The organism is Caballeronia hypogeia, assembly GCF_001544875.2.
In the GTDB taxonomy this organism is placed as follows: Bacteria; Pseudomonadota; Gammaproteobacteria; order Burkholderiales; family Burkholderiaceae; genus Caballeronia; species Caballeronia hypogeia.
This window is the reverse complement of record NZ_FCOA02000011.1, coordinates 113474-170635: the sequence shown is the minus strand read 5'-3', so window position 1 is coordinate 170635 and position 57162 is coordinate 113474. Positions and strand designations below refer to the sequence as shown.

Below are 57162 nucleotides of genomic sequence, written 5' to 3'. Positions count from 1 at the left end.
CGGAACGGTACGGCGCGAAGATCGTCGGCAGCACGTCGACGGGAATCTCGCCGGCGTTCTGCACGGTGATGGTCACGTCGTCGGCGTTGCCGTCGAGACGTACCTGAATCGCGGAGCCTTCGAGACCGTGCTGCAGCGCGTTGCCGATCAGATTCGAGAACACTTGCGAGAGCAGATCGCCATCGCCCTGCAGCAGCGTGTCGCCCTGACGCAGCACGAAGATGCGCCCTTTGCCGACGCGCGCCTCGTATTCGTCGACAATATTCTTCGCGAGCGTCATCAGTTCCACCGCGCGCGGCTGCAGCGTCACGCGCCCGCCGCGCAGACGCGCGAGATTGAGCAGCTGATCGACCATGCGCACCATGCGCATGCCGCTCGACTTGATGCGCTCGCCAATGTTCGCGACGTTCTCGTCCTTCACGAAGCGCGACAGATATTCCGCCGACGCGATCACCGCGGAGAGCGGCGTGCGCAGATCGTGGCCGAGCACGGCCATCAGCATCTCGTTCGCATCGAGCAGTTGCTGCACGGTGGCGAGCTGCGTCGCGAGTTGCTGCTTCTGGCGCTCCATCTGGATGAAGACATCGACCTTCGAGTTCAGGATGCGTGAATCGAAGGGCTTGTAGAGGAAATCCACCGCGCCCGCTTCGTAACCGCGGAACGTGCGGCTCGCGTCCTGCGCCGTCGCGGTCAGGAAGATGATCGGCACATGCGCGGTGCGCGGACTGCCGCGCATCAGCTCGGCCAGCTCGAAGCCGTCCATGCCTGGCATGTTGACGTCGAGAATCGCGAGCGCTACTTCGTGCTTGAGCAGAAGCTCGAGCGCGGCCGGCCCCGATTCCGCCTTCAGCACCGACAGATCCGGCCGCGCGAGCGACGCTTCGAGCGCGGTGATGTTGTTGCGGATGTCGTCGACGATCAGCACGTGGATGGGTTGCGTCATCTGGTGACTCCTAGCTTCCTTCATTACCTGCGGTCGATGCACTGCGCGAGCCGCATCGCCATTTCGTCCAGCGTCAGCACTTCGTGCACCGCATTCTCCCTGATGGCCGCGAGCGGCATGGCGGCCGCCTGGGCCGTCGCCGGTTCCTGCGCCCAGCACACGCCGCCCGCCCCGTGGATCGCGCGTGCGCCGCGCGCGCCGTCATCGTTCGCGCCGGACAGCACGATGCCCAGCAGCCGCTCGCCATACGCGTGCGCGGCCGATTCGAACAGCACGTCCACCGAAGGACGCGAGAAACGCACCGGCGGGTCGACCGACAGCGCGATGGAAGGCGCCGCGCCCTCTTCCGCCTCGACCAGCATGTGATAGCCCGGCGGCGCGAAATACACGGTGCCGGGCGCGATCTCGTCCTTGTCGAACGGCTCTTCGATGGCGAGTTCGCAGCGCGTCGCGAACAGTCCCGGCAACAGGCTCGGCTGTCCCTGCCGCACATGCACGACGATCAGCACGGGCGGCGCGAAGGTCTTGGGCAACATAGGCAGCAAATGATTCAACGCCTCGACGCCGCCCGCCGATGCGCCGATCACGACTGCTCCGATGCGTTGCGCGTCGAACATCGTCACACCTTCTGATAGAGCCGCTCGTGCGGATTGAAATCGGCGAAGTGGTCGGCGTGCTTCGAAAAACGCAGGCTCTCCTTGCTGCCCAGGCCGAGAAATCCGCGCCGCACGAGCGAATCGCTGAACAGGCCGAGCGCGCGATCCTGCAGCGCACGATCGAAATAGATCAGCACATTGCGGCACGACACCAGATGCGCTTCGAGAAACACGCTGTCGGTGGCGAGGCTGTGATCCGCGAACACCACGCGCGACTTGAGCGCCTGCGAGAACTTCGCCGCGCCGTAGGCCGCGTGATAGTAGTCGGAGAGCGAACGCTTGCCGCCCGCCGCGAGATAGTTCTGGCTGAAGCCCGCCATCCGCTCCAGCGGATAAATGCCGTTCTCCGCCTGACGCAGCGCTTCGGCGTTGATGTCGGTCGCGTAGAACACGGTGCGCTCGGCGATCTTTTCTTCCGCGAACAGCACGGCGAGCGACCACAGTTCCTCGCCGCTGCTGCATCCCGCGACCCATACCTTGATCGACGGGTAAGTCTGCAGAATCGGCACGACCTGCTCGCGGATCGCGCGGAAATACTGCGGGTCGCGGAACATCTCGCTCACCTGCACGGTGAGGTACTGGAACAGCCGCGCGAACAGCGCCGGATCGCGCAGGATGCGCTCCTGCAGATGCGAGAGCGTCGGCATGTTGAAATCATGCACGGCCTGCGCGAGCCGGCGCCTCAGCGAACTCACGGAGTAATGCCGGAAGTCGTGCTGATAACGCAGGTAGATGGCTTCCAGAATCAGCTTCAGTTCGATGTCGAACATCGCTTCTTCGTCGTGCCCGCCGTCGTTCGTCATGTTCATCGCTGCCGCAGCCATACACGACACAAAGACACGAGCTTATCCACGTCGATGGGCTTCGATATGTAATCGTCCGCACCCGCCCCGAGACATTTCTCGCGATCGCTCGGCATCGCCTTCGCGGTGAGCGCGATGATCGGCAGGCGCGCGTGCTCCGGCTGCTTGCGGATCTCGGTCATCGCGGTGAGGCCGTCCATCTCGGGCATCATGATGTCCATCAGCACGAGGTCGATATCGCCGCGACGCGCCAGCGCCTCCAGCGCCTCGCGGCCGTTGCGCGCAATTTCGAGCGTGGCGCCCAGCGGCTCGATCACGCGCGAGAGCGCGAAGATGTTGCGCACGTCGTCTTCGGCGAGCAGGATCGTGCGGCCCTCGAACACGTCGTCGCGCTGACGCGCCGCACGCAGCATGCGCTGCTGCTCCGGCGGCAGCGCGCTCTCGACGCTGTGCAGGAACAGTGTCACTTCGTCGAGCAGGCGCTCCGGCGACTTCGCTCCCTTGATGATGATCGATTTCGAGTAGCGTCGCAGGCGCTGCTCTTCTTCCTGCGACAGCAAGCGCCCCGTATAGACGATCACCGGCGGCGCGGACTGCCCGCCCGTCGTGGAGACGCGTTCGAGCAGTTCGTAGCCGGAGCCGTCGGGCAGCGCGAGATCCATCACGACGCAATCGAACACGCCGCGCTGCATCTCCTCGATAGCCTCCGCGATCGATCCCGCCTCCACGATGCCAACCGTCTCGCTTGCGAGCAGCGCGTGGATGCTCTGGCGCAGCGCCGGATCGTCCTCGACGACCAGCACGCGGCGCATGCCCTGCGCGGACCGCGCTTCGAGCTTGCGAATGGCGTGGGCAAGCTCTTCTCGCGCGCTCGGCTTCAACGTATAGCCGATCGCGCCGAGATGCAGCGCGACATCGGCGTGATCGGTCGCGGAGACGATGTGGATCGGAATATGGCGCGTGAGCGGATCGTGCTTGAGCCATTCGAGCACGGTGAGGCCCGACTGGTCCGGCAGACCGATATCGAGCAGGATGCCGTTCGGCTGCAGCGAGCGCGCAAGCTCGACGCCCTGCGTCGCGGTCGCCGCGTGCACGCAGTCGAAGTCGAGTTCGTGCGCGAGATCGTAGAGGATATGCGCGAACGGCTGATCGTCCTCGATGACGAGAATCACGCGGTCCGGACGCTGCCGATCGGCGCGGTCGTCGGCGATCGCCATGGGTTCGGGCGCGGGCATCGGCACATGCGCGGGCTGCATCGTGACCGGCGCGGGTTGCGCAGGCGCGGGATGCACCGGTTGCGCCGCGACCGGTTCCGGCTCGCTCATATGGCCGATGGTGTCGAGCTTCGCGGTGACGGTGCCTTCGCGCGCGCCGATCGGCAGCGTCACCGAAAACACGCTGCCGTGCCCCAGTTCGCTCGATACCGCGACCGATCCGCCCAGGAGCCGCGTGAACTCGCGCGAGATCGACAGTCCGAGGCCGCTGCCGCCGTACTTGCGGCTCGTGGTGCCGTCGGCCTGCTGGAAGGCCTGGAAGATCATGTCCTGCTTCTCGCGCGCAATGCCAATGCCCGTGTCGCGCACCTCGAAGCGCAGCGCGTCGTCGCTCGCGCGTTCCACCGCGACCGTCACGCGGCCGCGCTCGGTGAACTTGAACGCGTTCGACAGCAGATTGCGCAACACCTGCAGCAGCCGCTGGCTGTCGGTGACGAAGTAGCCGGGCACGTTCTCGCCATGGTGGGTGACGAGTTCGAGTCCCTTGCTTTCCGCGACGGGCGCGAAGGATTGCTGCAAGGTCTGCAGCAGCGCATCGACGGAAGCGGGCGCGAACTGCACGTCCATCTGGCCGGCCTCGACCTTCGAGAGATCGAGAATGTCGTTGATGAGCGAAAGCAGATCGCTGTTGGACGAATGGATCGTCGCGGCATAGCGCACCTGCTCGTCAGTGAGATTGCCCTGCTTGTTGTCCTGCAGAAGCTTGGCGAGAATCAGCGAGCTGTTGAGCGGCGTGCGCAATTCGTGCGACATGTTCGCCAGAAACTCCGACTTGTACTGGCTCGCGCGCTCCATTTCCAGCGCGTTCGCGGTCAGTTCCTGCTGCGCCTCCAAAAGCTCGGCCTTTTGACGTTCGAGATGCTGCGTATGCTCTTCGAGCTGGACATTGGTCTCTTCGAGCTCCGCCTGCTGCTGCTCCAGACGCGCCTGAGAATCCTGCAGCGCGCGGCCGCGCTCTTCGAGCTCCTCGTTCGACACCCGCAGCTCTTCCTGCTGCACCTGCAACTCCTCGCTCTGACGCTGCGTTTCCTCCAGCAATTCGACGAGACGCGCGCGATAGCGCGCCGAGCGCAGCGCCATGCCGAGCGGTTCGGCGGCCATTTCGAGCAGCGCGCGGGCGTCGTCGACCTGCCCGTCCGCGCCGACGAAACCGAGCTCGATCGCGCCGGCCACTTCGCCGTCGGCGAAAAACGGCGCGATCACGACGCTCGACGCCGTCGTCGACCCGAGCGCGGAACCGGTTCGCAGGTAATGACCGGAAGCGTCGCGCAGTTCGAACACGCGCGCTTCCTCGATCGCCTGGCCGACGAGCCCTTCGCCGCGCGCAATCCGCTGCGGCGCGCTGGCGTCGTCGGGCAGCGCCCAGGCCGCGACGCGCACGAGCGCATCGTGGTCGAGCGCGTAGACGACGCCGACCTTGGCGTTCACGTAAGGCACGATCGAACGCAGGATGCTCACGCCGATCGAAGCGGGAGACTGCTCGCCGCGCAGCTTGAGGCCGAGCTGCATGATGCCCTGCTGCAGCCAGCCCGTGCGTTGTACGGCAAGCCGCGATTTGATATATAGATGCGCCACCGCCGCGAGCGTGAGCAGCACGACGATGCCCATCGCGCGGTTGATCTGGAGCACGTCGCGGGTCGTGTTCGGATCGACCGGGGCCAACGCGTAGCCTGCGATGATCAGCAGCGCCGACGCCCCGCCCGTGAAGAGCGGCACGGACGGCCGGTCGGCCCACACGCAGAGCACGACCGGCAGCAGGTAAAACACCCAGATCGCGACGCGCATCGGCGTGAGCGCGTCGATGGCGAACACGACGGCGAGCGTGATCGCGATGGCCAGGTAAATCCAGGAGCGTAGGCTTCGAGTGTCTTGAGGCATCGTTGACCGGTTGTGTTCACGTTTTGCGCGGCCTCGCGCCGGCAGCAGGCGAGGACCATAGCATGAGCCGCGAGCCCTTGTCACATCGGGCTTTGCAGGCAATTTTTGACGCGGCAATCGTTACGAAAAGGGCCGCGCGCACGTTTTCAATGAGGTAAGAATGACTGATTTTTCCGGCTCTCGCGTGCTCGTTACGGGCGCCTCGGGATTCGTCGGGTCCGCGGTCGCGCGGCTCGCCATCGAACGCGGCTTCGACGTGCGCGTGCTCGTGCGCGCGACCAGCCCGCGCAAGAACGTGGAGTCGCTGAATGCCGAGATCGTCGTCGGCGACATGCGCGACGAAGCGTCCATGCGCGCGGCGCTCAAAGGCTGCCGCTTCCTGTTCCACGTCGCGGCGGATTACCGCATCTGGGCGCCCGATCCCGGCGAAATCGAGCGCGCGAATCTCGAAGGCACCGAAGCGACCATGCGCGCGGCGCTGGCCGAGGGCGTCGAGCGCGTCGTCTATACCAGCAGCGTCGCGACGCTCAAGGTGACGAGCTCGGGCGCGATCGTCGACGAGACGAAGCCGTCGGATGCGGCGAGCACCATCGGCGCCTACAAGCGCAGCAAGGTGCTGGCCGAGCGCGCAGTCGAGCGCATGGTCGCGCAGAACTCGCTGCCCGCGGTGATCGTCAATCCGTCGACGCCGATCGGCCCGCGCGACGTGCGCCCGACGCCGACCGGGCGCATCATCGTGGAAGCGGCGACGGGCAAGATTCCGGCGTTCGTCGATACGGGCCTGAACCTCGTGCATGTCGATGACGTCGCGAACGGGCATTTCCTGGCGCTGGAACGCGGCCGCATCGGCGAGCGCTATATATTGGGCGGCGAGAATCTGCCCTTGCAGCAGATGCTCGCGGATATCGCCGGATTCGTCGGCCGCAAGCCGCCCACCATCAAATTGCCGCGCGGACCGCTTTATCCTCTCGCGGTGGGCGCGGAGCTTTTCGCGAAGGTGAGCGGCAAGGAGCCGTTCGTGACAGTCGATGCGCTCAAGATGTCGAAGAACAAGATGTATTTCACGTCGGCCAAGGCCGAGCGCGAGCTGGGTTACGGCGCGCGGCCCTATCGCGAGGGACTGAAAGACGCGCTGGAATGGTTCCGCGCGAACGGCTATCTCACTGCGTGAAGCGCCGCGTCATTGCGTGAAACGGCGCGGCGGTGGCGACGGACCTCGAAAATCGCAACTCTTGTATAAGACTCGAAAAACGTTAAGTCATTGATATAGCAATAAAAACGCCTGTTTTATCGGTTCACGGGAGCCGAAATTCGCACGCGCGCCTCACAAAATCAGGCAGAATAGCGGTTTGTTGCCGGAAGGGCGATTGAGGCCGGCGGTTTTTTCCAACCTGTTTTCGGATGTCGAGACAAGCGATGAGTAATCAGCAACCCACCATCATCTACACCCTGACCGACGAAGCTCCGCTGCTCGCGACCAGCGCCTTTCTGCCGATCATCCGCACCTTCACCGCGCCGGCGGGCGTGAACGTCGCGACCAGCGACATCTCGGTCGCCGCGCGCATCCTGGGCGAATTCCCCGAGTATCTGACCGACGAGCAAAAGGTCCCCGACAACCTCGCGAAGCTCGGCGAACTCACGCAGGACGCCGACACCAACATCATCAAGCTGCCGAACATCAGCGCGTCGCTGCATCAGCTGACCAGCGCGATCAAGGAGCTCCAGTCGAAGGGCTACAAGCTGCCCGACTATCCCGAAGAGCCGAAGAACGACGAAGAGAAGGCCATTCGCGCGCGCTATGGCAAGTGCCTCGGCTCAGCCGTGAATCCGGTGCTGCGCGAAGGCAACTCGGACCGCCGCGCGCCGCTGGCCGTGAAGAACTACGCGAAGAAGCATCCGCACAGCATGGGCCAGTGGAGCATGGCTTCGCGCACCCACGTCGCGCACATGAAGCACGGCGACTTCTATCACGGTGAAAAGTCCGTCACGAACGACAAGGCCCGCGAAGTCCGCATGGAACTCGTCACGAAGCTTGGCGAAACCATCGTGCTGAAGCCGAAGGTCAAGCTGCAGGAAGGCGAGATCGTCGACAGCATGTTCATGAGCAAGAAGGCGCTGGTCGAGTTCTACGAAGAACAGATGCAGGACGCGTTCGACACCGGCGTCATGCTGTCGCTGCACGTCAAGGCGACCATGATGAAGGTCTCGCACCCGATCGTCTTCGGTCATGCCGTGAAGGTGTTCTACAAGGACGCGTTCGCCAAGCACTCGAAGCTGTTCGAAGAGCTCGGCATCAACGTGAACAACGGTCTCGTCGATCTGTACACGAAGATCGAGGCGCTGCCGGAATCGCAACGCGACGAAGTCATCCGCGACATGCACGCGTGTCACGAAAAGCGCCCGGCTCTGGCGATGGTCGACTCCGCCAAGGGCATCTCGAACCTGCACGCGCCGAACGACGTGATTGTCGACGCGTCCATGCCCGCGATGATCCGCGCCGGCGGCAAGATGTGGGGCGCCGACGGCCGTCCGCAAGACACGAAATGCCTGATTCCGGAAAGCACGTTCGCGCGCATTTATCAGGAAATCATCAACTTCTGCAAGACCAACGGCGCGTTCGATCCCAAGACCATGGGAACGGTGCCGAACGTCGGCCTGATGGCGCAGAAGGCCGAAGAGTACGGCTCGCACGACAAGACTTTCGAAATCGCCGAAGACGGCACGGCGCGCATCGTCGACAACGCGACGGGCGAAGTCATCGAAGGGCTCACGCAGGAAGTCGAAAAGGGCGACATCTGGCGCATGTGCCTGGTCAAGGACGCGCCGATCCGCGACTGGGTCAAGCTCACCGTCACGCGCGTGAAGAACTCGGGCACGCCGGCGGTGTTCTGGCTCGACCCGTATCGTCCGCACGAAGCCGAGCTGATCAAGAAGGTCGAAACGTACCTGAAGGATTACGACACGAAGGGCCTCGACATCCAGATCATGTCGCAGGTGCGCGCCATGCGTTACACGCTCGAGCGCGTGATCCGCGGCATGGACACGATCTCGGCCACCGGCAACATCCTGCGCGACTATCTGACCGATCTGTTCCCGATCATGGAACTCGGCACCAGCGCGAAGATGCTGTCCATCGTTCCGCTGATGGCGGGCGGCGGACTGTATGAAACGGGCGCGGGCGGCTCGGCGCCGAAGCACGTGCAGCAGCTCGTGCAGGAAAACCACCTGCGCTGGGATTCGCTGGGCGAATTCCTGGCGCTGGCGGTGTCGCTGGAAGAGCTCGGCATCAAGAACGACAACGCGCGTGCGAAGCTCGTCGCGAAGGCGCTCGATTCGGCCACCGGCAAGCTGCTCGACAACAACAAGAGCCCGTCGCCGAAGACCGGCCAGCTCGACAATCGCGGCAGCCAGTTCTATCTCGCGATGTACTGGGCGCAAGAGTTGGCGAACCAGACGGAAGACAAGGCGCTCGCCGAACAGTTCGCGCCGCTCGCGAAGACGCTGGCCGAGAACGAGCAGAAGATCGTCGACGAACTCGCCGCGGTGCAGGGCAACGCGGTGGATATCGGCGGCTACTACAAGCCGGACGAGAAGAAGCTCGAAGCCGCAATGCGTCCGAGCCAGACGCTCAACGCCGCGATCGCGCAGGCAAACGCGAAGTAATCGCGAAGCGAGTGCGGGGCGCGGCGGGCAACACAAGCCGCGCGCCTCGTCGATGAACCGGCATCGCCTCGGGCGATGCCGGTTTTGTTTTTGGGCACGCTCGACGTCGCAGCGCTTGAGCGCATTAGCGCCGATGCGCATCGCACGCAAGAAATCTGTCGCGTAATCCGCACGATGCGTGCAATTGGTTACAACCTGTGGCGGCCTCCCCAAATGTGAGCGAGTAGAATCTGTGCCTCGCCGCAAGCTCGCTAGACAGACACTCACGCAATGAATCTACAAGACCAGCTCGGCGCGCTGGAGTCGAGCCTCGACACGCTCCTTCAGGCCGCCACCGCATGCGATCCATCGTCTGCTGAATCGAAGACAGACGCAGCCGTGCCGACGCACGGCGCGCCCGACAACGCGCCCGCATCATCCGCGCAAGCCGAGGCCTCACCGGACGAGCCGCCAGCACTGGGCGGCGAAATGCCCACGCCCGACGAACCGCCCGCGCTCAACGAGCCGCCCACGCTGGTCGTCTCGCGCCCCGAGCAGAACGCGATCGAAATGACGATCGCGGGCAAGACGGTGAAGCTGAGCCCGGAAGGGATATCGGAACTGATCGGGGAGTTGTCGAACGTGCGCGCGTCGATGTCGGTGGAGCAGCCGACGGGCATCGCGCCGGGATGGCGCTTCGCGGCCACGAAGAATCCGGTCATGGCGACGCAGAAGCATGCAAACGGCGACCGCCTGCTGATCCTGCGTCACGCCGGTCACGGCTGGGTGCCGTTCACGTTTTCGCCGAACATGGTCATCGAGCTGTACGCCATGCTGACGAAGAAGTAAGGCGGCTTCCCGAACGAAGCCGCCGCTGCGCCGCGGTTACGAACCTTCCTGCGTCGGCGCCTGCACGCGCGCCTTCCACTGCCCGCCCTTTCCGCTCCAGTAACGCACGGCCGAGCCGATCGTCGCGCTGACATAGAACAACGCGACGAGCGGCAGCAGCGGCGCCCACAACAGCGACCTGCGGTAATAGCGCAGCATCGGTCCGTAGGCGATGCACATGAACGCCCACGCGGCGCACGCCGGCCACGCGCGCGCGCCGTACGTGAGCGCCAGCACCGGCGGCGCGAGGTAGATCACCGCCATGCCGAGCAAGGTTCCCGCGAGCAGCAGCGGCGAATAGCGCAACTGCGTGAAGGCCGTCCGCGCGATCATGTTCCAGATTTCGCGCCAGTTGTCGTAAGGCCGCAGCGATTCGCTGCGCTCGGCGAGATCGAGACGGATCGGCCGTGCGTCGTTGCGTCCCGCGCGATGCTTGATGCGCGCGGCGAGACTGCAATCGTCGATCAGTTCCTGGCGGATCGATTCGATCCCGCCCGCTTCGATCAGCGCCGAGCGGCGCACCAGCATGCAGCCGCCCGCCGCGCCCGCCGTGGCTTTCTTCACGTCGCCCACCCACGCGAACGGATAGAGCTTGGCGAAGAAGAACACGAAGGCCGGAATCAGCGCCTTTTCCCAAAGCGAATCGCAGCGCAGACGCACCATCAGCGAGACGAGATCGCGGTCTTCGAGGATGGTGCGCGCGACGAGCTGCGTGGCGGCATCGGCCGGATGGTGGATGTCGGCGTCCGTGAGCAGCAGGAATTCGGCGGGCAAGCCGAGCGAATCGATCGCGCCGATGCCCTGCGACTGCGCCCAGACCTTGCCCGACCAGCCCGTCGGCAACGGCTGCGCGGTCAGCACGGTCAGACGGTCTTCGAGACCAAGATCACGGGCGGCGGCGAGCGCGACGCTGGCGGTGCCGTCGGTGCTGTGGTCGTCGACGACGATCACGTGGAACGCGCCCGCATAGTCCTGCTTCAGCAGCGAGCCGACCGCGCGCCCGATGACATCGGCTTCGTTGCGCGCCGGCACGACGACCACGAGCGCGGGCCAGGCGCCGCGCCGCGCGATCTCGGCGTTGCCGACCGCGTGCACCGTCGTCTCCGAAAGCGCCGCTGCGGGCTCGGCCCGCCAGAAGCCGCCGCGGGCCAACAGCAGCACGATCCAGATCAAGAAAGACAGCCAGGCGATCAATAGCATGAATAAATGGTCAGCTCGAAAATGATGCGCAACGGAACCGCACGATTCGCGTTCGATTTCGGCGCCTGAAAGGGCGTATCGCGCGACGTGACGGCTTGGGCGTTGCGTGAAAAATACATGGACCGGGCCGCGCGCAAGACCTGTCTCGCAGGCAGGCAGGCGCGATGGTGCGGGCGCCGGCCTTGAGGCGCGCGGCCCGAAGTGTCGGACAGTTTACTGGGTTCTGAAAATCGCTGTATTTGCACGCGCTGCGCCGTTTCGCCCCTGGACGCGCGCAATGAGCACCCGAAAAGGGAAAGCGTTAGAATACGCGGTCAACTTCGGCGCCTAGACCGGCATACCGTGTCTTTTTTTCCGGTCTGCTTTCCGGCCTGCCTCATCTGGACGTTCGAACGTCCATCCAGGTCGTATTCGGAAAGCGGCAGCTTCGCGCCGGCTAACCCCGCGTCAGTCAGAGTTCGTTCGAATATGCGTATCATCCTTGCTCAACCCCGCGGCTTTTGTGCGGGTGTGGTCCGTGCGATCGAAATCGTCGATCGGGCCCTCGAACGGCATGGCGCACCGGTCTATGTGCGTCATGAGATCGTTCACAACCGGCATGTCGTCGACAATCTGCGCAGCAAGGGCGCACGTTTCGTCGAAGAACTCGATGAAGTCCCGCACGGCGCGGTCGCGATTTTCAGCGCGCACGGCGTGGCGAAAACGGTCGAACAGGACGCGCAGAATCGCGGTCTCGACGTACTCGACGCCACCTGCCCGCTCGTCACCAAGGTGCATGTGCAGGGCCGGCAATACGTGTCGCAGGGCCGCACGCTGATTCTGATCGGGCACGCGGGACATCCGGAAGTGGAAGGCACGATCGGGCAGATTCCCGGCGAGGTCGTGCTGGTGCAGAGCGAAGCCGAGGTCGAAACGCTGACGCTCGCGCGCGACACGCCGGTCGCGTACGTCACGCAGACCACGCTTTCTGTCGATGACACGCGCGGCATCATCGACGCATTGCAGCGCCGTTTCACCGACATCGTCGGACCGGACACGCGCGATATCTGCTACGCGACGCAGAACCGCCAGGCCGCCGTGCGCGAGCTGTCACGCGAGGTGGACGTGCTGCTCGTGGTGGGCGCCACCAACAGTTCCAATTCGAACCGCCTGCGGGAGATCGGCGCCGAAAGCGGCGTGCCGAGCTACCTCGTGGCGGACGGTTCGGAAATCAGGCCGGAATGGTTTGCCAATGTGCAGACGGTCGGCATCACGGCCGGCGCGTCGGCGCCTGAGGAAATGGTCGAACATGTGATCGATGCCCTGCGCGCAATCGGACACGTCGAAGTCACGACGATGAACGGGCGCGAGGAAAAGGTCGAATTCAAACTTCCCGCGAAACTCATGCAACCGCTCGCCGCCGTCGCGGCGACGGACGTTCGCGAAGAATAAGGAGAGGACGCAATTGTCTATCCCGATGCTCCAGAAGGCGCGCGTTGGCGCCTACATCTTCAAGCAGCACATCACGGGCACGAAGCGCTATCCGCTCGCGCTGATGCTGGAACCGCTGTTCCGCTGCAATCTCGCCTGTAACGGCTGCGGCAAGATCGATTATCCGGATCCCATTCTGAACCAGCGCCTGTCGCTGGAAGAGTGTCTCGGCGCCGTCGACGAGTGCGGCGCGCCAGTCGTGTCCATCGCGGGCGGCGAGCCGCTGCTGCACAAGGAAATGCCGCAGATCGTGCGCGGCATCATGGAGCGCAAGAAGTTCGTGTATCTCTGCACGAATGCGTTGCTCATGGAAAAGAAAATGGACGATTACGAGCCGAGCCCGTATTTCGTCTGGTCCGTGCACCTCGACGGCGACCGCGAAGCGCACGATCACTCGGTGTCGCAACCGGGCACGTACGACAAGGCCGTCGCGGCCATCAAGGAAGCGAAGCGCCGTGGTTTCCGCGTGAACATCAACTGCACGCTGTTCAACGACGCCGAACCGGAACGCGTGGCGAAGTTCTTCGACACGCTGGGCCCGATCGGCGTGGATGGCATCACGGTTTCGCCGGGATACGCTTATGAGCGCGCGCCGGATCAGCAGCACTTCCTGAACCGCGACAAGACCAAGAACCTGTTCCGCGAAATCTTCAAGCGCGGCAACAACGGCAAGAACTGGTCGTTCAGCCAGTCGACGCTGTTCCTCGATTTCCTCGCGGGCAACCAGACGTATCAGTGCACGCCGTGGGGCAACCCGGCGCGCACGGTGTTCGGCTGGCAGAAGCCGTGCTATCTGGTCGGCGAAGGTTACGTGAAGACCTTCAAGGAACTGATGGAAACCACCGAGTGGGACAAGTACGGCACGGGCAAGTACGAGAAGTGCGCGGACTGCATGGTCCATTGTGGTTTCGAGGCGACGGCCGTGATGGATACGGTTGCGCATCCGCTGAAGGCCGCAAGGATCGCGCTGTCGGGTCCGCGCACGACGGGCGCGTTCGCGAAGGATCTGCCGATCGACAAGCAGCGTCCGGCGGAGTTTGTGTTCTCGAAGCATGTGGAAATCAAGCTCGAAGAAATCGGACGCGCGCAGAAGAACAAGGGCGTGAAAGCAGCAGCAGCGGTGAATTGAGGTTGGTTTAGGCCGGTTGTCTGGTTGAAAAGCGAAGGGCGGATGGCTTGGGCCATCTGCCCTTTTTGTTAGTTGCCAAAAAAAACGCGACGGCTCATCACCGTCGCGTTCTCATCGTCTGCCAGAAATCAGCATCGACTCAGCAGCACTTCCCCGCCCCGCCGCCATACCTCGCCTCCTGCCGCTCGCGGAAAAACTCCGCGTACGTCATCACCGGCTTGTCGGGATGCGTCGCCTGCATGTGTGTGACGTACGCGTCGTAGTCCGGCATCCCGACCATCAGACGCATCGCCTGGCCGAGATACCGTCCTGCCTGTCGAAGATCGGTGAACATGGCGGCGTTCCTCAATGACCCGAGCGCACCGCCGCGCTCGCACCGGCCGGCATCGCTTCGAACGGCGTCTCGCGGACCGTCGGCTTCGCTTCGCGGCGTGCGCGCAGCACCGCCATCACGCCATACACCGCGATGCTCAACACCACGAAGATGAACAGACCGGAAAGCGCCGCATCGACGTAATCGTTGAAGATGATTCGCTGCATCTCCGACAGCGACTTCGCCGGCGCCATCACCTTGCCCGCATCGAACGCTTCCTTAAGCTTGCCCGCGTGAGCGAGGAAACCGACCTTCGGATTCGCATCGAAAATTTTCTGCCAGCCGGCCGTCAACGTGCAGATGAGCAGCCAGATGGTCGGTACGAGCGTGACCCACGCGTAGCGCTCGCGCTTCATCTTGAACAGCACCACCGTACCCAGCATCAGCGCGATGCCCGCCAGCATCTGGTTCGAGATGCCGAACAGCGGCCACAGCGTATTGATGCCGCCGAACGGATCGACCACGCCCTGATACAGGAAGTAGCCCCAAGCGGCCACGCACAGCCCGGTGGCGGTCAGGTTCGCCGGCAGCGATTCCGTGCGACGCAGCGCCGGATGGAATGTGCCGAGCAGATCCTGCAGCATGAAGCGGCCCGCACGCGTGCCCGCATCGACGGCCGTCAGGATGAACAGCGCCTCGAACAGAATGGCGAAGTGATACCAGAACGCCATCATGGCTTCGCCGCCGATCACCTGATGCAGAATGTGCGCCATGCCGACCGCCAGCGTCGGCGCGCCGCCCGCACGCGCGACGATGGTCGTCTCGCCGACCGCCTTCGCCGTCGAGGTCAGCATGTCCGGCGTCAGCATGAAGCCCCAGCTCGAAACCGTCTGCGCGACCGCTTCGGGCGTCGAGCCGAGCAGCGCGGCCGGGCTGTTCATCGCGAAGTAGATGCCCGGCTCGATCACGCACGCGGCGACCAGCGCCATGATCGCGACGAACGATTCCATCAGCATCGCGCCGTAGCCGATGAAACGCATGTTCACTTCGTTATCGATCATCTTGGGCGTGGTGCCCGACGAGATCAGCGCGTGGAAGCCCGACACCGCGCCGCACGCGATCGTGATGAACAGGAACGGGAACAGATTGCCCGCCCACACCGGACCGGAGCCATCGACGAACTTGGTGAAGGCCGGCATCTTCAGTTCCGGCGCGACGATCAGAATGCCGATCGCGAGGCCGACGATCGTGCCGATCTTGAGGAACGTCGACAGATAATCGCGCGGCGCGAGCAGCAGCCACACCGGCAACACCGATGCGACGAAACCGTAGCCGATCAGAATCCACACGAGCTGCACGCCGGTGAAGGTGAACCACGGCGCGAGCGCGGGCGACGCGGCGACCTGTCCGCCGAAGATGATCGCGAGCATCAGCAGCACGAAGCCGATGATCGAAATCTCGCCGATGCGCCCCGGCCGGATATAGCGCGTGTAAAGCCCCATGAACAGCGCAATGGGGATCGTCGCCGCGACGGTGAATGTGCCCCACGGCGAATTCGTCAGCGCCTTCACGACGATCAGCGCGAGCACCGCGAGAATGATCACCATGATGAGGAACGTGCCGAACAGCGCGATCACGCCGGGCACCGTGCCCAGTTCCATCTTGATGAGATCGCCGAGCGAGCGGCCGTCGCGGCGCGTGGAGATGAACAGGACGACGAAGTCCTGCACCGCGCCCGCGAACACCACGCCCGCGAGAATCCACAGCATGCCGGGCGTGTAGCCCATCTGCGCGGCGAGCACCGGGCCGACGAGCGGACCCGCGCCCGCGATCGCCGCGAAGTGATGGCCGAACAGCACGTACTTGTTGGTCGGCACGTAGTCGAGGCCGTCGTTGTGACGCACGGCCGGCGTCATGCGCAGGCCGTCGAGCTGCAACACTTTCGCCGCGATGAAGCGCGAGTAGAACCGATAAGCGATGAGATAGACGCAGACCGCCGCGATGACGATCCATAGTGCGCTGATCCGCTCGCCGTGCGCGAGCGCGATGGTGCCGAATGCGAACGCGCCCAATAGCGCGAGCGCGATCCAGACCAGAAATCCGGAAGCCCGATTCATGGCGTCTCCTTGAGTGTTATGACCGGGACAAAGGCCCGCGGCATCGTTCACTGCGCCGTGATAGCGCATTGGGCGGTAGTATTCGCTTTCGCCCCGGCGCTTACAAGCGCATAACTACGTATGCGCGCTACGTGGCTTCACGTAGCGGAAAACCCTGTATCACAGACCCTGGATGACTCCGAAGGCCAAGATTTTCCTGCTGGCGATCGTGCCGTTCGCGCTCGCGATCGGCGGGATCACCTACGGCGTTCGTCAGCAGGCGCAGGCGCTCGCGCAGGCTCAGCACGAAACCACGCAGGCCGCGTATATGTCGAGCAAGGAAATCGAGCTGCGGCATTACGTCGAAATCGCGAAGAGCGCGATCGCGCCATACTACGACGCGCCCGCCGCCGATCCGCACAGCGACGAGGAACGCCAGCGGCTCGCGCTCGACGCGCTGCAACGTCTCGACTTCGGCCAGGACGGCTACTTTTTCGTCTACACCATGCGCGGCACCTCGCTCATGCATCCGCGCCAGCCCGATCTCGTCGGGCGCGATCTCTGGCTGATGCGCGATCCGAACGGCGCGCTCACCATTCAGGAGCTGATACAGCAGGCGTCGAAGGGTGGCGGCTATGTGCGCTATGTCTGGCGCCGTCCGTCCACCGGCCTGCTCGCGCCGAAGCTCGGCTTCGTCGTGCCGCTCGAACGCTGGGGCTGGATGATGGGCACGGGCATATATCTGGAGGATGTCGAGACAACGCTCGCGCGCATCGACGCGCAGGCGGCATCGAACATTCAGCACACGCTGATGTGGATCGGCGCGATCGCGCTGGCTGGGCTCGCGATCATCGCGGTGTGCGCGGCGGTCCTCAACATTAGCGAACATCGCAGCGCCGACGCGAAGCTCAAGCTGCTCGCGCGGCAAGTCGTCGATTCACAGGAACAGGAGCGCGCGCGCCTGTCGCGCGAACTGCACGACGGCATCAGCCAGATGCTCGTCTCGGTGAAGCTGCTGCTCGAATCGGCGCTCGCGCGTTTCGAACGCGGTCCGGCGCGCGAGCCGACCGCGGAAGCCGCGCTCGCGACCAGCCTCGGACGCCTTTCCGGCACGCTGCGCGAAGTGCGCCGCATTTCGCATGCGCTGCGCCCCGCGATGCTCGACGATCTCGGTCTCGCCGCCGCGCTCGGTCAACTCGCGCGCGAGCTCGATGGTCAGAACGGCCTCGAAGTGCGCTTCGAACTGACGGAGAACGGCGCGCCTGCCGCGACGCAGCACGCGACGCTGCCCGATCCGGTGAACACCGTGCTGTTTCGCATCGCGCAGGAAGCGCTGACCAACATCGCGCGGCATGCGCAAGCGTCGCGCGCTGCGATCGCGCTCGATATCGCGGCGCACGCCGTCACGCTCGACACCAGCGACAACGGCCGCGGCTTCGATGCGCACGAGGCGCTTCTGGATCCGGCGAGCGGCGTCGGCCTGCGCAACATGCGCGAACGGCTCGACACACTCGGCGGCAAGCTCGCGATCGCCTCACAACTGGGCCGCACCGCGATCACCGCGACCGTGCCGCTGCCGTTGTCCGCGCCGAATCTACAACAAGGACATACTCATGAGCGTTGAACCCGCACGCATCATTCTCGTGGACGATCATCCGCTCGTGCGCGACGGCCTGCGCGCGCGTCTCGACTCGGTGCCGCACTTGCGCGTGACCGGCGAGGCGGGCAACGCGAACGAGGCGCTCGCGCTCGCCGCAAGCGAAACTGCGCCGCCCGATCTCGCACTGATGGACGTGGGCATGGCGGGCATGAGCGGCATCGAGCTCGCGGCGCGCTTTCACGAGCAGTTTCCGGGCATCCGCGTGCTGATGTTGTCGATGCACGACAACATCGAATACGTGAAGCAGGCGATGCGCGCGGGCGCGAGCGGCTACGTGCTGAAGGATTCGCCCGCCGCCGAGATCATCCAGGCGATAGACGCGGTGCTCGCCGGCAAGACCTTCTTCAGCGCCGGGCTCGCGTCACGCCTGTTTCAGGCACAGTCGATGCAGACGCCGCTCGAGCGCCTGACGCCGCGCGAGCTGGACATTCTCGACGCGTTGGCGGAAGGCTTGTCGAGCAAGCAGATCGCGCAGCAGCACGGGCTGTCTGTGCGCACGGTGGAGACGCATCGATTGAATTTGAAGCGCAAACTGGACATCGACGGACAGGCCGAGCTGATCAAGTTCGCGGTGGAGCACCGCAGAACCTGAAGCCGGCCGCCCGCGAAGTAAGACGCGAAGCTTCAGCCCGCCGAACGGGCGTTATGCTCGGAGAGGAACTTGATGAGGCTGTCGACGCCGCCCTTCTGCAACTGCCCCGCGAACTGTTGCTGGTAGACCTGGATGAGCCACGCGCCCATCATGTCGATGTCGTAGATTTTCCAGCCCTGCGGCGTCTTCTCGAGCCGATAGCGCACCGGATTGTCGCCGCCCGTGGAAATGACGTGTGATTCGACGACCGTGTCTTTCGCGTTGGCGTCGACCTTGGGGGCGTCGAAGCTGAACTTCACGTCCTGGTCGCGCAGTTGCGAAAGCGATGCCGCGTAAGTGCGAACCAGAAGCGTCTGGAACTGCTCGTAAAGCTGCTTTTGCTGCTCGGGCGTGGCGCTCGTCCAGGCCTTGCCGACCGCGATGCGCGTAGTCCGCTGGAAATCGGTGGCGGGCACGAAGCGCGTTTCGACGAGTTGCGTGATCTTCGCCATGTCGCCGCCGCGTGCCTGCGGGTCGGCCTTCATTGCGTTGACGGTGCCCTCGACGGCGGCCTTGACGACGGCGTCGGGACTCGTTTGTGCGAGGGCCTCGCCGGCGACGAACATCGAGCCAAGGAGGAAAGCGAAGCAAATCGACAGATAGCGTTTCATGGCACCCGTTCTCTAATCAGGTTTTTGGTGGCGCGGGTTCGGCGGCCTTCAGACGTCGTGGCGCGGCAATTGGCTGCGAAGCCAGTATACCGACACCGCAACGCCGCGACAGTTCAAGGACAGAGTGTCCCGGCGCGACCGGTATACTTGCGCGGCACACCGCATCGACTTGCGGCACGATTCGGAATCCGGCGGTCGGCATCACGCAATTCGCGCGTTGCAACGCGCAAATACAACAGGACACCCCAGGTAGCGTCTTCATGCTGACGTCCAACATTACTCGCTTCGTCACCCTTGCCATCCGCCGCCCGGCGTGGATTATCGCGGTTTCGCTCGTGCTCGGCGTGCTGAGCACGATTTATGTCGTCCATCACTTCAAGATCAGCACCGATGTCAGTCAGCTGATCGAGACCGAGCCCGAATGGGCCGCGCGCGGCAAGGCGATCGACGAGGCGTTTCCGCAGCGCGGCGCGACGCTTTTGATCGTCGTCGAAGCGCCTGCTCAGGAATTCGCCGATGCCGCCGCGAACGAACTCGCCGCCGCGCTCGCGAAGGAGCCGGACCACTTCAAGTCGGTGTCGCAACCGGCGGGCGGCGCGTTCTTCGAGCACAACGGTTTGCTCTATCTGCCGGTCGACCAGGTCGGGCAGGTCACGAAACAGCTCGTGCAGGCGCGCCCGCTCATCAACACGCTCGCGCACGATCCCACGCTGACCGGCCTCGCGCAGACCCTCAACACCACGCTCAACCTGCCGCTGACGCTCGGCCAGGTCAACCTCGGCCAGATGGCCGGCCTGCTCGGAAAAAGCGCGACCGTGCTGGACCGCGTGCTCGCGAATCAGTCGGCCGCGTTCTCGTGGCGCGGCCTCGCGGGATCATCGAAGGACGATGCGCCCGGGCGCGCATTCGTCTCCGTGCTCCCGGAGCTGAACTTCAATGCGCTGAAGGCGGCGGCCGGCACCTCGGACGAGATTCGCGCGAAAGCCGTGCAACTCGGGCTCGACAAAAAGTATGGCGCGACGCTGCATCTGACCGGCGCGCAACCGCTCGCCGACGAAGAATTCGCGTCAGTGCAGGACGGCGCCGTGCTCAACGGCGTGCTGACCTTCCTCGTCGTGCTGATGATTCTGTGGGTCGCGCTGCGCTCGAAGCGCATGATCGTCGCGGTGTTCATCACGCTGTTCGTCGGCCTTGCGATCACTGCGGCGCTCGGCCTCATGATGGTCCACGCGCTCAACATGATCTCGGTCGCGTTCATGGTGCTGTTCGTCGGGCTCGGCGTGGACTTCGGCATTCAGTTCGGCGTGAAGTATCGCGAGGAAAGGCATCGGCACAAGCGGCTCGACGTGTCGCTCGCGGAGACCGCGCGCCATGTCGCCGTGCCGCTCACGCTCGCCGCCGCCGCGACCGCCGCCAGCTTCTTCTCGTTTCTGCCGACCGCGTATCGCGGCGTGTCGGAGCTGGGGCTGATCGCGGGCGTCGGCATGTTTGTCGCCTACCTGACCAACATGACGCTGCTGCCCGCGCTCATCAAGGTGTTCGCGCCGCCGGGCGAGGCGCATTCGCCGGGCTTTCCGATGCTCGCGCCCGTCGATGAATTCCTCGACAAACATCGCAAGCCGGTGCTGATCGGCACGCTCGTGGTCGTGATCGGCGCGTTGCCGCTGCTCACGCAATTGCGCTTCGACTTCAATCCGCTGCATCTGAAGGACCCGCATACCGAGTCGATGGCGACGCTCATCGCCCTCAAGGATTCGCCCGAAGGCGCGGTGAACGATGTCGCGGTGCTCGGCTCTTCGCTGGCGGACGCAGACCGCATCGCCGCGAAGCTCGCGAAGCTTCCGGAAGTCGGCAGCGCCACGACGCTGTCCTCGCTGATCCCCGCCGATCAGCCGAAGAAGCTCGAGCTCATCAAGGCCGCCGCCGACCAGCTTTTGCCCGCGCTCGATCAGCAGACCGCCGCGCCCGTGACCGACGCGGTTCGGGTCGCGGCGCTCAAACGCGTGTCGAGCCAGCTCGCGCTCGCGGCGGACGAACATCCCGGCCCCGGCGAAAAGGAAGCCAAGCATCTGTCGCAGACGCTCGCGAAGCTCGCGCAAGCCGACGCCGCCGCGCGCGACCGCGCCGAACACGCGATGGCCGAGCCGCTGCGCCTCGCGCTCGCGCAACTGCACGCGCTGCTCACGCCAGCGGAGATCACGCGCGCGAGCCTGCCGCCGCAGATGGTCGAGAACTTCGTGACGCCGAATGGGAAAGCGCTCGTCAGCGTGTCGCCGAAGATTCCGCCGGGCGTCGATCCGAACGACGACGCGATGCTCGCGCGCTTCGCCGACGCGGTGCAGAAGGCCGAGCCCGACGCGATCGGCGGCCCGATCTCGGTTCGTCATTCTGCGGAGACCATCATCAAGGCGTTCGAGCAGGCGGCGGCGTACTCGCTCCTCGCGATCGCGGTGCTGCTGTGGATCGCGCTGCGTCGTTTCGGCGATGTATTGAGAACTTTGGTACCGTTGCTCGTTTCCGCGATCGTCACGCTGGAACTGTGCGTCGTCTTCCGGATGCCGCTCAACTTCGCGAACATCATCGCGTTGCCGCTGATGCTGGGCGTCGGCGTGGCGTTCAAGATCTATTTCGTGATGGCGTGGCGCTCCGGCCAGACGCGCTTGCTACAGTCGAGCCTCACGCATGCCGTGATGTTCAGCGCGGCCACCACCGCGACGGCGTTCGGCAGTCTGTGGTTTTCTCATCATCCGGGCACGTCCAGCATGGGGCGACTGCTGGCGCTGTCGCTGTTCTGCACGCTGATCGGCGCCGTGGTTTTCCAGCCTGTCCTGATGGGCAAGCCGCGTCGCGTGCGCGCCGCGGACCGGGCCAAGCTGCGCGCGGCGCGACGACATGACAACCTTAGAGGAATTGAAGAATGAAGTCGGGATCGACGGCTTTGACCGCTCCTGCTGTGCGTAAATTCGGTTTGAGTCTCGCGATTGCGTGCGCGCTCGCGACCGCGGGATGCGCGACCGGCCCGGACCGCAACCCGAAGGACCCGCTGGAGCCGATGAACCGCAAGATCTTCACGTTCAACGACACGCTCGACACTTACGTGGCGAAGCCCGTCGCGCAGTTCTACGTCGATTACACTCCGAGCCCGTTCCGCACCGCCGTCAGCAATTTCTTCTCGAACCTGGGGGATTTCTCCAACTTCGCGAACAACCTGCTGCAGTTGAAGATCACCGATGCGACGCAGGATCTGATGCGCATCGCGATGAACTCGCTGTTCGGCATCGGCGGCCTGATCGACATTGCGTCGCCGGCTGGCTTGCCGAAGCATCACCAGGATTTCGGTCTGACGCTCGGGCATTACGGCATGCCTTCCGGACCGTATCTCGTGCTGCCGCTGCTCGGCCCGAGCTCGTTCCGCGACGCGACCACATGGGCCGTCGACTGGCGCGTGAATCCGCTGAGTTACTCGGGCCCCGACATTCTCTGGCCGATGTTCGGTCTGAATTTCATCAGCGCGCGCGCGGATCTGATCGGCGCGACCGATCTGCTTTCGGCGGCGGCGCTGGACAAGTACGCATTCGTGCGCGACGCGTACATGCAGCGGCGGCAGTATCTGCTGACGGGCGGTGGCGCATCGACACTGCCGGACTATGGCGACGAAGGCGCGACGAGCCCCGAGGGTGCGAGCGCACCGGAAGGCGCCAGTGCGCCGGGCGAAAGCGGCGGCGGCAGCAAGGAGCAAGGCTTGCCGACGTATGTCGATCCGGGCGCGGCGGCTTCGCCCGCGGGCGGAGTCGGCGGCAAGTCGCCTGCGTCGGAAGAGAAGGCGCCCGCTGCGCCTGCAGGCACGCCGTCGCCGAGTTCGAGCAAGGCGCAAGGACTGCCGCAATACGAAGACCCGGGGGCGCAGCCTGCGGGCAAGTGAGCTCTGAAACAAGAACGGGCGCCTTGAGCGCCCGTGTTGTTTTTAGTGTGCCGCTTCCGCTTCTTCCTCGAACAGATCGTCGCTTGAAATCGCGGGCGCTTCCACCGGTCCCTGATCGCGCCGATACGCCTCGAACAGTTCATCGGCATACCGGATCTTCGTGCGGCCGTGCGGAGCCGGCTCGCCCTGCGCGTTCAGATTCACGAACACCATCTTCTCGACCGTCAGAATGCTCTTGCGCGTGATCTTGTTGCGCACCTCGGCGCGCAGCGTGATCGACGAGCGGCCGAAGTGCGTCGCGGTGATGCCCAGTTCGATGATGTCGCCCTGACGCGCCGAACTCACGAAGTTGATCTCCGACATGAACTTGGTCACGACACGCTGGTTGCCCAGTTGCGAAATCGCGTAGATGGCGGCTTCCTCGTCGATCCAGCGCAGGAGGCTGCCTCCGAACAAGGTGCCATTCGGGTTCAGGTCTTCCGGCTTGACCCATTTCCGGGTGTGAAAATTCATTTGCGTTACCTCGCTTTCCTTGCCGCGCGCGTCGCTTGAACAAAGCAAGGCAACGCGCGCTCGATTAGGGTTTTCCCTGATTATACTGAGATAGGGGTTAACCCGCAGAAAGCAAGCGCGAGGGCAAATCAACCAGGCACGAGCGCTCGCGCCGATTCCAAGGCATGCCGCGCCTGAACCAGCGTCGCGCGGGCCTGGCGCGCATCGGAGGCGAGGCGCAGGAGCGCGCCCAGTTGCGACGGCTCGCGCAGCAGTTCGCGCAAGATCGGGCCGATCGCCGTCGTGCCGTCATCGCGCAGGCCCGCCGTAGCCGCGGGCGGCAACGTGCGCCAAGCCGGATCGACCACCGCGCGGCACACCGCGAACGGCAGCCCGCGCGCGGCCGCGATCGCCCCGGCGACATGCGATTCCATATCGACGGCAAGCGCGCCCGTAGACGAATGCAGCGAGCGCTTTTCCGCTTCGCTCCTGACCGGCGCGGCGACACCCGCCATCTTGCCGCGCCGCGCAACGCGCGCGAGCGGCGTTCCCGCGAACGCCTCGACGATGCGCGCCGACCACGCGGCATCGGTATGCAATTCGCCGAGCGGCCCGCACACGCTGTCCGCGACGATCAGCGCCCCCGGCGCGAGATCCGGCGCAAGCCCGCCCGCCGTGCCGAAGCTGACGATGCCCGAGCAGCCTCGCGCGATCGCATCGGACAGCGCGCGTTCGAGCCAGTCGGCGCGCGCCGCAAACACGACCTCGACGCCGCGCCCGCGCACGATCTTCGCCTCGAAGGCCATGCCCGTCACAGCGATGACCGGCGCGCCCGCTTCCGCCTGATGCAGCGTGCGCGCGGAACGTTGCTCCGGCGCGTTCACATCGCCGCCGTCACGCGCGTGAGACCTTCGCGCGTCAGGTTGCGGTAGCGCGCGAGCGCCCACAGCGGGAAGAATTTGCGATAACCGTGGTAACGCAGATAGAACACGCGCGGGAAACCCGTCGCGGTGAAGCGCGTTTCGTCCCAGAGACCGTGGTCCTGTTGCGTGCGGATCAGATATTCGATGCCGCGCGCGACCGCCGGATGTTCGACGAGGCCCGCCGCCATCAGTCCCATCAACGCCCAAGCCGTCTGCGACGACGTGCTCAGCGCCTGCTCGTAACCGCGATAGTCGAGCTTGTAGCTCTCGCCGTCCTCGCCCCAGCCGCCGTCCGTGTTCTGAATGCCGATGAGCCAGTTCGCCGCGCGCGTCATGCGCGGGTCGGTCGGCGCGACGCCGGCCGCATTCAGCGCGCACATCGCCGACCAGGTGCCGTAGATGTAGTTCAGGCCCCAGCGGCCGTACCAGCTTCCGTCGCGCTCTTGATCGCGCACGATGTAGTCGAACGCGCGCCGCGCCGGTTCGCTGTTCTGCGACGTTTCACCCAGTTGCGCGAGCATCGAGAGACAACGCGCGGACACGTCGACGGTCGGCGGATCGAGCAGCGCGCCGTGATCGGAGAACGGAATGTTGTTCAGGTAGTACTGCGTGTTTTCCGGCTCGAACGCGCCCCAGCCGCCGTCGCTGCTCTGCATGCCGACGACCCATTCGCGCGCCCGCGCGATCGATTCGCCGTACAGCGCCGTGCCGTTCTCGCGGTCGGCGCGCTCCATCGCCATCGCGACGACCGCGGTGTCGTCGACATCCGGATAGTGCGGGTTCGCGAACTGGAACGCCCAGCCACCGGGACGCACGTCCGGACGGCGCGAAATCCAGTCGCCGCGCACATCCAGAATCTGCAGCGGCACGAGCCAGTCGAGGCCGCGTTTCACCGCCGCGCGCGCCTTCGGCATGCCGGTTTCGAGCAGCGCGTGCGCCGCGAGCGACGTGTCCCAGACCGGCGACAGGCACGGCTGGCAATACGCCTCGCCGTCGTCGGCTTCGTCGATGACGAGCAGCTTGTCGAGCGACTTGCGCGCGATCGCGCGGTTCGGATGTTCCGGCGGATAGCCCAGCACGTCGTACATCATGACCGAGTTGGCCATCGCCGGGAAAATCGCGCCGAGGCCGTCCTCGCCGTTCAGACGCTCGTCGACGAAACGCACGGCTTCGTCGATCGCGCGCTCGCGGCCGGCTTTCGGCAGGAGCGGATCGGCCACCCGCAGGATCGCATCGACGACCCGGAAAAACGCGAACCAGCCACGGCTCTGATGCCCCGAGCGCGTCGGCATGCCGGTGTTGACCGGCGGATTGGTGAACACTTCGTCGATGCGCACGCCGCGCGGATTGCGCGCGCGCGGACGCTTCGCGTTGAGCACGAGCATCGGCACGATCACCGTGCGTGCCCAGTACGACACCTTCGACAGATGGAACGGGAACCACATCGGCAGACGCATGATCTCGACCGGCATCATCGGCACCGCGCGCCATGACACCACGCCGAACAGCGCGAGCAGGATGCGTGTGAACACGTTCACCCTCTCCGCGCCGCCCGCCGCGAGAATCGCCCGCCGGGCGCGCTGCATGTGCTCGGCGTCCGGCGAATCGCCAATCATCTTCAGCGCGAAATACGCCTTCACGGTCGCGGAAACGTCCATCGCGCCGTCGCTGAAAAGCGGCCAGCCGCCGTCCGCGCGCTGGATGCGGCGCAGATAGCGGCCGATCTTCGCTTCCAGCTTCTCGTCCGCCGTCTCGCCGAGATAATGGACGAGCAGCACATATTCAGCGGGAATGGTCGCGTCCGCTTCGAGTTCGTAAAGCCAGTAGCCTTCGGGATGCTGCCCGGCGAGCAGCGTGTCGGTGGCGTGGTTGATCGCGGTATCGAGCGAGGCGTTCGACACTTGCGCGCCCGCGGCCGACAGGGATAAATCGTTCATCAGCATTCCATCGATGGGTTCAACAACGCGTCCGCGGCCTTCTGGCCTGAGCGGATCGCGCCTTCGATCGTCGCGGGCAGGCCGGTGGCCGTCCAGTCGCCCGCGAGCGTGAAATTGCGCCAGCGCGTGCGCGTGGCGGCCCGCAAGCCCTCCTGCGCGGGCACGGCGGCGAAGGTCGCGCGGGGTTCCGCGACGACCTGCCACGGCGGCGTCGGCGCGGCGGGCATGCGCACCGCGCGCGCCGTTTCCTGCCATACCGCCGCCGCGAGTTCCTCGTGCGGCGTCGCGAGGCGGGCATTCGCGTCCGAGAGCGTGACCGAAACCCGCCCGTCGGCCGCGAAAATCCGGTCCGACATGCCGTTGACGACGCACGTCAGCGGCTGAAATCCGAGAGGCGCATCGACCGCGAAATGCACGGTGACGATTGCATTCGATGCGTCCGGCGCGCTCAGGTCCGGCACCAGTCGGCGCGCCGCATCGGGCGGCACGGCGAGCACGACGCCGTCATCCGCGCCGAGCATGACGGGCTCGGCCGCGTCCTCGAAAGCCAGCGAGCTTACACGCTCCTTCGAATCCGTGCCCGAAACGCCGATGCTCGCGACCCGCGAGCCGAGACGAATCTCCGCGCCGCCGTATTGCAGGTGACGCAGCGCCGGTTCGACGAACGCATGCGACAGGCCACTCCTCGCAATCAGCGGACGGCAGGCCTGGCCGCCCTGCGCCAGCGTTTCGCGCATCAGGCCGGCGGCGAGTTCCGCGCTGGCGTCGGCGGGATCGGCGTTGAGCATCGCGCGCAGGAGCGGGCGCACGAGCAGATGCCACACGCGATTCCTGCGCCGAACCGATTCCGTGACCGTGCGGCCCGGCTTCGCGAAAAACAGCGGCAGAACCGGCAGATAGTCGGCGGGCTGCGTGCCGGGCACGCGCGCATCGGCGTCGAAGATCCAGCGCGGCAGACGTCCGGGCGACATGCGCACGGTCCACGCGTCGCCGGTGGCGGCGTCGAAGAACGGAAATTCGGGCTGCGTCGGGCCGATCAGCGTATCCGTCGCGCCGATTGCGCGAAGATAGCTCATCGTCGAATGATTGCCGGATAGCAGCAGATGATTGCCGTTATCGACGGTAACACCGAGTTTCGGGTCGAAGGAGGAGCGGCAGCGGCCGCCGGCGAAAGGCGCCGCTTCGTGCAGCACGACGCGCGCGCCGCGTCGTTGCGCCTGAACCGCGGCGGCGAGGCCCGAAAGCCCCGCCCCGACCACAAAGACCCGCCGGGACATCAGATCAGATTGCGCGCCACGATCCACAGCAGGCGCGAACGCGGCGTGCGCACGCGCGTGCGCGGCAGGTCGAAGCCGCGTTTCAGATTGGCGTCGAGCACGGTGCGATACGCCGCCGACATGATGCGCGGCGCGCGCACCTGTGAGCGCGGCGACGCCGCCATGATCGCGTCGGACTGGGCGTAGTGGCCCTTCGCGCGCTCGGCGAGCACGGCGCACACGCGCGGCAGACGCGCGTCGCCGACGATGCTCGCCACGTCGCTGGTGGAAATGCCTTCGCGCGCGAGCAATTCGCGCGGCAGATACACGCGGCCGATTTCCGCGTCTTCGTCGATGTCGCGCAGGATGTTGGTCAGTTGCAGCGCGCGGCCGAGATGGTGCGCGAGGCGTCGCCCGGCGTCCTCGTGCATCCCGAAGATTCTCACCGAGAGCCGGCCGACCGCGCTCGCGACGCGATCGCAGTAGAGGTCGAGCGTGGCTTCGTCGGGGGCGACGATATCGCCGGCGGCGTCCATCGCCATGCCGTCGATCACGGCCTGGAAGTCGTCGCGGGAAAGTCGGAAAGCCTGGATGTGCCGGGTGAGCGCTTCGAGCGATTTCTTAGGCGTGCCGGTATAGCACGCGTCGATGTCCTCGCGCCACTGATCGAGCGCGAGCGCGCGCTCGCGGCGCGGCAACGAGCCTTCGTCGGCGATGTCGTCGACCGCGCGGCAGAACGCGTAAATCTGGTACATCGCGTCCCGCTGCTCGACGGGAAGGATGCGCATCGCGAGGTAAAACGAGCTTCCCGACGACGTTTTCGCGGCGTCTGGAGCAGGCTCGTCAGCGATGATGTTGGAAACGGCCAAGACGAACTCCGCTGTGGCGCCCCCAAGGGCAAATTAAGTGATCAGGCGCCGGTTTCGATGCAACCCGGTGCGCGCGGGACGACATGGCGCATGCGTGAAACGGGGCTGGTTCGAAGGGGGAAGCCGGCGCGAGCCGGCTGCGACTGCGCCGGAAGCGGCAAAGAGTATATCAATACTTTGCCCGATTGCGCCGGGGCCGCGCGGGGCAAGGCGCAGCGGCGATGCGGCCGATGCCGGAAAGTGCGTCAGACGAACCCGATCGCCCGATTCCGCCCTTCGCGCTTGGCCGTGTAGAGCGCGGCGTCGGCCTCGTTGATGAGCGCCTCGTAGGACGAGGTCACGCCAGTCCGCGCACGCGCCGCGCCGACGCTGGCCGTCACCGGCACCCGGGCGCCCTGCACGTCGATGGGCGTCTCGCCGATCGCGCGCCGCACCTTTTCCGCGACGATCATCGCGTCGTCGAAATTCGTGCACGGCAGAAGCAGCGCGAATTCCTCGCCGCCGAAGCGCCCGAACACGTCCTGCACGCGCACGCTCCTGGCGACGCGTTCGGCCATCACGCGCAGCACCGTGTCGCCGACCAGATGCCCGAGATCGTCGTTGATGCGCTTGAAATGGTCGAGGTCGAACAGCAGCATCGACAGCTCGCCGCCGTAGCGCTGCCAGCGCGAGAATTCGTCGGCGAGGCGCAGCTCGAAGTAGCGCCGGTTGGCGATGCCGGTCAGGCCGTCACGGTCGGCGAACTCCTGCAGCTTGGCGACGGCTTCGTCGCGGGCGCGCTGCATCATGCTGGCGTGCGTCACGTCGGAAATCGTCACGCACACGGCGCGCACCTCGCGCTCGTGCGTGAGCGGCATGAAGGTGCAGTCCTGCTGCATGAAATCGACGCCGCCGGTGATCGGCCGGTCGTGGTCGAACTTGAACAGATACGGCCGCTGCTCCCACGAGCTGAAAGCGAAGCTGCCCAGCTGGAACACGCTTTCGACCTTGCGCGTGAACCACACCCGCGGCAATTCCGGAAAGCTCGCAAAAATCGACTTGCCGACGACCTGCTCGGCCGTCCGGCCGCTGTGGTCCGCCATGAAGCGGTTCCACATCAGGACATTGAGGTCGCGGTCGAGCACGAAAACGCCGAACCCCACGCGCTCGATCACCAGTTCGCTCAGCACGTGCAGTTCGTCCATGATCACGATACGCGCCTGCTCAGAGACTGGAGAGAAGCGCATCGAGCGCTTCGTTCAGATGCGTGATGGCGTCCTCGGCCATCAGCATCACGAGGTGCGCGCGGAAGCTGTGGTCTTCCAGCGCGAAATTCACTTCCAGCAGCAGCGCCGTCTTCCACGCGAGCATCGCGGGCTGGAACACGTCGTCGAGGCCGATTTCCTGGCCGAGCATGCCGGGCGGCGAGAAGATCGGCGAGCGGCCCAGGCGGTCGAGAATGCACGACACGCACGCGCCCATCAGCACGGTGGCGACGTCGAACACGAGCTCGGTGCGCGTGGTCGCCTCGTAGGCGGATTTCGTGTACGGATCGTCGACGAGCGCGCACAACTGATCCACGCTGCTGCTCTTGCACAGCACGATCGCCTCGCCCTTGATGTCGGAGCGGAAACCCTGCCGCACGGCCGTGACGGAGTCGGTGATGCCGGTCATTTCGCGCAGCGCCGCCGACGCCTCCGCCACGCTCACCACGCGCACGCGCGGCACCGACAATTCGATGAACGTGCCGAGCAGCTTCGAGAGGCGCGTCGCGGCCTGGCCCATCGCCATGTTGGCGACTTCCTGCAGCGCGTCGCGCTGGTCTTCGTTCAGGGCGGCATCAACCATGGAGTCCGTACTCCTTCAAAACAGGACGCAGCGCTTCGGGCGTCACCGGTTTCGGCAGGAACGCGATCGCGCCGAGCGCGCGCACGCGCTCCTGAGCCATCGGCTGCACATCGGCGGACACGACGATCACGAAAGTGTTCAGGTCCTCGTGCTGCAAGGCGTCGAGCACCTGATAGCCGGTCATGTCGGGCATCGTGAGATCGAGGAACATGACCGATGCGCGGCCCGCCCGGTAATGCTCCAGCGCCTCGCGCCCGTTGGTCGCGTAAGAGATCTCGACGTCCCACTCCGGGGGCAGCGCGCGCGTCAGCACCTTGCGCGCGAGCAGGGAATCATCGGCAATGACAATCGGCAACGGCATGGTCGGAAGGATCGGTTAGGCGGTTTTCGGCGTACACAACGTGCTCTCGAACGGGATTACGGCGTTTTCGCGGCGATCTTTATGGGGAGAATCACCGATGCGCCGGTGCGGTCCGAGTCGTTCGCCAGGATTGCGGACGCGGCGGCCGGGCCACGCGGCGGCCGCAAGCCACGCGCGGCGCAAATGAACATACGCGCGCCATCCGGCGGGCGATTGCGGCGTGGTCGGCGTCCGCACAGCGCGCATCGCGTGCTGGGTCTCGATCGGCGTCATGTTGCCTGCCCCCGTGCTGGTCCGGCCTTCTCACAGCCGTGGCCTTCCGTTTCTCGCGCGGTCACGTGGCTCGTCGGCATATTCGCCGCGAACGTCACTGCTCCCCGGCACGCGCCGCGAGCTTGTTCATGTCTCCGTCGTGCGCGCGAGTGCGCGCGGCACGCGGTACGTATACGTCGGAGGATTGCATTGTCGGACTAACAGAATGTCAAAGCAACTCGACTTCACCATCTGTGCGAATCAATATGATGAATTCTGGGGATATATAGGAAATTTTGACTCGATCAATCATGCTTTGATACGTACTCGTACTTTTGTGTACGTTTGCGCTTCCGATAATCTCGCTAACTGCGCGCCGTGCCGAGCGATCCCTCGACCGCCGCCGGCGTTCCAACGGGCTGCCCGGCATGCTTCGTGCGTCCTTTTCGCGTTTGCATCGCTCGCACTCGATTTACTGCGTTCGTGGGCCCGCTCCGGCGTACGAAATGCGTCGTGTCCGGGTAAGTTTTCCAATTCGCTGCCGAAAATGACCCTGCCACGTGAAGAGTCCGACGCCGGGCCTGCCGCGGAATCATGGCAGGAAGAGCCGCCTTATCCGGTGGTTCCCGAGCGCAACTTCGCCGCGCAGCGTTTGACGCTCTACGCGCTGCTGGTCGCCGCGATCGTGCTCCCGTGCGTGTACGTGGCGGTCATCGCGTTCACGGATTACCACGCGCGCGTCGCGGACGCCTCCGAGTTCGTCGCGCGCAATGCTCGTGTCGCGGAGGAGCACGCGCTCAAGGTCTTCGACCTCAACGTGACGCTGAACGAGCGCATCGTCGATCTGCTCGACGGTTTGAATGCCGACGCGATCCGCCGCGACAGCGACACGATCCACCGGCGCCTGAAGGGAATCAGCGGCATCTATCAGCAGGTCGCGGCGGCTTCGGTGTTCGGCCCCGACGGCCAGCTCCTCGCGACCAGCCGCACCTATCCGACGCCCGACATTTCCGTCGCGGACCGCGACGACTTCAAGGGCCTGCGCTCCGGGCAGCAGATGCAGCTGATTTCGCGCGTGATGATCGGGCGCGTCGCCGGCGAGCCGGTGTTCAACACCGCGGTCGCGCGGCGCACGCCCTCGGGCAGCTTCGACGGCATGGTGTCCATCGCGCTGCGCCCTAACTATTTCGCCGCGTTCTATCGCGAGCTGATCGGCGACAACCCGAGCATCTCGCTCGGCCTGGCGCGCTCGGACGGCGAAGTGCTCGCGTGGTTTCCGCCGCGCGAACCCGATCGCATGTCGCTCGCGGCCAGTTCGCCGCTGCGCGAGGCCTATAACGCCGGCGTTCGGAGCGGGGTCGTGAAGATGGTCTCGGGCCTGGACAACCAGTTGAAGATCGTCGCGTTTCGCCGTGTCGGCACGTATCCGGTCTATGTGTCGAGCGGCTATCCGATCGCGACGATCTGGTCCGCGTGGTACAGGCACCTGAGCGTGCTCGCGTTGTCGATTTTCGCGCCGTGCGTGGTGCTGTGGGGCGTGATCGGCCAGTCGCTGCGGCGGCTCGCGACCGAGGAGGAAGCGTGGGAGCGCTGGCAGGCGGAAGCGTCGATGCGCCGTTCGATCGAATCCGCGTACCGGCAGGCCCGCAAGATGGAGGCGCTCGGCAATCTCGTCGGCAGCGTCGCGCACGATTTCAACAATCTGCTGATGATCGTCTCGACCAATGTGCAGATCGCGCGGCGGCGCGGCGCGCCCGGCCTCGACCGCGAACTCTCCGCGATGGAGCGCGCGCTGAAGAGCGGCCAGTCCCTCACGCGGCAGTTGCTCGGCGTCGCGCGCAAGCAGCCGCTCAGGAGCGAGATCATCGCGATCGGCAAATGGGTGCCTGCGGGGCGCGAGTTGTTGCGCGCGTCGCTCGGCGCGAAAGTGGCGCTCAACGTCGAAGTCGCGCCGGAAGTCTGGGCGATCCGCGTCGATCCGGCGGAGCTGGAGCTGGCGCTCATCAACGTGGCGGTGAACGCGCGCGACGCGATGCCCAACGGCGGCACCTTCACCGTGCGCGCGGACAACGTGCGCTTTCGTCATGAGGACGGCTTTCCGCTGATCGGCGATTTCGTGCAGATCACGCTGGAAGACAACGGCCTCGGCATGAGCGCCGAAGTGCTCGGCCGCGCGTTCGAGCCGCTTTTCACGACCAAGCCGAAGGGCATGGGCACGGGCCTCGGTCTGCCGCAGGTGTTCGCGTTCTGCGAGCGCGCGGGCGGGCTCGCGACCATCGACAGCGCGATCGGCGCGGGCACCGCGGTGCGCCTGTATCTGCCGCGCGCGGCCGCGACGGCGGATACGACCCACGCGGCGCCGCGCGAGGAGCAGGCGGCGGCCAGGGAAGCGGAAGGACTGCGCGTGATGCTGGTCGAAGACAATGAGGAAGTCGCCGCGGGCACCGAGGCGTTGCTCACGATGATGGGCCACCGCGTCACCTATGTCTTTAATGCGGATACGGCCGTCAACGTGCTGGAAACCGCGCGGGCCGAAGCGGGGACCCGATTTCCCTTCGATGTCGTGCTCTCCGACATCCACATGCCGGGACGGATGAACGGCATCGACCTCGCGGAAATGCTGCAGCGCTTCGAGCCGCAGATTCCGGTGATTCTCGTCACGGGTTACGCGGAGGAACTGGACCGCGCGCGGCAGGTCGGCGCGCGCGTGCTGTCGAAACCGTTCGACATCGCGCTGCTCGACTCGCTGCTGCGGGCGATCCGCGAACGCACGCGCGGTCCGGACGCGACTCCCGCCGAAACGCCATCCACTCGCTCCGTGGATCGCTGAATCTTTGTCATCTTTTATGCGCCCTTTTGTAAAAGGGCCGATCGACGGTTTGCCTGCCGATCCACCTCGATCAATCGAAGCCTGTCCGGCACGCGAGTTGCGTAAGCCTCCGCATGCACGGCGACAGGTAGTCGCCGATTTCCGGAATTCCGCCCATCCGCAGGAGGCGTAAATGCGACACACCGTCATCGGAGTTTTCGACACTTATGCGCAAGCCGAAGACGCGCGCGCGGCCTTGATCGCTGCAGGCTTCCCGCGCGCGGACATCGAGTTGCAGGCGAATCCCAAGCGCGACGATGCCGCCGCGCCCTCCGACATGCCCGACGCGGAAACACATGCGGAGCCGGGCATGCTCGCGAATATCGAGCGCTTTTTCAGCATGTTGTTCGGCGGGCGCGATCAGCCGCCCGAGGTCGCGCATTACTCGGAGGCGGTGCGGCGCGGAGCGATTCTCGTCGCCGTGGATACGCCGAGCGCCGAGCAGGCCGACGTCGCCCGCGCGACGCTTTCGGGTCAGGGCGCAATCGATATCGACGAACGCGCGGCAAGCTGGACGACGCTCGAACATGGCGCGCCCGCGATGCCCGCGGCGGAAGACGAGCGCGATCATTCCGTGCTCGACGAGCTGGGTCTCGGACGCGGCAGCGCAGTGCCTGGCCGCGAGCCGGTCAACGATCCGAATCTGAACGCGCCGCGCGCGCGGGCTTATCCTCGCGCCGATGTGGGCGACCCGGCCGAAACGCCGCTGGACCCGGGCATGGTCGCGCCACGCGATTACGTCAGCGATCCGGCGGACGATCCATTGCTCGGGCGCGGCATGCAATCGGACTGGGGGACGCAGTCACAGTCGCAATCGCAGTCGATGACGGGCACCTCGGAACGCACGACGCGCGATCCGCTCGCGGGCCGCGATCCGTTGACGGGGCGCGATCCGATGGCGACGACCGGAATCGACCCGCTCGCCGGCACGCCGGCCGATCCGCTCGCGACGCATACCGAGCTTGCGGGCGAAGCGCTTTCGGAGCGCGACGCGCTGGCGGGCCGCGATCCGCTGCGCACGACGGGCGCGGTTCCGCCCGCGAGCGGCACGGCCGGCGAACGCGGCCCGTTGCCGGGCGTGCGCACCGACATGGCTTCCGAATGGCGCTCGGTCGAGCCGCTGAGTCCGCTGGACGAACCCGCGCCGCTTCAGAGCGCAACGCGCGCGACGGGCTCGTCGCCCGACCCGGTGATCGCGTCGGCGGGGACGCAGGCAACGGGGCCGATCGGTCCGGCGCCCACCGCCGGTCCGCAGACCGTGCCGAACGAGTACATGGAATACGAAGAGGATTTCCGCGCCGACTACGAGTCGAAGTATTCCGCGACGGGCGAGCCTTACGAGGACTATCAGGGCGCGTATCGCTACGGCGCGACGCTCGGCAATGACGACCGCTTCCGCAGCCGCAACTGGGACGACCAGATGGAATACGAAACGCGCCGCGACTGGGAAAGCAAGCATCTCGAAGGCGATACGTGGGAGCGCTTCAAGGCCGCGATCCGTCACGGCTGGGATCGCGTGACGGGACATCATCACGTCTGATCCTGCTTTATTTCACCTTGCAGATGTCGAATGGCCCGCTCGCGCGGGCCATTTTTTTAACGGCGAGGGTGAGCCATCAGGCGGCGCGATCGCGCACCCATGCGGCGTACTTGTCCACGAAGGTCTGCAGATACTTGCGCGTGTCCTCGCTGACGATGTTGCCGTTCGCATCGATACGCTTTTCGTCGTGCTTGATGTACATCTCCGGCTGGTTCATCAGCACGATGTCGAGATACGCGCACACGCCGCGCAGATGCGATTGCGCGATAGCCGTGCCGATCGCGCCCACCGAGGTGCCGATGATCGCGCCCGGCTTGCCGCCCCAGACGCTCTTTCCCCACGGCCGCGAGCCCCAGTCGAGCGCGTTCTTCAGCACGCCGGGAATCGAGCGGTTGTATTCGGGAGTGACGATGAGAAGGCCGTCGGCATCGGCGATCTTCTGCTTGAAGGCGAGCGCGGACTCGGGAAAGTCGCTGTCGTAATCCTGGCTGTAGAGCGGCAAAGTGCCGATATCGAGAAAGTCGAACGAAAAATCGCCCGGCGCGAGCGACACCAGCGCGTGCGCGAGCTGCTTGTTGAACGAATCCCGTCGCAAGCTTCCGACGACCACCGCGATCTTCAAGGCCATGAGTTCTTCCCCTGTAAAGGACGAAAAGTTGGATCAGCCGGACGATCATCCGGCCGGCGCGCGTGCACATGATAGGCGTTTCGCGTCGAAGACGTCTGCGGCCGGCGCGACTTCATGTCGGACTATTGGGGGCTATTTTTGCGACAAATCGAGCAATCTACCTCGCGCCGCGTCGCCACGCGGTTTCTCGACGTCTATCCCCACCGTTATCCACAGAAACTGTGGATAACTATGAGCAAGGAATCATTCCGTTTAGTTTTTGATACGTAAACGAAACAAGACGCCCCATCAGGACGCCTCGCTAGATTGAGCTGAGCAGGAAATCCTGCCGCTCAATGGCCGAAATACACGTTGCAATAGGTTGCCGGCCCCTGACATTCCGATGACTGCAAATCTGCTGCCCGAGCCGCGCCTGCTGCAGCAAACACGGCAATTGATGCGACCAAAATAGTGAAAATGCGTTTCATGAGATACCTTCGGATCAATATTGTTGCTCGACCGCGTTCGATCGATGGCCGCTACCTTAATGGCAGGGCCCTCTCTCAAAAATAATCCGTTTCGGAATCGATCGTTACCGTCTTGGCAACAATCGTCGAACTGACCGGCGCGTCAGTTTCGAATCGCGGGCCAGCATTCAACCGCTCTCGACAACAATGTGTTGGCCCAATCGGTATTTTTAGCCAATAGCTTTCCTCCTAGACTTCTGTGCAAGCGTCGCCCCGACGCAATCGAGTCCAGGAGAATTCCCGTGAAAAGCACTTTGATCAGCGGTCTGGTTTTGTCTGCGCTTCTCGCCACGGCGCCCGCATTCGCGCAAACCGCCAATGCGGGCATGTCGCGCGCGCAAGTGAAGGCGGAACTGGCGAGCGCCCGTCGCGCGGGCGATCTCGACGCCGTCAATTCGCTCAGCTATCCGCAACTGCGTCCGTATCAGGAACGGCACGCGCAGCTTCGCGCCGACGCGCGCGACGGTCAGCGCGTGCGGTAAGCGGCGCAAGCATCAGAGGAAGCAGTCTGAACCGTCCCTCCTCCACCATCGACAGAAGGTGGTTTTGCCCGATGCGTCCGCACCGGGCGTTTTTTTTGCGCGCTCAGAGCAGAACGGTCAGGCAGAGCGTGACGGTAACGAGCGAGACGACTGTCGAGAACAGAATCGCGCTCGACGTCACGCCGCCTTCCCGTCGATAAAACTCGGCCAGCATGAACGGGCCGGTGCCGGTCGGCAGCGCGCTCAGGATCACGGCGCTCTTCGCCCACAGCGGCGGCAGGCTGAACACGTGAAACGCCAGCCACCACGTCAGGAGCGGCTGGGCCAGAAGCTTGAGGGTCACGAGCGCGCTCGTCGTGCGCATGTCACGCGCCTCGCCTTTCGCACCGAGAAACAGCCCGAGCGCGACCAGCGCGCACGGACTCGCCGCGCCGCCCAGGAGCTTGAGCAGCGCCTCCGCGCCCGCCGGCACGTGGGCGCCCGAACCGCTCAGCAACGCGCCCGCGACCGGCGCGACCAGCAGCGGATTCTTCGCCAGCGACTTCGCGACATTTCCAAGCGTGCGGCCGATGTGCTTCTCGGTTTGAAGGCCGAGCTCGATCAGCACGATCGCGACCGCGAACAGCACGCACACGGTGAGGATCGTCGCGATCACGGCGGGCGCGAGGCTTTCCTTGCCGAACGCGAGCAGACACAGCGGCAAGCCGACGAAGCCGGTGTTCGGATACGCCGCATTCAGGCCGTCGATGCTCGCATCCGCCAGGTGACGCGACTGCATCAGCCGCACGCCGACCGTCAGCACGAAGATGACCGCCGTGCCTATGCCGAACGCCGCGATGAACGCGGGCTGATCGAGCATGCTCCACGGCGTCTTGGCCATGATGTCGAAGAGCAGCGCGGGCAGCGCCAGATACACGACGAAGCGGTTCAGTTCGGACGCGGCGGTCGGCCCGAGCTTGTTCAGCTTGCGGCACGCATAGCCCGCGAAGATGAGGCCGAAGACCGGCAGGATGATCGTGAAGAGCGGATTGAGCAGCGAAGGCAGGGATGCAAATGCGGAAGGCAGGGAAACCGGCGAAGCCATGACGAAGCTACTTTTAAGTCTTTATGGGAGAGTGCGAAGCATACTCCGCCATAAAGAGGTGAGACGATTCGGGATCGGCGCGATGGTGAGCGGGTCCCTGCGTATGCGGCTCACTTTTGAGTGAATCGTCGGGATCGCCAAGCAGCTTCGGGACTTTAGCCACGTCATGAACGGGATGATGCAAGCCTTTGTTCCGTAAAGCATTCGTTATCGGCCGATATGACGCGCTGCTGAACGCGATGCGCGGACCATCGACGGTGATGGGAATGCGATCCTGCATCGGTGAGAAGGGGCGCCGGGTTTGAGGTGAGATCATACGGGAGCGGTACGAACGGCGTGTCGCCGGGCGGTGAGCTGAGAAGAAATCCCTGCATCCACAGCCACTTGCGCATTGCGCGTGGCCTCGCGCGTTGTATCGCGGACGCTCAAAGGTGAGCAAATTCGGGAGCCGACCGGGGACGGAACGATGCTTGCTGCTTGCTCAGTTTCGGACTCACAGGCATCACGCACTCGCGCTACATGAAAATCACAAGACCCTGGGCTTACGGCGCCGCGGCGCTGGCTCTCGTCGGCGGCATCGCTACACTGTTCGCGTGCGCATCGAACGGCGCGCGCAAGAGCGGCAACGACCAGGTGCCGGAACCGTCGAAGGCTGTCGATCTGGACCGCTATCTCGGTCACTGGCACGAATTCGCGCGCTACGAGAACCGCTTCGAGCGCAATTGCGAAGCGGTTACGGCGAACTACGCACGCCGCGAGGACGGGCTCGTTTCAGTCATCAACGCGTGCCGGCAAGGCGGCCTCGACGGTCCGTACCGTTCAGCCGAAGGACGCGCGAAGATCGTGCCGGGATCGAACGGCACGAAGCTGAAGGTGTCGTTTTTCGGCCCGTTCTATGTCGGCGATTACTGGATCCTCGATCACGCCGACGATTACTCGTGGTCCATCGTCGGCGAACCGAGCGGCCGCTATCTATGGATACTTACGCGCGAGCCGAAGCCATCGGCGGAACTGCGCCGCACCCTGATCGAGCGTACGCGCGCGCTCGGCTATGACGTGACCATGCTGCGCGAGACGCAGCACGTCTGATATTGCGCTACCGCGACGACGCGATCAGTTCGCCTTGCAGGCAACCAGCAGCGTGTTCTGATTGTTCTCGGTCGACTGATCGAGCACGTCGTAGCCGCTCGGGCACTGCACCTTCGCGTTGTCCGTACAGTTGCGCCAGCCGCCGTAGGCGGGGCACTGGATCTGCTGCGTGGGGCGACCATCGGCGGAAAAAAGCGGCGGCGCGCTGCTGCATCCGGCAAGCGACAGAGCGCCGCCCGCAAGCATGAGTGAAAGACCGATCGCCTGGCCGAGCTTCATCCCGCGCTTCATCGTTACCCCTTTGATTCTTGGTCGTTATTTTCGATTTCGCGAGTATGCCACGCCTTGCTTTCGCGACGATTTTGCCTGTGCGCACAAACCGTCAGACAGCAATGCCGAGCGCCGCGATCTTCTTGTAAAGCGTCGCCCGGCCGATGCCGATCTTCTCCGCCGCATCGGCCACGCGCCCGCCGCTCGCGCGCAGCGCATCGCTGAGAAAGCGCCTCTCGAAATCGGCCATCGCGTCGGCGTAGGACAGGCCGGACGGGTTCGCGGCGTCCGGCGGGCCTGCTTCCGCGTGCGTCGCAAGCGCCACGCGCCCGGCGTCGATGAACGCGCTCAGCGTGCGGGCGTCGATGTGCTCGCTCTCCGACATCATCAACGCGCGTTCGAGCGTATTGCGCAACTCGCGCACGTTGCCGGGCCACGAATACGCCATCAGCAGGCGCAACGCGTCCTTGTGCAGCACGAAGTGACTCACGTGCCCCGGCCGCGCGTCGGCCGAAAGCTCTTCGAGGATCGAATAGGCGAGCGCCTCGATATCGCCGGGACGCTCGCGCAGCGGGGGCGCGTGGATCGTCAGCACGTTCAGCCGATAGAACAGGTCCGCGCGAAAGCGTCCCGCCGCGACCAGCGCGGGAAGATCCGCCGAGGTCGCGGCGATGATCCGCACATCCGCGCGCACGATGCGATTCGAGCCGAGCGGCTCGAACTCCTTGTCCTGCAGCACGCGCAGGAGCTTGCCCTGGAGCGGCAGCGGCATGTCGCCGATTTCGTCGAGAAAGAGCGTGCCGCCGTCGGCGAGTTCGAATTTGCCGACGCGCCCTTTTCGGTCCGCGCCGGTGTACGCGCCCGGCGCCGCGCCGAAGAATTCGACTTCGAGCAGCGTGTCCGGAATCGCCGCGACGTTCACGGTGACGAGCGGCTTGCCCGCGCGCGTCGAGGCGCCGTGGATCGCGTGCGCGAGCAGTTCCTTGCCGGTGCCGGTCTCGCCGAGCAGCAGGACGGGCGAATCGACGAGCGCCGCGCGGCGCGCCTGGCGTTTCGCTTCGAGGCTGACCGGACTCGTGCCGACGAAGCTCGAAAACGTGTACTTCGCGCGCCGCGCCTGCGCGAGCGACTGGCGCGTCGCGATGAGTTCCTGCTGCACGCGCGAGTAGTGCGCGAAGAGCGGCGTGAGCGCCTTCATCTCGTCGAAGAGCGCGAAACCGATCGCGCCGACGGTGGCACCTGCCTCGTCCTTCAGCGGCAGCCGCGTGACGACGAGCGGCTCGCGGCCGGTTTCGAGCACGTCGAGCAGGATCGGCTTGCCGGTCGCGACGACTTCGCGCATCAGGCTGTTCGGAATCACCGCCTCGCAGTCGAGGCCGATGGCGTCGAGCGGATCCGAGAAGCCGAAGCGCGCCGCATAACGCTTGTTGATCCATACGACGCGGGCGTCCGCATCGACGATGAAAGTGCCTTCGCTGAGGTTCTCGAAGGTCTTGAACAGCGACTCCATCGCGCGGCGCATGACGTCGCTGTAGTCGGCGGGAACGTTGATCCAGTCGTTGCGCATGTCGGCACATGTCTCCGTTATCTCTTTATCGAGACGAATATCTCAATTTGGAGACAGTTCGACAATCGGCATCAACACTGATTTTTTCGGATGATGAGCGTTCTCGGGACTTCGCGTATGTCTCCGTTTGGAGACATCGGAATGAAACGTTTCGCTGGCATGCTTGGCGCGATGCCCGTCGCGGCTTGATTTCGGCTGGGTTTCGCGCATTGGCATGAAAACTGCATAACGCCCGCGCGGTGCGCGCCCTCGCACCGGCAGCGCTTTCAAAAGAAGCGCGCGGACAACGTTCCAAAGAACAAACCACTCCCGGAGACTCAATGTCGTTCATCATCGTGCTCGCCGCCCTGGCGTTCCTGATGCTCGCCGCGTATCGCGGCTACAGCGTCATCCTGTTTGCGCCGATCGCGGCGCTCGCAGCCGTCCTTCTCACCGATCCGGCCGCCGTCGCGCCGGTCTTCTCCGGCATCTTCATGGAGAAGATGGTCGGCTTCGTGAAGCTCTATTTCCCTGTGTTCCTGCTCGGCGCGGTGTTCGGCAAGGTAATCGAGCTGTCCGGATTTTCCGAGTCGATCGTGGCGGCCGCGATTCGCTACATCGGCAGGTCGCGCGTGAATGCGGTGATCGTCGCGGTGTGCGCGCTGCTCACCTATGGCGGCGTGTCGCTGTTCGTCGTCGTGTTCGCCGTGTATCCGTTCGCGGCGGAGATGTATCGCCAGAGCAATATTCCGAAGCGCCTGATGCCGGGCGCAATTGCGCTGGGCGCGTTTTCCTTCACGATGGATTCGCTGCCGGGCACGCCGCAGATCCAGAACATCATCCCGACGACGTTCTTCAAGACCACCGGCTGGGCCGCGCCGTGGCTGGGCGTGATCGGCTCGCTGTTCATCATCGTCGTGGGTCTGACGTTCCTCGAATGGCGCCGCCGCTCGGCGATGGCCAAGGGCGAAGGCTACGGCACGTCGCTGGTGAACGAGCCGGAACGTGTCGAGTCGAAGTCGCTGCCGAATCCGGTGCTGGCGATCGCGCCGCTGATTCTCGTCGGTGTCGCGAACTTCGCGCTGACGAAGTGGATTCCGACGTGGTACGGCGCGAGCTATACGGTGCCGCCGGAAGTGCTGCCGGGCGTGCATGCGCCGGTTACGACCGCCGTGAAGACCGTGGTCGCGATCTGGGCCGTGGAAGGCGCGCTGCTGCTCGGCATCGTGCTGGTGTTGCTGACGGCGTTTTCGCGGGTGAAGGAGCGCTTTGCGGGAGGCACGCGCGCGGCGGTAGCGGGTGCCTTGCTCGCGGCGATGAACACGGCTTCCGAATATGGCTTCGGCGGCGTGATCGCGGCATTGCCGGGGTTTCTCGTCGTCTCCGATGCGCTGAAGAGCATTCCGAATCCGCTGGTCAATGCAGCCATTTCGGTCAGCTCGCTCGCGGGGATTACCGGGTCGGCTTCGGGCGGCATGAGTATCGCGCTGGCGGCGATGTCGGATACGTTCATCGCGGGGGCGCAGGCGGCGCATATTCCGCTTGAAGTGCTGCATCGGGTGGTGGCGATGGCCTCTGGCGGCATGGATACGTTGCCGCACAACGGCGCGGTCATTACGCTGCTCGCCGTTACGGGGCTGACGCATCGGGAGTCTTATCGCGATATTTTCGCGGTGACGGTGATTAAAACCCTCGCCGTGTTCTTTGTGATCGCCGTGTATTACCTGACCGGAATTGTTTGAGGATTTTCGCTTGCGCGGTGCGGGTGGATGGGTCGTGAAATCCTGATCCGCGGGATTTCACGAAAACCCAAGCCAACCCTAATATCCCCAGCCGCCACGGCAATCCAAACTCACAACGGAAATCGCCAGGGCCGCACGAACGCCTCCAAAGAACTGAAAGGAAAAGAACCGCACATGACCCAGCAAAACAAGCCCCTCGCAGGAAAAACCGCATTGGTCACCGGCTCGACCAGCGGCATCGGCCTGGCCATCGCCACGTCGCTCGCCAACGCCGGTGCGAACCTCGTGCTGAACGGCTTCGGCGACACCGCCGCCGCCCTGAAGCAGATCGAATCGACGGGTGCACAGGCCGCTCACCACCCCGCCGACATGACCAAGCCCGAGGAAATCGAAGCGATGCTCGCCTTCGGGAACGAAAAATTCGGCGCCGTCGATATCCTCGTCAACAACGCCGGCATCCAGCACGTCGCGACCATCGAGGAATTTCCCGTCGACCGCTGGGACGCGATCATCGCCATCAATCTGAGCTCGGCCTTCCACACCATGCGCGTCGCGCTGCCGCAAATGCGCGCGCGCAACTGGGGCCGCGTCATCAATATCGCGTCGGTGCATGGCCTCGTCGGCTCGGCGGGCAAGTCGGCCTACGTCGCCGCCAAGCACGGCATTCTCGGCCTCACCAAAGTCGCCGCGCTCGAAAACGCCCGCACCGGCGTGACCGTCAACGCCATCTGCCCCGGCTTCGTGCTCACGCCGCTCGTGCAAAAGCAGATCGACGACCTCGCCGCCCGCGAGTCGCTCTCGCCCGACGCCGCCCGCGCCAAGCTGCTCGGCGACAAGCAGCCGTCCGCGCAGTTCGTCACCGCGCAGCAGATCGGCGACATGGCCGTGTTCCTCTGCTCCGACGCCGCCAGCGAAATGCGCGGCTCCGCGCTGCAGATCGACGGCGGCTGGAGCGCGCAGTAACCGTCCGCGCGACGCTCGCGCATGCATCGGCGACATTCCGCCGCACTTGAGCGTTTTGCTCGGATTCCCCTAAAGATCGTGGGGATTAAGGCCGTTATGCCCTTGTAATCCGAAGCGCGCCGCGCCTTAATCCGCGCGGCGCGCGCATCGAGAAGAACAAGGACATCATGCGCACCAACCAGCCCGTCACCCAGCAAGAGTTCGACTTTCCCGCCTCGGAGATGCTCGTCTCCGCCACCGATCTCTCCGGCAACATCCAGTACTGCAATCCGGCTTTCGTGTCGGTGTCCGGCTTCTCGCGCGACGAGCTGATCGGCCAGCCGCACAACCTGATCCGTCATCCCGACATGCCGCGCGAAGCCTTCGCGGATCTCTGGGCGACGATCCGCGCCGGCCGCTCGTGGACCGCGCTCGTCAAGAACCGCCGCAAGAACGGCGACCACTACTGGGTGCGCGCCAACGTCACGCCGGTGATGAAGCACGGCAAGGTCGTGGGCTATCTCTCCGTGCGCGTGAAGCCGACGCGCGACGAAGTCCGCGAAGCCACCACGTTGTATGCGCAGATCAAGTCCGGCCAGGCGTCGCATCGGCTTGTGCGCGGCGTGCTCGTGAAGGACGGCATCGCCGGCAGGCTTGCCGCGCTCGCCAACCTGCCGGTGAGCGCGCGTCTGGGCACGGCATTCGCCGCCGTGCCGGTCGTCTCGCTGATCGCCGCGCTCGTCGGCTGGCACGGCGCGCCGCCGCTGCCGTTCTGGTGCACGCTCGGCGCAAGCGCGGCCGCGAGCGTCGCGGCATGGGTCGCGTTGTCGCGTCAGGTCGATGCCCCCGTGCGCACGATGTCCGGCTTCGCCGCGCGCATGGTCGCCGGCGATCTGACCGCCGAGATGCCCGACGCCCGCCACGACGATCTCGGCGACGTGCAGCGCGCGCTCGGCCAGTTGAAGGCGAATCTCGCGGCGATCGTGTTCGACGTGCGCGGCCAGATCGGCGGCATGCTCGACGCCGCCAACGAAATCTCCAGCGGCAACACCGACCTGTCGCGCCGCACGGAAATGCAGGCAGCCTCGCTCGAACAGACCGCCGCGACCATGGATCAGCTCACCACCACGGTGCAAGGCAACGCCGACGCCACCGTGCGCGCGCTCGAACTCGTCAAGGAAGCGCAGGCCGCGGCCGACGACGGCGGACGCATCGCCAGCCAGGTCGAGCAGACGATGGCGGGCATCACGGCGGCGTCGCGGCGCATCGCGGACATCACCGATGTCATCGACGGCATCGCTTTCCAGACCAACATCCTCGCGCTGAACGCGGCCGTCGAGGCGGCGCGCGCGGGCGAAGCCGGCCGCTCGTTCGCGGTCGTCGCGACCGAAGTGCGTAATCTGGCGCAGCGCTGCGCGGCTTCGGCGAAGGAAATCGAAGGCGTGGTGGCGACCAGCGTCGCGCAGATCGCGGAAGGCACGAGCCTCGTCACGCGCACCACGAGCCAGATGCGCGCGATCGACGAAGCCGTGAACCGCGTCTCGACGATCATCATGGAAGTCGCGAAGGCGAGCGGCGAGCAGGCCGACGGCATCGCGCAGGTGAATCAGGCCGTCGCCCATCTCGACGATTCGACTCAGCAGAACGCCGCGCTCGTCGAGCAGGCCGCGGCCACCGCCAAGCGCCTCGCCGAGCGCGCCGTGGTGCTGGACGAGGCCGTGCGCCTCTTCACCGTCGCGAAGGCGTGAAAGGGCGGAAAGGACGACGAGACGGAACCGCGAGAGGCGCGTCGCTTGGTACTATCGGAGCATTGCCAACGAGGAGTGTTTCCGATGACCGCTGAGAACAATCGAGCAGAAGAAGCGCGAGCGATGGAACGTATCGTCAACGCGACGCGCCAGGTTCAGGCCGCCTTTCTCGCGCTGCAGACGCAGTTCCCGCCGGAAGGCGACGGCCGCCCGTCGCAGATGGCGCTGCAAACCTTCGACGCCGCGCTCCAGGAGCTCGAAGACGCGCAAGCCGCCTTCGACACCATGCTCAACGATCTGTTCGACGGCAACCGCTGACGCGCGGCCTCACGCCCCTCACGCGTTACGCAGTTCAGGCACGTCGGCGCTCGCCGCGCCGTCCGGGCCGTTCAGCGCGGCCTCGCCATCCGTGTCGTTCAGGCCCGCCCACGGCACGCCGTCGGTGGACTGACGGCGCGCGGCGGCCACGCACGCGTCCACCAGCTCCCGGAACGACACTGCCGCGGAACTCGTGCGCACCAGCACTTCGCCTTGCAGCGGGCTTTCCGGAAACACCAGCCCGACGATCAGCTCCGCCGTCGGCGCGCGCTGATGCAGCCGCCGCAGCAGATTGCGCAGATACGGCGGCGACTCGGCCGCATCGAACGACACGACGCAGATGATCGACACGCCGGTGAGCGTCACTTCGCCGAAGCGTCCGCGCGAGAAGCGGTCGTAGCCCGCCAGGTCCGCGTGCAGGCCGTGCTTGCGGAACAGTTGCACGGCGATGGTCGCCGCGAGGTCGTCGAGCTCGCTGCGCCCCGCGATGCACAGCACCGACGCCGTGTGCCCTTCCGCCACCGCATCGAAGCGCGCGGGCGGCATTTCTGGCGCGAGCGGCGCGTCGTCGGGCGATTCGAAGCTCGCGGGCAACTGTTCGCGCGGCGCAACGCTCACCGCCGTGTCGTCGGCATCTTCCAGTCCTTCGATGATATCCAGCGCCGACTCGTTGATGCGTCGCAACTGGTCCGCCGTCACCACGCCGCGCAGCACGTCGTTGTGCGCGTAGCGCAGCCCTTCTAGCGCGACTTCGTCGTAATACGCGATCAGCGAGCGCTCCTTGAGCAGCGTCTCGGCCTGCACCAGCGCTTCGTCGGGATCGTTGGCGAGCAGGCGCTGATAGAAGTTCTCGGCGGGCGTGAGCGCGGGCCGGTCGCCGAACAGCACGTCGAGAAATTCGAGGCGATCGACGTGGCGGCCCAGAATCACGAGACACAGCGTGAGCGGCGTCGAGAGCACGAGGCCGATCGGCCCCCAGATCCAGCTCCAGAAGATCGCCGCGACGATCACCGCGAAAGGCGACAGCCCCGTGCTATGCCCGTACAGCAGCGGCTCGACAACCTGGCCCGCGACGATATCGGTGACGCCGAACAGCACGATGGTCCACACGAGCATCGCCCAGCCGGGACCGACCGCCGCCGCGAACACGACCGCGATGATCGCCGCGATCCACGTGCCGACATACGGCACGAAGCGCAGCAGCGCGGTCATCACGCCGAACAGCAGCGCGCCCGGCACGCCGATGATCGCAAGCCCGATCGAAATGACGATGCCCACGCCCATGTTGATGCCGAGCTGCGCGAGGAAATAGCGCGACAGGCGGCGCGCGGCTTCGTCCATCGCGGTGGTGGCGCGGTGCAGGTCGCGCGAGCCGAACAGCCGGATCAGACGGTCGCGCAGATCCTCGCGCTGCAACAGGATGAACACCGCGACGACGAGCACGATGCCGGTGGTTTCCAGCGGACTGATAATGGGCGACAGGAAGCGCTGCGCAAGTTCGAGCGGCGTCGGCGTGGGCTGATGCACTTCGACGGGCATCGGCTGGTCGATCGGCGAGGCGGCCGGATTGTCCTCATTCTTCGGCTCCTGATCGCGCGCCGGCGACAGCCGCTTCAGCGCACGCGACGCGCGCCCGAGAAAGGCATCCGCGCGGCCCACGGTCATGCTCTGCACGGTGTCGATCTTGCGCTCGACGGCAACCTGATACTTCGGCAGATCGCCCGCGAGCTGCGCGACCTGCGCGCCGATCAGCGCGCCGACGGCGGTCAGCACCGACAGCGCGATCACCACGGCGACGATCACCGACGGCACCTGGCCGAAACGCAGCCGGCGCAGGAAATCGACGAATGGCGCGAGCAGGAAACTGAGCAGGATCGCGAGAATGATCGGGATCATCACCGCGCGGCCGAAGTACAGCGCGCAGATCACGACGACGCCCGTCACCAGCGAGGCCAGCGCGCGAACGCCGGGCGCTTCGGGCGGCAGGACTTTCGCGGGTGGCCGGCGCGGCCCGGGTGCTTGCGGCATGGAACGGCTCGCTTTTTGATTGGGAGGCGCGCAGCGCACGAATTGCGCGTTGCACCGTCAGCTTACGTGCAGGTCTCAGGCGACGATCAAGCAAGGCGCGTGCCGTATTGGCGACGCCTGGCGCGCTTGAGGTGAGACTGTTCGGGAGCCGAATTCTACTGTATTCGCTGCAAGCGGTGAGGCAATACGGGAGTGTGTCCCCGCTCTATCGCGACCATCGGAACAATCAGTTGGATGGGCGGGCATCGCGCGTGCGACATTCGCGGCTACTCATCCGTTAGCACCAATCGATCATGGCAGTGGACTCACCTTGCATCAGCATCTGCAAATTCGACGAGAAAACCGGCCTCTGCATCGGTTGCCTGCGCACGAAGGACGAATGCAGGAAATGGAAGAAGATGAAGGACAAGCATCGCGCCCGCATCATCGACGAACGGCCGAAACGCAAGGCGCAGCTCAAGAAGCACAAGAAATAACGCGCCCCGGGGAACAAATTCTGGACTGGTTGACGGTAGGGGAATCGCGTTCGCCGTTCACGTGCGGACTACACTAAAAAGCGCGACCGGCCTTTCAGGAGTCACGCATGAATCTCAGACCCGCCCCGTTCATCGCCGCTGCGGCTTTTGCCGCCACGTCCGCCTGCGCGCAATTGCATCCCAGCGTCGAAACCGACATGTATGCGCCGCAAAACAGCACGAAGCTGATGCCCGACGCGCCGCTCGGCAGCCAGTATCCGACGCACGGCAACGCCCAGGCCGGCGAGCTCAACCTCAATCCGAGCGATCCGCGCGCCCAGCTCGTCAATGGCTTGCCAAACAACGCGAACAGCGGCGGCTACGGCTCGCCGCTCGCGGGCAGCAAGGCGAACGTGCCGACGAGTCAGTAGCAATCGAGACGTGAGCCGCAGGCGCTTGCGGCGCTCACCATTCTCGTTTCGAGAAGAGTGATTTGATTTTCCGCCCCATTCTCCTCCCAGGCGCAGGAACCCATACTTGATTCACAGGCCAGGACATCTGGCCGTCAATCAACCAAGGGAACTTGCCATGAAGGTCTATTACCATCCGCTGTCCGGGCATGCGCACCGCGCGCGTCTTTTTCTCGGCCTGCTCGGGATCGATCACGAAGAAGAATTCGTCGATCTCGCCAAGGGCGCGCACAAGACGCCCGAATATCTGAAGCTGAACGCCTTCGGGCAACTTCCCGTACTGGTCGACGGCGACAATGTCATCGCCGATTCGAACGCGATCCTCGTCTATCTCGCGAAGAAATCCGGAGCGACGCAATGGCTCCCCGAAACGCCCGCCGAAGCCGCCGCCGTGCAGCGCTGGCTCTCGGTCGCCGCCGGCCAGATCGCCTTCGGGCCGGCTGCCGCGCGCCTCGTCACAGTGTTCGGCGCGAAGTTCAACGCGGAGGAAGTCATCGCCCGCGCGCACGCCATTCTGAAGATCATCGACGCGCAGCTCGCCACGCGTGACTGGATCGCGGACATCGGCGGCGCGCATCCGACCATCGCGGATATCGCGCTCTATAGCTACATTTCCAGCGCGCCCGAAGGCAACGTCGACCTGTCCGGCTACGCCAGCGTGAACGCGTGGCTCGCGCGTGTCGAAGCGCTGCCCGGCTTCGTGCCCTTCCAGAAGACAGCCGCCGGTCTTGCGGCTTAAAGTGACGCGGCGACGGCAGCGTGTGCGCGCCGTCGCCCGTGCGTGGAGTCATACGATCATGACCACTTCCGCGATATCCGCAGTCGTTCCGAAGCCCGTCGCCGGGTCTGCGCCGTGGCATCCCGGCGAACTCGCCATTCAGAAGGCGTTCGGCGTGCAGGAGCGCATGGACGACGTCGGGCGGCGCGTCGTGCGCAGCTACATGCCCGACCAGCATCGGCAATTCTTTGCGCAACTGCCGTTCATGGTCGCGGGCACGGTGGACGAACGCGGCGATCCGTGGGCGACGCTCATCGCCGGGCATCCCGGCTTCATGCACACGCCCGACGCGACGACGCTTTCCTTCGAACACGCGCGCGATCCGCTCGATCCCGCCGACGCCGGCATGAACGACGGCCAGTCGATCGGCCTGCTCGGCATCGAGCTGCACACGCGGCGGCGCAACCGCATGAACGGCGTGATTCGTCGCGATGGCGCGCGGGCGAAGTTCGACGTCGCCGTCGAGCAGAGCTATGGCAACTGCCCGCAGTACATCCAGTTGCGCGATTTCGAGTTCGTGCGCGCGCCGGCCGCGCCGTCGCCGGTGCAACCGCTCGTCCTCGACACGCTGTCGCCGCGCGCGATAGAAATGATCGCGCGCGCGGACGCCTTCTTCGTGGCCTCGTATTTCGATCGCGACGACGGGCATCGGCAAGTGGATGTATCGCATCGCGGCGGCAAGCCCGGTTTCGTGCGCCTTTCCGACGACGGCGCGCTCACCATTCCCGACTTCGCGGGCAATCTGTTCTTCAACACGCTCGGCAACATTCTGGTGAACGGGCGCGCCGGCCTCGTGTTCGCGGACTTCGAAACCGGCGCGCTGCTGCAACTCGCCGGTGAAGCCGAAGTGCTGCTCGATTCGCCGGAAATCGCCGCGTTTCAGGGCGCGGAACGGATATGGCGCTTCACGCCGCGCCGGATCGTCTATCGCGAAGATGCGCTGCCCTTGCGATGGAAGGCGCGCGGCGACGGCGCATCGCCGAATTCGCTGATGACCGGCGACTGGGCGCAGGTGACCGAGCGCCTGAAGGCCGCCGCGCTGGCGAACGTATGGCGCAACTTCCGCGTGAGCAAGGTCGTCGATGAAAGCGCCGCCATCCGCTCGTTCCATCTCGAACCCGCCGACGACGCCGGCCTGATTCCGCACAAGGCCGGCCAGCATCTGCCGATCCGCGTCACGCTGCCCGGCGAGACGAAAGCGCAGATTCGCACTTACACGTTGTCGGTGGCGCCGTCGGATGGCGTGTACCGGATCAGCGTGAAGCGCGACGGCCGCGTGTCGGCGCATCTGCACGACACGCTGAAGACCGGCGACATCATCGAAGCGCGCGCGCCCGCGGGCGACTTCACGATCGATCCGTTCGAGCGCCGTCCCGCCGTGCTGATGGCGGCGGGCGTCGGCATCACGCCGATGCTCGCGATGCTGCGGCACGTCGTCTATGAAGGCGTGAGAAAGCGCCGCGTGCGTCCGGTGTGGATGATCGTGTCGGCGCATTCGCTCGAAAGCCGCGCGTTCGCGCAGGAAATCGATGCGCTTGCGCGAAGCGCGGGCGGCGCGGTGAACGTGATCCGCGTGCTGAGCGACACGACCGATGCGAAGCTCGAGCGCGATTACGACGCGTCTGGGCGCATCGATATCGACCTGCTGACGAGCCGCCTGCCCTTCAACGACTACGACTTCTATCTGTGCGGCCCGGGCGCGTTCATGCAGACGATCTACGACGGCCTGCGCGCGCTCAACGTGTCCGATACGCGCATCCACGCCGAGGCGTTCGGTCCGTCATCGTTGAAGCGCACGGCGGATCACGGCGCCGATGCAAAGGCAATGCGCCCCGTCGCGACTGAAGCAGTCGTGAAGTTCGTGAAGTCGGGGAAAGAAGCGCAGTGGAAGCCGGGAAGCGGCACGCTGCTGGAACTGGCTGAAGCGCAGGGCGTCGACGCGGAATTCAACTGCCGGGGCGGCACCTGCGGCACGTGCCGCACGCGCATCGCGAAAGGCGCGGTGTCGTATGAAAGCGAACCGGCGTTCCATGTCGAGGACGACGAAGCGCTGATCTGCTGCGCGCGGCCCGCCGCCGACGCCGGCGACACGCTGGAACTCGAACTCTGAGCCATCGACTGCGTTGCGCGGATTGTGCGGCGCGCGCGGATACCCGAGAATGCACGGCATCGTTCAAGCGTGCGGGTCTCCGCGCTTTCCCATGGATCGGTTACAGGCAATGACGACCTTCGTCACGGTGGTCGAGACCGGCGGCTTCGCATCGGCGGCGCGCAAGCTAGATGTATCGCCGTCGGTCGTGAGCCGCGTCGTGACGGAACTCGAAGAGCATCTCGGCGTGCGCCTGCTCACGCGCACGACGCGCGTCGTGCGTCTCACCGATGCCGGCAGCGGTTACTTCGAAGATTGCCGCCGCATTCTCGGCGAAATCGACGTGGCCGAACTGTCCGCGACGGGCACGCATTCGTCGCCGCGCGGCCTGCTTTCCATCACCGCGCCAGTCATGTTCGGCCGGCTGCACGTGACGCCCATCGTGCTCGACTATCTGCGCCGCTACCCTGAAGCCGATGCGAGCTGCTGGTTCGTCGACCGCGTCGTGAATCTCGTGGACGAAGGCATCGACGTGGCGGTGCGCATCGCGCAATTGCCGGACTCGTCGTTGCAGGCGATCAACGTCGGGCGCGTGCGGCGCGTGCTGTGCGCTTCGCCCGCGTATCTCGACAAGCACGGCACGCCGCGTCATCCCGACGATCTCGCGGAACACGTGATCATCTCGTCGACGGGCTCGTCTTCGCCGCCGGAATGGCGCCTGCATGACGGCGAGCGGCAGTTTCTCGTGCGCGCGCAGCCGCGTCTCACCACGACCACGAACGATTCGGCCATCGCCGCCGCGCTCGCCGATTTCGGCATCGCGCGGCTCATGTCGTATCAGGTCGCGCATCATGTGAACGAGGGCAAGCTCGTCATCGTGCTGGCCGAGTTCGAGCCGCCGCCCTTGCCCATTCATCTCGTGCATCGCGAGGGACGCCACGTCACGCAGAAGGTGCGCGCGTTCCTCGATCTGGCCGTGACGACGCTGCGCGCCGACGACTCGTTGCGCTGAGCGCGCTAAACACGCCCGCTGTCCGCAGGATTTCATCGTTCCGTGATCGAATCGAACGGGCGTTAGCACGCTCGCCGTGCAAAATAGCGGCAAAACATGCAACATAGCTGTCTCGAACGATCGCACCGATCGCCGCGCTTTCGGCCTTTCTGAACCTTTACCGGCTCACGCACCATGACGAATCCGACTTCTCCCTTAAACGAACGCCCGCTCGACATGATCATCTTCGGCGGCGGCGGAGACCTGGCCGCGCGCAAGCTCCTGCCGGCGCTCTACATGGCGCACACGCACTGCAACCTGCCCGCCGACACGCGCATTCTCGCGATCGGCCGCAAGGACTGGTCGCGCGAGGATTACCTGAAGAACTTCATGGAAGAACAGGCGCGCCCGTTCATCGACGCGAAAGTCTTCGATGCGCAGTCGTGGGACAAATTCCTCGCACTGTTCGACTACGTGCGCATCGACGTGGAAAATCCCGGCGACTTCCAGCGTCTCGCCGAAGCCGCACGCCCCGGCTCGCAGCGCGTGCTGTATCTGTCGACCTCGCCCGAACTGTTCGTCACCATCTGCACCAACCTCGACAACGCCGGCATCCTCGATGACAACGCGCGCGTCGTGCTTGAAAAACCGCTGGGCCACGATCTCGCCTCGGCGCGCGCGATCAACGACGCGGTGGGCAAGCACTTCAAGGAAGAGCAGATCTATCGCATCGACCATTATCTCGGCAAGGAAACCGTGCAGAACCTGATGGTGCTGCGCTTCGGCAACGCGATCTTCGGGCCGCTGTGGCAGGCGCCGTATATCAAGAGCGTGCAGATCACGGTATCGGAGACGGTGGGCGTGGGCAGCCGCGCGGGCTTCTACGATCACACCGGCGCGCTGCGCGACATGGTGCAGAACCACTTGCTGCAACTGCTGTGCATCGTCGCGATGGAACCGCCCGTGTCGCTCGACCCGGACGCCGTGCGCGACGAAAAGCTCAAGGTGCTGAAATCGCTGCGGCCGATGACCGTCGCGGACATCGCGCGCGACACGGTGCGCGGCCAGTACACGGCGGGCGCGGTGGGCGGTGAAGCCGTGAAGGGCTATTTGGAAGAAGCGAACGTGCCGGCCGACAGCCGCGCGGAAACCTTCGTCGCGTTGCGCGCGCATATCAACAACTGGCGCTGGGCCAACGTGCCGTTCTTCCTGCGCACGGGCAAGCGCATGCAGAACCGGCGCTCGGAGATCGTCATCGACTTCGCGGATCTGCCGTTCTCGATCATTCCGGACGGCCCGCGTCATTACGGCAATCGCCTGACCATCACGTTGCAGCCGGAAGAATCCATCCAGCTTCAGATGATGGCGAAGGAACCCGGCAGCGGCATGCACATGCAGCCGGTCACGCTCAATCTCGACCTGCAGCAGGCCATGACGCAGCGGCGCGCGGAAGCGTACGAGCGCCTGCTGATCGACGTGATTCGCGGGCGTCTCACGCACTTTATGCGGCGCGACGAACTCGAAGCGGCATGGACGTGGGTCGAGCCGATCCTGAACGGCTGGAAGGAACTGGGCGACCGTCCGCGCGGCTACACGGCGGGCACGTTCGGGCCGGCGGCATCGAGCGCGCTGATGGCGCGCGAGAATCTCGCCTGGGCCGAAGAAGCCTGATGCAATGAAAAGCGATGCGGCTGGCGCCATGTCACGTCACCGCATCGCCTTGCGCTCCGACCACGCCGCGCTTATCCCCATCACGGCCGACAACACCACGATCCCGCCGAGGATGCCGGCGAGCCGCATCAGCGCGGGCTGCGGGTCCGACGACCAGTGATGATCCTGCACGAAGACCATGATGAACGCGATGCTGAACTGCCGCCCGACATAGCTGGCGCCCTGCGTTCCTGTCTGCACGTGACAGCCGATCCACACGCCCGCGCACAGCGCGATCATGCAGGCGAACGCGTGATCGCCGAGCAAGGGCAGCAGCGCGAGACTCACCGCGCCCGCGAGCAGACAGCCTAGAAAGCGCTGGATCATGCGCTCGGCAATCGGCTTGCGCGTCGGCTTGCCGAGCGCCGATGCGGGCAGAATCAGCACGGCGACGGCCGTCACCATCGCCTGCGCGAAGCCGGGCAAATTCCACGCATACGCGAGCGTCGCGAGAATCATCACCGACCACGCGCCCTGCCACGCGAGACGCCTGCGCATGACGTGCGCCGCCAGCTCCGCGCCCGCGACGTGAGACGCATCGAGCGTCTGCACGGCCCGCGCCGCGTCGGAGGGCAACACGGTAATGGCTTGCGCGCCCGCGCCATCGACGCGATCGACCGTCGACGCCGCCTGCGCGCGCGGCACCGGCGCCGCGCCGCGCGCCTTGCGATAGTGCTGCAAGCCCGCATGAAACAGCGCCGACACGGCCACGCACGCGAACGTGCCGACCGCCACTTCCGCGACGCGCAACAGCGCGAACAACGCCGTCACCGACGCCGATACGAGCCGGTGCGCCTCGAAGGTCACCATCAGCGAGGTCACGCCGCCCAGCACCCACGCGTAGCCCGCATCCGACACGAGCGCGCGATACACCGAAACGCCCACGATCAGCCCGAGCAGCGGCACGAAGATCCACGGCACGTCGCCGATCAACGGTCCCGCCACCGCGCCGATGATCGCGCCCGCCACCGTGCCGACGACGCGATGCACGCCGCGCTGCGCGCACGCCGAGAACTTCGACTGCATCACCGCGAAGCCGCTGATCGCGGCCCACCAGATGTTGCTCAGATGGAACCCGTACGCGAGGGCGACCGCGAGCCCGACGGACAGCATCGCCTGCGTCGCGAACAGGGCGCGCGCGGGCGTCGGGCGAAACGCGATCAGCTCGCGCCCGAGCGCGGTGAGCGCATCGCGGACGATACGGGCCAGCGCGCCGAACATCGCGGCGCTTTCGTTGAGAATCGATGGGGGGCTTCGGGCGGGATCGTCGGATGGCATTGTCATGCGAATTGATCGGGCGTCTGGTTTGAGCGTAGACGCCGATCGCCCGGAAGCAAAGCCTGAGTGCGCGAGGTGCGGCTAATTCGCTACAGCGCTCACACGCGCGAGGTCAGCAAACGGATGCCCGCCGCGCCGAACGCGAGCGCGAGGCACGCATCGAGGCCGCGCTGGATGCGCCTGTAGATGCGCCGCGCGGACGCCATAGAGAAGAGCGCCGCGTAGCCGCCGAACACGCACGCGCCGATGCACAGGCAGCCCGCGACCACCACGAGCATATGCGCCGGCCCCTCTCCCGCCGACGAGCCCAGCGCCGCCACCGACATCCACACGAGAATCGCCTTCGGGTTGGTCAGATGCAGGAGCGCGCCGCGCGCATAGAGCTTGCGGGCGCTCTGCCCTTGCGCGTCCGTTGAAGAAGTCCGCACAGGCGGCTTCAGCGCCGCGCGTCCCGACTTGAACGCGAGCCACAGCAAATACAGCCCGCCGCAGATCTTCACGCCGACGAGAAAACCCGAATACGCGGTGAGCGCCGCGGAAAGGCCGAGCGCGGCGAGCATCGCCCAGAAGAACGAGCCGGACATGACGCCCGCCGCGAACGCGAACGCGGCGCGCCGGCCCGACGTGCTCGCAATCGACATGATGGCGAGATTGCTGGGCCCCGGGCTCGCGGTGCCGACGAAATACGCCGAATAGGCAATGAGCAGGTTCGCGCTGAGCAAGGCGTGGCCATTCATGACGGTTGTGTCTCCATACGGGTTTGGCGTGATTGTCGTCGAAGGCCTGCGCCTGCGTCCATGAACGCTTCGCATTCGTGCGGGCAGGCCAATTCCTTGCGCATGCCCGAACCGATGCCTATCTTTTAATGCGCATCTCTGCCCTCAACCAAGGACACACATCATGGCGAAAGTACTGGTTCTCTACTATTCGATGTACGGCCACGTCGAGACCATGGCGCAGGCGATCGCCGAAGGCGCGCGCGGCGTCGCGGGCACGGAAGTCACGTTGAAGCGCGTGCCCGAAACGATTCCCGCCGACCAGGCCGCGAAGATCGGCGTGAAGCTCGATCAGCAGGCGCCCGTCGCAAGCATCGACGAGCTCGCCGATTACGACGCCATCATCTTCGGCACGCCGACGCGCTTCGGCAACATGGCCGGCCAGATGCGCACCTTTCTCGACCAGACCGGCGGGCTGTGGGTGAAAGGCGCGCTGATCGGCAAGATCGGCAGCGTGTTTTCATCGACTGCTTCGCAGCACGGCGGGCAGGAAACCACCATCACGTCGTTTCACAGCACGCTGCTGCATCACGGCATGGTGATCGTCGGTGTGCCGTATGCGTGCGCGGGACTCACCAACATGAGCGAGGTCTCGGGCGGCACGCCCTACGGCGCGACCACGCTCGCGGCGCCCGACGGCAGCCGGAAGCCGTCGCAGAACGAGCTCGATATCGCGCGCTATCAGGGCAAGCACGTCGCCGAACTGGCGGCGAAGCTCGCCGGATGACGCTGACGCGTCACAACCGCGCATAGCGTTCGAGACCTTCGGCGAGCGCGTCGAAGGTCGCGC

50 protein-coding genes (2 of these 50 only partly in view) are annotated in these 57162 nt (G+C 65.3%); 24 read left to right on the top strand and 26 right to left on the bottom strand.

The genetic code is table 11. The features are described 5' to 3' along the window. The 4 genes in view from AWB79_RS18295 to AWB79_RS18280 are tightly spaced (at most 23 nt apart) and all read right to left on the bottom strand, a layout consistent with a single transcriptional unit that may run on beyond the window. Window positions 1-943 carry the 5' portion of a hybrid sensor histidine kinase/response regulator gene (locus AWB79_RS18295; RefSeq protein WP_061168838.1) on the bottom strand. 197 nt of this gene lie to the left of the window's left edge, so the window shows 943 of its 1140 coding nt (coding positions 1-943); its start codon is at window positions 941-943; its stop codon lies beyond the left edge, outside the window. Between the two features lie 23 nt (window positions 944-966). Continuing rightward, entirely contained in the window at window positions 967-1560 is a 594-nt protein-coding gene (locus AWB79_RS18290; protein WP_061168837.1) for a chemotaxis protein CheB, read from the bottom strand. A 2-nt stretch (window positions 1561-1562) separates the two neighbouring features. After that, a complete protein-coding gene (locus AWB79_RS18285; protein WP_096031563.1) occupies window positions 1563-2408 on the bottom strand; it encodes a CheR family methyltransferase in 846 nt (281 codons plus the stop codon). Then, on the bottom strand, window positions 2405-5554 hold the full coding sequence (locus tag AWB79_RS18280; protein WP_061168835.1) for a response regulator: 3150 nt from the start codon (window positions 5552-5554) through the stop codon (window positions 2405-2407). Before AWB79_RS18280 ends, AWB79_RS18285 begins: the two co-directional genes overlap by 4 nt. 160 nt (window positions 5555-5714) lie before the next feature. Between AWB79_RS18280 and hpnA the strand changes: the two genes are divergently transcribed. The 3 genes from hpnA to AWB79_RS18265 all read left to right on the top strand — a co-directional run bounded on the left by hpnA (window position 5715) and on the right by AWB79_RS18265 (window position 10045). Next, complete coding sequence (gene hpnA, locus AWB79_RS18275) at window positions 5715-6725, top strand: hopanoid-associated sugar epimerase (protein WP_061168834.1); 1011 nt, start codon at window positions 5715-5717, stop codon at window positions 6723-6725. A 245-nt stretch (window positions 6726-6970) separates the two neighbouring features. Then, entirely contained in the window at window positions 6971-9217 is a 2247-nt protein-coding gene (locus AWB79_RS18270; RefSeq protein WP_061168833.1) for an NADP-dependent isocitrate dehydrogenase, read from the top strand. Between the two features lie 270 nt (window positions 9218-9487). Beyond that, window positions 9488-10045, top strand: a complete 558-nt coding sequence (locus AWB79_RS18265; RefSeq protein ID WP_061168832.1) for a hypothetical protein — start codon at window positions 9488-9490, stop codon at window positions 10043-10045. A 36-nt stretch (window positions 10046-10081) separates the two neighbouring features. On the opposite strand, the gene AWB79_RS18260 is transcribed toward AWB79_RS18265, so the two are convergent. Next, complete coding sequence (locus tag AWB79_RS18260) at window positions 10082-11284, bottom strand: glycosyltransferase (protein WP_061168831.1); 1203 nt, start codon at window positions 11282-11284, stop codon at window positions 10082-10084. A 468-nt stretch (window positions 11285-11752) separates the two neighbouring features. On the opposite strand from AWB79_RS18260, the gene ispH reads away from it, so the two are divergent. Continuing rightward, complete coding sequence (ispH, locus tag AWB79_RS18255; RefSeq protein ID WP_061168830.1) at window positions 11753-12715, top strand: 4-hydroxy-3-methylbut-2-enyl diphosphate reductase; 963 nt, start codon at window positions 11753-11755, stop codon at window positions 12713-12715. 13 nt (window positions 12716-12728) lie between these two features. Then, a complete protein-coding gene (gene hpnH / locus AWB79_RS18250; RefSeq protein ID WP_061168829.1) occupies window positions 12729-13883 on the top strand; it encodes an adenosyl-hopene transferase HpnH in 1155 nt (384 codons plus the stop codon). Window positions 13884-14022: 139 nt separating this feature from the next. Here the strand turns inward: hpnH and AWB79_RS18245 are convergent, their stop codons facing one another. Together AWB79_RS18245 and AWB79_RS18240 are read right to left on the bottom strand one after the other, a co-directional pair. Then, a complete protein-coding gene (locus AWB79_RS18245) occupies window positions 14023-14217 on the bottom strand; it encodes a YbdD/YjiX family protein (RefSeq protein WP_061168828.1) in 195 nt (64 codons plus the stop codon). A gap of 11 nt (window positions 14218-14228) precedes the next feature. Beyond that, window positions 14229-16313, bottom strand: a complete 2085-nt coding sequence (locus AWB79_RS18240; protein ID WP_061168827.1) for a carbon starvation CstA family protein — start codon at window positions 16311-16313, stop codon at window positions 14229-14231. A 172-nt stretch (window positions 16314-16485) separates the two neighbouring features. Between AWB79_RS18240 and AWB79_RS18235 the strand changes: the two genes are divergently transcribed. Both AWB79_RS18235 and AWB79_RS18230 read left to right on the top strand, forming a co-directional pair. After that, window positions 16486-17916 carry a cache domain-containing protein gene (locus tag AWB79_RS18235; RefSeq protein WP_061168826.1) on the top strand — a complete coding sequence of 477 codons (1431 nt, stop codon included), beginning with the start codon at window positions 16486-16488 and terminating at the stop codon, window positions 17914-17916. Then, window positions 17906-18544, top strand: coding sequence for a response regulator (locus tag AWB79_RS18230; protein WP_061168825.1), 639 nt, complete (start codon window positions 17906-17908; stop codon window positions 18542-18544). The genes AWB79_RS18235 and AWB79_RS18230 overlap by 11 nt, the downstream gene beginning before the upstream one ends. 32 nt (window positions 18545-18576) lie before the next feature. Here the strand turns inward: AWB79_RS18230 and AWB79_RS18225 are convergent, their stop codons facing one another. Beyond that, window positions 18577-19194 (bottom strand): MlaC/ttg2D family ABC transporter substrate-binding protein, encoded by a 618-nt coding sequence (locus AWB79_RS18225; protein ID WP_061168824.1) that lies wholly within the window; start codon window positions 19192-19194, stop codon window positions 18577-18579. Window positions 19195-19454: 260 nt separating this feature from the next. Between AWB79_RS18225 and hpnN the strand changes: the two genes are divergently transcribed. Together hpnN and AWB79_RS18215 are read left to right on the top strand one after the other, a co-directional pair. Further along, on the top strand, window positions 19455-22115 hold the full coding sequence (hpnN, locus tag AWB79_RS18220) for a hopanoid transporter HpnN (protein WP_061168823.1): 2661 nt from the start codon (window positions 19455-19457) through the stop codon (window positions 22113-22115). Continuing rightward, on the top strand, window positions 22112-23116 hold the full coding sequence (locus AWB79_RS18215) for an MlaA family lipoprotein (protein ID WP_061168822.1): 1005 nt from the start codon (window positions 22112-22114) through the stop codon (window positions 23114-23116). The genes hpnN and AWB79_RS18215 overlap by 4 nt, the downstream gene beginning before the upstream one ends. Window positions 23117-23158: 42 nt before the next feature. Here AWB79_RS18215 and AWB79_RS18210 read toward each other — a convergent pair whose 3' ends face one another. The 9 genes from AWB79_RS18210 to AWB79_RS39555 form a co-directional block, all read right to left on the bottom strand. Continuing rightward, complete coding sequence (locus AWB79_RS18210; RefSeq protein WP_061168893.1) at window positions 23159-23629, bottom strand: acyl-CoA thioesterase; 471 nt, start codon at window positions 23627-23629, stop codon at window positions 23159-23161. Between the two features lie 128 nt (window positions 23630-23757). Then, on the bottom strand, window positions 23758-24414 hold the full coding sequence (locus AWB79_RS18205; RefSeq protein WP_061168892.1) for a phosphorylase: 657 nt from the start codon (window positions 24412-24414) through the stop codon (window positions 23758-23760). Window positions 24415-24488: 74 nt separating this feature from the next. Next, entirely contained in the window at window positions 24489-26468 is a 1980-nt protein-coding gene (shc, locus tag AWB79_RS18200; protein ID WP_061168891.1) for a squalene--hopene cyclase, read from the bottom strand. After that, a complete protein-coding gene (gene hpnE, locus AWB79_RS18195) occupies window positions 26468-27745 on the bottom strand; it encodes a hydroxysqualene dehydroxylase HpnE (protein ID WP_061168821.1) in 1278 nt (425 codons plus the stop codon). Before hpnE ends, shc begins: the two co-directional genes overlap by 1 nt. Continuing rightward, window positions 27745-28593, bottom strand: a complete 849-nt coding sequence (gene hpnD, locus AWB79_RS18190; protein ID WP_061168820.1) for a presqualene diphosphate synthase HpnD — start codon at window positions 28591-28593, stop codon at window positions 27745-27747. The genes hpnE and hpnD overlap by 1 nt, the downstream gene beginning before the upstream one ends. Before the next feature lie 245 nt (window positions 28594-28838). Next, window positions 28839-29777, bottom strand: a complete 939-nt coding sequence (locus AWB79_RS18185) for a sensor domain-containing diguanylate cyclase (RefSeq protein ID WP_061168819.1) — start codon at window positions 29775-29777, stop codon at window positions 28839-28841. Window positions 29778-29796: 19 nt separating this feature from the next. After that, the gene (locus tag AWB79_RS18180) at window positions 29797-30420 is read right to left on the bottom strand and encodes a chemotaxis protein CheC (protein WP_061168818.1); all 624 of its coding nucleotides are present in this window, start codon (window positions 30418-30420) and stop codon (window positions 29797-29799) included. Further along, window positions 30413-30781, bottom strand: a complete 369-nt coding sequence (locus AWB79_RS18175) for a response regulator (RefSeq protein WP_061168817.1) — start codon at window positions 30779-30781, stop codon at window positions 30413-30415. Before AWB79_RS18175 ends, AWB79_RS18180 begins: the two co-directional genes overlap by 8 nt. A 15-nt stretch (window positions 30782-30796) precedes the next feature. After that, the gene (locus tag AWB79_RS39555; protein WP_157695803.1) at window positions 30797-31054 is read right to left on the bottom strand and encodes a hypothetical protein; all 258 of its coding nucleotides are present in this window, start codon (window positions 31052-31054) and stop codon (window positions 30797-30799) included. 526 nt (window positions 31055-31580) lie between these two features. On the opposite strand from AWB79_RS39555, the gene AWB79_RS18170 reads away from it, so the two are divergent. Beyond that, on the top strand, window positions 31581-33863 hold the full coding sequence (locus tag AWB79_RS18170) for a hybrid sensor histidine kinase/response regulator family protein (RefSeq protein ID WP_061168816.1): 2283 nt from the start codon (window positions 31581-31583) through the stop codon (window positions 33861-33863). 172 nt (window positions 33864-34035) lie between these two features. Continuing rightward, the gene (locus tag AWB79_RS18165) at window positions 34036-35442 is read left to right on the top strand and encodes a hypothetical protein (RefSeq protein ID WP_061168815.1); all 1407 of its coding nucleotides are present in this window, start codon (window positions 34036-34038) and stop codon (window positions 35440-35442) included. A gap of 76 nt (window positions 35443-35518) precedes the next feature. Here AWB79_RS18165 and AWB79_RS18160 read toward each other — a convergent pair whose 3' ends face one another. Beyond that, window positions 35519-36070 (bottom strand): NADPH-dependent FMN reductase, encoded by a 552-nt coding sequence (locus AWB79_RS18160; RefSeq protein ID WP_061168814.1) that lies wholly within the window; start codon window positions 36068-36070, stop codon window positions 35519-35521. A gap of 332 nt (window positions 36071-36402) precedes the next feature. After that, window positions 36403-36537, bottom strand: coding sequence for a hypothetical protein (locus tag AWB79_RS40820; protein ID WP_269767968.1), 135 nt, complete (start codon window positions 36535-36537; stop codon window positions 36403-36405). Window positions 36538-36818: 281 nt separating this feature from the next. Between AWB79_RS40820 and AWB79_RS18155 the strand changes: the two genes are divergently transcribed. Next, on the top strand, window positions 36819-37058 hold the full coding sequence (locus tag AWB79_RS18155; protein WP_061168813.1) for a DUF4148 domain-containing protein: 240 nt from the start codon (window positions 36819-36821) through the stop codon (window positions 37056-37058). Window positions 37059-37161: 103 nt separating this feature from the next. On the opposite strand, the gene AWB79_RS18150 is transcribed toward AWB79_RS18155, so the two are convergent. Then, window positions 37162-38142, bottom strand: coding sequence for an AEC family transporter (locus tag AWB79_RS18150; protein ID WP_061168812.1), 981 nt, complete (start codon window positions 38140-38142; stop codon window positions 37162-37164). 519 nt (window positions 38143-38661) lie between these two features. Here AWB79_RS18150 and AWB79_RS18145 point away from each other — a divergent pair. Then, window positions 38662-39231 (top strand): lipocalin family protein, encoded by a 570-nt coding sequence (locus AWB79_RS18145; RefSeq protein ID WP_061168890.1) that lies wholly within the window; start codon window positions 38662-38664, stop codon window positions 39229-39231. Window positions 39232-39255: 24 nt separating this feature from the next. On the opposite strand, the gene AWB79_RS18140 is transcribed toward AWB79_RS18145, so the two are convergent. Together AWB79_RS18140 and AWB79_RS18135 are read right to left on the bottom strand one after the other, a co-directional pair. Continuing rightward, the gene (locus AWB79_RS18140) at window positions 39256-39510 is read right to left on the bottom strand and encodes a hypothetical protein (protein ID WP_232470925.1); all 255 of its coding nucleotides are present in this window, start codon (window positions 39508-39510) and stop codon (window positions 39256-39258) included. 103 nt (window positions 39511-39613) lie between these two features. Beyond that, a complete protein-coding gene (locus AWB79_RS18135; protein ID WP_061168810.1) occupies window positions 39614-41068 on the bottom strand; it encodes a sigma-54 interaction domain-containing protein in 1455 nt (484 codons plus the stop codon). Between the two features lie 320 nt (window positions 41069-41388). Between AWB79_RS18135 and AWB79_RS18130 the strand changes: the two genes are divergently transcribed. The 4 genes from AWB79_RS18130 (at window position 41389) to AWB79_RS18115 (ending at window position 45797) form a co-directional block, all read left to right on the top strand. Then, a complete protein-coding gene (locus AWB79_RS18130; protein WP_061168809.1) occupies window positions 41389-42789 on the top strand; it encodes a GntP family permease in 1401 nt (466 codons plus the stop codon). A 174-nt stretch (window positions 42790-42963) separates the two neighbouring features. Next, the gene (locus AWB79_RS18125; RefSeq protein ID WP_061168808.1) at window positions 42964-43752 is read left to right on the top strand and encodes a 3-hydroxybutyrate dehydrogenase; all 789 of its coding nucleotides are present in this window, start codon (window positions 42964-42966) and stop codon (window positions 43750-43752) included. A gap of 167 nt (window positions 43753-43919) precedes the next feature. Beyond that, entirely contained in the window at window positions 43920-45479 is a 1560-nt protein-coding gene (locus AWB79_RS18120) for a methyl-accepting chemotaxis protein (protein WP_061168807.1), read from the top strand. Window positions 45480-45563: 84 nt separating this feature from the next. Continuing rightward, window positions 45564-45797, top strand: a complete 234-nt coding sequence (locus AWB79_RS18115) for a hypothetical protein (protein ID WP_061168806.1) — start codon at window positions 45564-45566, stop codon at window positions 45795-45797. A gap of 18 nt (window positions 45798-45815) precedes the next feature. Here the strand turns inward: AWB79_RS18115 and AWB79_RS18110 are convergent, their stop codons facing one another. Further along, the gene (locus tag AWB79_RS18110; protein ID WP_061168805.1) at window positions 45816-47825 is read right to left on the bottom strand and encodes an AI-2E family transporter; all 2010 of its coding nucleotides are present in this window, start codon (window positions 47823-47825) and stop codon (window positions 45816-45818) included. Between the two features lie 293 nt (window positions 47826-48118). Here AWB79_RS18110 and AWB79_RS18105 point away from each other — a divergent pair, with 293 nt between their 5' ends. The 6 genes from AWB79_RS18105 to zwf all read left to right on the top strand — a co-directional run bounded on the left by AWB79_RS18105 (window position 48119) and on the right by zwf (window position 54279). Next, a complete protein-coding gene (locus AWB79_RS18105) occupies window positions 48119-48301 on the top strand; it encodes a DUF1289 domain-containing protein (RefSeq protein ID WP_061168804.1) in 183 nt (60 codons plus the stop codon). 107 nt (window positions 48302-48408) lie between these two features. Further along, window positions 48409-48711 carry a hypothetical protein gene (locus tag AWB79_RS18100; protein ID WP_096031560.1) on the top strand — a complete coding sequence of 101 codons (303 nt, stop codon included), beginning with the start codon at window positions 48409-48411 and terminating at the stop codon, window positions 48709-48711. A gap of 157 nt (window positions 48712-48868) precedes the next feature. Then, entirely contained in the window at window positions 48869-49489 is a 621-nt protein-coding gene (locus tag AWB79_RS18095; RefSeq protein WP_061168803.1) for a glutathione S-transferase family protein, read from the top strand. 58 nt (window positions 49490-49547) lie between these two features. After that, entirely contained in the window at window positions 49548-51638 is a 2091-nt protein-coding gene (locus AWB79_RS18090; protein WP_061168888.1) for a 2Fe-2S iron-sulfur cluster-binding protein, read from the top strand. A gap of 91 nt (window positions 51639-51729) precedes the next feature. Next, window positions 51730-52629: a LysR family transcriptional regulator gene (locus AWB79_RS18085; protein ID WP_061168802.1), complete on the top strand. Its 900-nt coding sequence runs from the start codon at window positions 51730-51732 to the stop codon at window positions 52627-52629. Window positions 52630-52803: 174 nt separating this feature from the next. Further along, on the top strand, window positions 52804-54279 hold the full coding sequence (gene zwf / locus AWB79_RS18080; protein WP_061168801.1) for a glucose-6-phosphate dehydrogenase: 1476 nt from the start codon (window positions 52804-52806) through the stop codon (window positions 54277-54279). A gap of 36 nt (window positions 54280-54315) precedes the next feature. On the opposite strand, the gene AWB79_RS18075 is transcribed toward zwf, so the two are convergent. Beyond that, window positions 54316-55596: an FUSC family protein gene (locus AWB79_RS18075; RefSeq protein ID WP_082862389.1), complete on the bottom strand. Its 1281-nt coding sequence runs from the start codon at window positions 55594-55596 to the stop codon at window positions 54316-54318. Between the two features lie 98 nt (window positions 55597-55694). Then, window positions 55695-56333: a LysE family translocator gene (locus tag AWB79_RS18070; protein WP_061168799.1), complete on the bottom strand. Its 639-nt coding sequence runs from the start codon at window positions 56331-56333 to the stop codon at window positions 55695-55697. A gap of 163 nt (window positions 56334-56496) precedes the next feature. Here AWB79_RS18070 and wrbA point away from each other — a divergent pair, with 163 nt between their 5' ends. Continuing rightward, entirely contained in the window at window positions 56497-57099 is a 603-nt protein-coding gene (gene wrbA, locus AWB79_RS18065) for an NAD(P)H:quinone oxidoreductase (protein WP_061168798.1), read from the top strand. A gap of 10 nt (window positions 57100-57109) precedes the next feature. Here the strand turns inward: wrbA and AWB79_RS18060 are convergent, their stop codons facing one another. Beyond that, window positions 57110-57162 carry the end of a LysR family transcriptional regulator gene (locus tag AWB79_RS18060; RefSeq protein ID WP_061168797.1) on the bottom strand. The gene runs 841 nt beyond the window's last position, so the window shows 53 of its 894 coding nt (coding positions 842-894); its start codon lies beyond the right edge, outside the window; the stop codon is at window positions 57110-57112.

What these genes read in the sequence shown, in the direction of transcription:
- AWB79_RS18290 (WP_061168837.1), bottom strand. Translation starts at nt 1,560, where the DNA reads ATGTTCGACGCGCAACGCATCGGAGCAGTCGTGATCGGCGCATCGGCG.
- AWB79_RS18285 (WP_096031563.1), bottom strand. Translation starts at nt 2,408, where the DNA reads ATGAACATGACGAACGACGGCGGGCACGACGAAGAAGCGATGTTCGAC.
- AWB79_RS18280 (WP_061168835.1), bottom strand. Translation starts at nt 5,554, where the DNA reads ATGCCTCAAGACACTCGAAGCCTACGCTCCTGGATTTACCTGGCCATC.
- hpnA (WP_061168834.1), top strand. Translation starts at nt 5,715, where the DNA reads ATGACTGATTTTTCCGGCTCTCGCGTGCTCGTTACGGGCGCCTCGGGA.
- AWB79_RS18270 (WP_061168833.1), top strand. Translation starts at nt 6,971, where the DNA reads ATGAGTAATCAGCAACCCACCATCATCTACACCCTGACCGACGAAGCT.
- AWB79_RS18265 (WP_061168832.1), top strand. Translation starts at nt 9,488, where the DNA reads ATGAATCTACAAGACCAGCTCGGCGCGCTGGAGTCGAGCCTCGACACG.
- AWB79_RS18260 (WP_061168831.1), bottom strand. Translation starts at nt 11,284, where the DNA reads ATGCTATTGATCGCCTGGCTGTCTTTCTTGATCTGGATCGTGCTGCTG.
- ispH (WP_061168830.1), top strand. Translation starts at nt 11,753, where the DNA reads ATGCGTATCATCCTTGCTCAACCCCGCGGCTTTTGTGCGGGTGTGGTC.
- AWB79_RS18245 (WP_061168828.1), bottom strand. Translation starts at nt 14,217, where the DNA reads ATGTTCACCGATCTTCGACAGGCAGGACGGTATCTCGGCCAGGCGATG.
- AWB79_RS18240 (WP_061168827.1), bottom strand. Translation starts at nt 16,313, where the DNA reads ATGAATCGGGCTTCCGGATTTCTGGTCTGGATCGCGCTCGCGCTATTG.
- AWB79_RS18235 (WP_061168826.1), top strand. Translation starts at nt 16,486, where the DNA reads ATGACTCCGAAGGCCAAGATTTTCCTGCTGGCGATCGTGCCGTTCGCG.
- AWB79_RS18230 (WP_061168825.1), top strand. Translation starts at nt 17,906, where the DNA reads ATGAGCGTTGAACCCGCACGCATCATTCTCGTGGACGATCATCCGCTC.
- AWB79_RS18225 (WP_061168824.1), bottom strand. Translation starts at nt 19,194, where the DNA reads ATGAAACGCTATCTGTCGATTTGCTTCGCTTTCCTCCTTGGCTCGATG.
- hpnN (WP_061168823.1), top strand. Translation starts at nt 19,455, where the DNA reads ATGCTGACGTCCAACATTACTCGCTTCGTCACCCTTGCCATCCGCCGC.
- AWB79_RS18215 (WP_061168822.1), top strand. Translation starts at nt 22,112, where the DNA reads ATGAAGTCGGGATCGACGGCTTTGACCGCTCCTGCTGTGCGTAAATTC.
- AWB79_RS18210 (WP_061168893.1), bottom strand. Translation starts at nt 23,629, where the DNA reads ATGAATTTTCACACCCGGAAATGGGTCAAGCCGGAAGACCTGAACCCG.
- AWB79_RS18205 (WP_061168892.1), bottom strand. Translation starts at nt 24,414, where the DNA reads ATGGCCTTCGAGGCGAAGATCGTGCGCGGGCGCGGCGTCGAGGTCGTG.
- shc (WP_061168891.1), bottom strand. Translation starts at nt 26,468, where the DNA reads ATGAACGATTTATCCCTGTCGGCCGCGGGCGCGCAAGTGTCGAACGCC.
- hpnE (WP_061168821.1), bottom strand. Translation starts at nt 27,745, where the DNA reads ATGTCCCGGCGGGTCTTTGTGGTCGGGGCGGGGCTTTCGGGCCTCGCC.
- AWB79_RS18185 (WP_061168819.1), bottom strand. Translation starts at nt 29,777, where the DNA reads ATGGACGAACTGCACGTGCTGAGCGAACTGGTGATCGAGCGCGTGGGG.
- AWB79_RS18180 (WP_061168818.1), bottom strand. Translation starts at nt 30,420, where the DNA reads ATGGTTGATGCCGCCCTGAACGAAGACCAGCGCGACGCGCTGCAGGAA.
- AWB79_RS18175 (WP_061168817.1), bottom strand. Translation starts at nt 30,781, where the DNA reads ATGCCGTTGCCGATTGTCATTGCCGATGATTCCCTGCTCGCGCGCAAG.
- AWB79_RS39555 (WP_157695803.1), bottom strand. Translation starts at nt 31,054, where the DNA reads ATGACGCCGATCGAGACCCAGCACGCGATGCGCGCTGTGCGGACGCCG.
- AWB79_RS18170 (WP_061168816.1), top strand. Translation starts at nt 31,581, where the DNA reads ATGACCCTGCCACGTGAAGAGTCCGACGCCGGGCCTGCCGCGGAATCA.
- AWB79_RS18165 (WP_061168815.1), top strand. Translation starts at nt 34,036, where the DNA reads ATGCGACACACCGTCATCGGAGTTTTCGACACTTATGCGCAAGCCGAA.
- AWB79_RS18160 (WP_061168814.1), bottom strand. Translation starts at nt 36,070, where the DNA reads ATGGCCTTGAAGATCGCGGTGGTCGTCGGAAGCTTGCGACGGGATTCG.
- AWB79_RS40820 (WP_269767968.1), bottom strand. Translation starts at nt 36,537, where the DNA reads ATGAAACGCATTTTCACTATTTTGGTCGCATCAATTGCCGTGTTTGCT.
- AWB79_RS18150 (WP_061168812.1), bottom strand. Translation starts at nt 38,142, where the DNA reads ATGGCTTCGCCGGTTTCCCTGCCTTCCGCATTTGCATCCCTGCCTTCG.
- AWB79_RS18145 (WP_061168890.1), top strand. Translation starts at nt 38,662, where the DNA reads ATGAAAATCACAAGACCCTGGGCTTACGGCGCCGCGGCGCTGGCTCTC.
- AWB79_RS18140 (WP_232470925.1), bottom strand. Translation starts at nt 39,510, where the DNA reads ATGAAGCTCGGCCAGGCGATCGGTCTTTCACTCATGCTTGCGGGCGGC.
- AWB79_RS18135 (WP_061168810.1), bottom strand. Translation starts at nt 41,068, where the DNA reads ATGCGCAACGACTGGATCAACGTTCCCGCCGACTACAGCGACGTCATG.
- AWB79_RS18130 (WP_061168809.1), top strand. Translation starts at nt 41,389, where the DNA reads ATGTCGTTCATCATCGTGCTCGCCGCCCTGGCGTTCCTGATGCTCGCC.
- AWB79_RS18125 (WP_061168808.1), top strand. Translation starts at nt 42,964, where the DNA reads ATGACCCAGCAAAACAAGCCCCTCGCAGGAAAAACCGCATTGGTCACC.
- AWB79_RS18120 (WP_061168807.1), top strand. Translation starts at nt 43,920, where the DNA reads ATGCGCACCAACCAGCCCGTCACCCAGCAAGAGTTCGACTTTCCCGCC.
- AWB79_RS18115 (WP_061168806.1), top strand. Translation starts at nt 45,564, where the DNA reads ATGACCGCTGAGAACAATCGAGCAGAAGAAGCGCGAGCGATGGAACGT.
- AWB79_RS18110 (WP_061168805.1), bottom strand. Translation starts at nt 47,825, where the DNA reads ATGCCGCAAGCACCCGGGCCGCGCCGGCCACCCGCGAAAGTCCTGCCG.
- AWB79_RS18105 (WP_061168804.1), top strand. Translation starts at nt 48,119, where the DNA reads ATGGCAGTGGACTCACCTTGCATCAGCATCTGCAAATTCGACGAGAAA.
- AWB79_RS18100 (WP_096031560.1), top strand. Translation starts at nt 48,409, where the DNA reads ATGAATCTCAGACCCGCCCCGTTCATCGCCGCTGCGGCTTTTGCCGCC.
- AWB79_RS18095 (WP_061168803.1), top strand. Translation starts at nt 48,869, where the DNA reads ATGAAGGTCTATTACCATCCGCTGTCCGGGCATGCGCACCGCGCGCGT.
- AWB79_RS18090 (WP_061168888.1), top strand. Translation starts at nt 49,548, where the DNA reads ATGACCACTTCCGCGATATCCGCAGTCGTTCCGAAGCCCGTCGCCGGG.
- AWB79_RS18085 (WP_061168802.1), top strand. Translation starts at nt 51,730, where the DNA reads ATGGATCGGTTACAGGCAATGACGACCTTCGTCACGGTGGTCGAGACC.
- zwf (WP_061168801.1), top strand. Translation starts at nt 52,804, where the DNA reads ATGACGAATCCGACTTCTCCCTTAAACGAACGCCCGCTCGACATGATC.
- AWB79_RS18075 (WP_082862389.1), bottom strand. Translation starts at nt 55,596, where the DNA reads ATGCCATCCGACGATCCCGCCCGAAGCCCCCCATCGATTCTCAACGAA.
- AWB79_RS18070 (WP_061168799.1), bottom strand. Translation starts at nt 56,333, where the DNA reads ATGAATGGCCACGCCTTGCTCAGCGCGAACCTGCTCATTGCCTATTCG.
- wrbA (WP_061168798.1), top strand. Translation starts at nt 56,497, where the DNA reads ATGGCGAAAGTACTGGTTCTCTACTATTCGATGTACGGCCACGTCGAG.